The sequence below is a fragment of the Chryseobacterium sp. genome (assembly GCF_041914225.1).
In the GTDB taxonomy this organism is placed as follows: domain Bacteria; phylum Bacteroidota; class Bacteroidia; order Flavobacteriales; family Weeksellaceae; genus Chryseobacterium.
On sequence record NZ_JAYSDT010000024.1, the window covers coordinates 1 to 57,671 of the forward strand.

At 37.7% G+C, this 57,671-nt stretch carries 48 protein-coding genes (1 of these 48 running past the window's edge); 17 read left to right on the plus strand and 31 right to left on the minus strand.

The window, feature by feature from the left end; translation table 11 throughout:
* Positions 1-246 precede the first annotated feature (246 nt).
* The 7 genes from ACE3RB_RS12060 to ACE3RB_RS12090 all read right to left on the minus strand — a co-directional run bounded on the left by ACE3RB_RS12060 (position 247) and on the right by ACE3RB_RS12090 (position 13,089).
* Entirely contained in the window at positions 247-741 is a 495-nt protein-coding gene (locus tag ACE3RB_RS12060) for a hypothetical protein (protein ID WP_374464434.1), read from the minus strand.
* Between the two features lie 101 nt (positions 742-842).
* Complete coding sequence (locus tag ACE3RB_RS12065) at positions 843-1,748, minus strand: hypothetical protein (RefSeq protein ID WP_374464435.1); 906 nt, start codon at positions 1,746-1,748, stop codon at positions 843-845.
* 24 nt (positions 1,749-1,772) lie between these two features.
* Entirely contained in the window at positions 1,773-6,584 is a 4,812-nt protein-coding gene (locus tag ACE3RB_RS12070) for an RHS repeat-associated core domain-containing protein (RefSeq protein ID WP_374464436.1), read from the minus strand.
* Between the two features lie 18 nt (positions 6,585-6,602).
* The gene (locus tag ACE3RB_RS12075; protein WP_374464437.1) at positions 6,603-7,862 is read right to left on the minus strand and encodes a tetratricopeptide repeat protein; all 1,260 of its coding nucleotides are present in this window, start codon (positions 7,860-7,862) and stop codon (positions 6,603-6,605) included.
* A gap of 4 nt (positions 7,863-7,866) precedes the next feature.
* Positions 7,867-10,029 carry a type VI secretion system Vgr family protein gene (locus ACE3RB_RS12080; protein ID WP_374464438.1) on the minus strand — a complete coding sequence of 721 codons (2,163 nt, stop codon included), beginning with the start codon at positions 10,027-10,029 and terminating at the stop codon, positions 7,867-7,869.
* A 714-nt stretch (positions 10,030-10,743) separates the two neighbouring features.
* Positions 10,744-12,510, minus strand: a complete 1,767-nt coding sequence (locus ACE3RB_RS12085) for a S41 family peptidase (protein WP_374464439.1) — start codon at positions 12,508-12,510, stop codon at positions 10,744-10,746.
* Between the two features lie 75 nt (positions 12,511-12,585).
* Positions 12,586-13,089 carry a DinB family protein gene (locus tag ACE3RB_RS12090; protein WP_374464440.1) on the minus strand — a complete coding sequence of 168 codons (504 nt, stop codon included), beginning with the start codon at positions 13,087-13,089 and terminating at the stop codon, positions 12,586-12,588.
* A gap of 169 nt (positions 13,090-13,258) precedes the next feature.
* On the opposite strand from ACE3RB_RS12090, the gene ACE3RB_RS12095 reads away from it, so the two are divergent.
* From ACE3RB_RS12095 to ACE3RB_RS12105, 3 genes are all read left to right on the plus strand, one after another.
* Entirely contained in the window at positions 13,259-14,395 is a 1,137-nt protein-coding gene (locus tag ACE3RB_RS12095) for a tetratricopeptide repeat protein (RefSeq protein ID WP_374464441.1), read from the plus strand.
* Between the two features lie 83 nt (positions 14,396-14,478).
* Complete coding sequence (locus ACE3RB_RS12100) at positions 14,479-14,814, plus strand: nuclear transport factor 2 family protein (RefSeq protein WP_374464442.1); 336 nt, start codon at positions 14,479-14,481, stop codon at positions 14,812-14,814.
* Positions 14,815-14,878: 64 nt separating this feature from the next.
* Entirely contained in the window at positions 14,879-15,262 is a 384-nt protein-coding gene (locus ACE3RB_RS12105; RefSeq protein ID WP_374464443.1) for a YciI family protein, read from the plus strand.
* On the opposite strand, the gene ACE3RB_RS12110 is transcribed toward ACE3RB_RS12105, so the two are convergent.
* The 5 genes from ACE3RB_RS12110 to ACE3RB_RS12130 all read right to left on the minus strand — a co-directional run bounded on the left by ACE3RB_RS12110 (position 15,171) and on the right by ACE3RB_RS12130 (position 17,799).
* Entirely contained in the window at positions 15,171-15,734 is a 564-nt protein-coding gene (locus ACE3RB_RS12110) for a DUF6624 domain-containing protein (RefSeq protein ID WP_374464444.1), read from the minus strand. The two genes, ACE3RB_RS12105 and ACE3RB_RS12110, sit on opposite strands and share 92 nt — an antisense overlap.
* 49 nt (positions 15,735-15,783) lie before the next feature.
* Entirely contained in the window at positions 15,784-16,335 is a 552-nt protein-coding gene (locus ACE3RB_RS12115) for an AAA family ATPase (protein WP_374464445.1), read from the minus strand.
* Positions 16,336-16,368: 33 nt separating this feature from the next.
* Positions 16,369-16,881: a hypothetical protein gene (locus tag ACE3RB_RS12120; RefSeq protein ID WP_374464446.1), complete on the minus strand. Its 513-nt coding sequence runs from the start codon at positions 16,879-16,881 to the stop codon at positions 16,369-16,371.
* 3 nt (positions 16,882-16,884) lie between these two features.
* Positions 16,885-17,379, minus strand: coding sequence for an LLM class flavin-dependent oxidoreductase (locus ACE3RB_RS12125; RefSeq protein ID WP_374464447.1), 495 nt, complete (start codon positions 17,377-17,379; stop codon positions 16,885-16,887).
* A gap of 63 nt (positions 17,380-17,442) precedes the next feature.
* On the minus strand, positions 17,443-17,799 hold the full coding sequence (locus ACE3RB_RS12130) for a winged helix-turn-helix transcriptional regulator (RefSeq protein WP_374464448.1): 357 nt from the start codon (positions 17,797-17,799) through the stop codon (positions 17,443-17,445).
* A gap of 109 nt (positions 17,800-17,908) precedes the next feature.
* Between ACE3RB_RS12130 and ACE3RB_RS12135 the strand changes: the two genes are divergently transcribed.
* The 6 genes from ACE3RB_RS12135 to ACE3RB_RS12160 all read left to right on the plus strand — a co-directional run bounded on the left by ACE3RB_RS12135 (position 17,909) and on the right by ACE3RB_RS12160 (position 26,186).
* Positions 17,909-19,045, plus strand: coding sequence for an MFS transporter (locus ACE3RB_RS12135; RefSeq protein ID WP_374464449.1), 1,137 nt, complete (start codon positions 17,909-17,911; stop codon positions 19,043-19,045).
* A 744-nt stretch (positions 19,046-19,789) separates the two neighbouring features.
* Complete coding sequence (locus tag ACE3RB_RS12140) at positions 19,790-20,671, plus strand: cupin-like domain-containing protein (RefSeq protein WP_374464450.1); 882 nt, start codon at positions 19,790-19,792, stop codon at positions 20,669-20,671.
* Between the two features lie 128 nt (positions 20,672-20,799).
* Positions 20,800-21,513, plus strand: coding sequence for a hypothetical protein (locus ACE3RB_RS12145; RefSeq protein ID WP_374464451.1), 714 nt, complete (start codon positions 20,800-20,802; stop codon positions 21,511-21,513).
* 56 nt (positions 21,514-21,569) lie between these two features.
* Positions 21,570-22,118, plus strand: a complete 549-nt coding sequence (locus ACE3RB_RS12150; RefSeq protein ID WP_374464452.1) for a TetR/AcrR family transcriptional regulator — start codon at positions 21,570-21,572, stop codon at positions 22,116-22,118.
* 215 nt (positions 22,119-22,333) lie between these two features.
* A complete protein-coding gene (locus ACE3RB_RS12155) occupies positions 22,334-25,144 on the plus strand; it encodes a TonB-dependent receptor (protein WP_374464453.1) in 2,811 nt (936 codons plus the stop codon).
* Positions 25,145-25,151: 7 nt separating this feature from the next.
* Positions 25,152-26,186 (plus strand): phytase, encoded by a 1,035-nt coding sequence (locus ACE3RB_RS12160; RefSeq protein ID WP_374464454.1) that lies wholly within the window; start codon positions 25,152-25,154, stop codon positions 26,184-26,186.
* Between the two features lie 319 nt (positions 26,187-26,505).
* Here ACE3RB_RS12160 and ACE3RB_RS12165 read toward each other — a convergent pair whose 3' ends face one another.
* Complete coding sequence (locus ACE3RB_RS12165; protein WP_374464455.1) at positions 26,506-28,755, minus strand: ATP-binding cassette domain-containing protein; 2,250 nt, start codon at positions 28,753-28,755, stop codon at positions 26,506-26,508.
* 51 nt (positions 28,756-28,806) lie between these two features.
* On the opposite strand from ACE3RB_RS12165, the gene ACE3RB_RS12170 reads away from it, so the two are divergent.
* Positions 28,807-29,229, plus strand: coding sequence for a MarR family winged helix-turn-helix transcriptional regulator (locus ACE3RB_RS12170; protein ID WP_374464456.1), 423 nt, complete (start codon positions 28,807-28,809; stop codon positions 29,227-29,229).
* A 10-nt stretch (positions 29,230-29,239) separates the two neighbouring features.
* Here ACE3RB_RS12170 and ACE3RB_RS12175 read toward each other — a convergent pair whose 3' ends face one another.
* The 9 genes from ACE3RB_RS12175 to ACE3RB_RS12215 form a co-directional block, all read right to left on the minus strand.
* Complete coding sequence (locus ACE3RB_RS12175) at positions 29,240-29,725, minus strand: sterol desaturase family protein (protein WP_374464457.1); 486 nt, start codon at positions 29,723-29,725, stop codon at positions 29,240-29,242.
* Between the two features lie 300 nt (positions 29,726-30,025).
* Entirely contained in the window at positions 30,026-30,295 is a 270-nt protein-coding gene (locus tag ACE3RB_RS12180; protein ID WP_374464458.1) for a hypothetical protein, read from the minus strand.
* A gap of 202 nt (positions 30,296-30,497) precedes the next feature.
* Positions 30,498-31,802, minus strand: coding sequence for a S41 family peptidase (locus tag ACE3RB_RS12185; protein WP_374464459.1), 1,305 nt, complete (start codon positions 31,800-31,802; stop codon positions 30,498-30,500).
* A gap of 38 nt (positions 31,803-31,840) precedes the next feature.
* Complete coding sequence (locus tag ACE3RB_RS12190; RefSeq protein WP_374464460.1) at positions 31,841-32,584, minus strand: hypothetical protein; 744 nt, start codon at positions 32,582-32,584, stop codon at positions 31,841-31,843.
* 182 nt (positions 32,585-32,766) lie between these two features.
* Complete coding sequence (locus ACE3RB_RS12195) at positions 32,767-33,690, minus strand: T9SS type A sorting domain-containing protein (protein ID WP_374464461.1); 924 nt, start codon at positions 33,688-33,690, stop codon at positions 32,767-32,769.
* Positions 33,691-33,762: 72 nt separating this feature from the next.
* Positions 33,763-35,055 carry a hypothetical protein gene (locus ACE3RB_RS12200; protein WP_374464462.1) on the minus strand — a complete coding sequence of 431 codons (1,293 nt, stop codon included), beginning with the start codon at positions 35,053-35,055 and terminating at the stop codon, positions 33,763-33,765.
* Between the two features lie 323 nt (positions 35,056-35,378).
* Positions 35,379-36,665: a hypothetical protein gene (locus ACE3RB_RS12205; protein WP_374464463.1), complete on the minus strand. Its 1,287-nt coding sequence runs from the start codon at positions 36,663-36,665 to the stop codon at positions 35,379-35,381.
* Between the two features lie 69 nt (positions 36,666-36,734).
* The gene (locus ACE3RB_RS12210; RefSeq protein WP_374464464.1) at positions 36,735-40,037 is read right to left on the minus strand and encodes a TonB-dependent receptor domain-containing protein; all 3,303 of its coding nucleotides are present in this window, start codon (positions 40,035-40,037) and stop codon (positions 36,735-36,737) included.
* Positions 40,038-40,083: 46 nt separating this feature from the next.
* Complete coding sequence (locus tag ACE3RB_RS12215; RefSeq protein WP_374464465.1) at positions 40,084-41,043, minus strand: FecR family protein; 960 nt, start codon at positions 41,041-41,043, stop codon at positions 40,084-40,086.
* 241 nt (positions 41,044-41,284) lie between these two features.
* Here ACE3RB_RS12215 and ACE3RB_RS12220 point away from each other — a divergent pair, with 241 nt between their 5' ends.
* The gene (locus ACE3RB_RS12220; RefSeq protein ID WP_374464466.1) at positions 41,285-41,887 is read left to right on the plus strand and encodes an RNA polymerase sigma factor; all 603 of its coding nucleotides are present in this window, start codon (positions 41,285-41,287) and stop codon (positions 41,885-41,887) included.
* 157 nt (positions 41,888-42,044) lie between these two features.
* Here the strand turns inward: ACE3RB_RS12220 and ACE3RB_RS12225 are convergent, their stop codons facing one another.
* Entirely contained in the window at positions 42,045-42,668 is a 624-nt protein-coding gene (locus ACE3RB_RS12225) for a helix-turn-helix transcriptional regulator (RefSeq protein WP_374464467.1), read from the minus strand.
* Positions 42,669-42,862: 194 nt separating this feature from the next.
* On the opposite strand from ACE3RB_RS12225, the gene ACE3RB_RS12230 reads away from it, so the two are divergent.
* The 4 genes from ACE3RB_RS12230 to ACE3RB_RS12245 all read left to right on the plus strand — a co-directional run bounded on the left by ACE3RB_RS12230 (position 42,863) and on the right by ACE3RB_RS12245 (position 45,141).
* Positions 42,863-43,462: a superoxide dismutase gene (locus ACE3RB_RS12230; protein ID WP_374464468.1), complete on the plus strand. Its 600-nt coding sequence runs from the start codon at positions 42,863-42,865 to the stop codon at positions 43,460-43,462.
* A gap of 50 nt (positions 43,463-43,512) precedes the next feature.
* Complete coding sequence (locus tag ACE3RB_RS12235; protein ID WP_374464469.1) at positions 43,513-44,013, plus strand: DUF2480 family protein; 501 nt, start codon at positions 43,513-43,515, stop codon at positions 44,011-44,013.
* A gap of 3 nt (positions 44,014-44,016) precedes the next feature.
* On the plus strand, positions 44,017-44,601 hold the full coding sequence (locus ACE3RB_RS12240; protein WP_374464470.1) for an NADPH-dependent FMN reductase: 585 nt from the start codon (positions 44,017-44,019) through the stop codon (positions 44,599-44,601).
* A gap of 189 nt (positions 44,602-44,790) precedes the next feature.
* Complete coding sequence (locus tag ACE3RB_RS12245; protein WP_374464471.1) at positions 44,791-45,141, plus strand: 4Fe-4S dicluster domain-containing protein; 351 nt, start codon at positions 44,791-44,793, stop codon at positions 45,139-45,141.
* Between the two features lie 134 nt (positions 45,142-45,275).
* Here ACE3RB_RS12245 and ACE3RB_RS12250 read toward each other — a convergent pair whose 3' ends face one another.
* The 3 genes from ACE3RB_RS12250 to ACE3RB_RS12260 all read right to left on the minus strand — a co-directional run bounded on the left by ACE3RB_RS12250 (position 45,276) and on the right by ACE3RB_RS12260 (position 46,857).
* Entirely contained in the window at positions 45,276-46,211 is a 936-nt protein-coding gene (locus tag ACE3RB_RS12250) for a ketopantoate reductase family protein (RefSeq protein WP_374464472.1), read from the minus strand.
* A 64-nt stretch (positions 46,212-46,275) separates the two neighbouring features.
* Positions 46,276-46,533: a hypothetical protein gene (locus tag ACE3RB_RS12255; protein ID WP_374464473.1), complete on the minus strand. Its 258-nt coding sequence runs from the start codon at positions 46,531-46,533 to the stop codon at positions 46,276-46,278.
* Positions 46,534-46,542: 9 nt separating this feature from the next.
* Positions 46,543-46,857: a Crp/Fnr family transcriptional regulator gene (locus tag ACE3RB_RS12260; RefSeq protein ID WP_374464474.1), complete on the minus strand. Its 315-nt coding sequence runs from the start codon at positions 46,855-46,857 to the stop codon at positions 46,543-46,545.
* Between the two features lie 146 nt (positions 46,858-47,003).
* Between ACE3RB_RS12260 and ACE3RB_RS12265 the strand changes: the two genes are divergently transcribed.
* Both ACE3RB_RS12265 and ACE3RB_RS12270 read left to right on the plus strand, forming a co-directional pair.
* Positions 47,004-47,759, plus strand: a complete 756-nt coding sequence (locus tag ACE3RB_RS12265; RefSeq protein WP_374464475.1) for a DUF6597 domain-containing transcriptional factor — start codon at positions 47,004-47,006, stop codon at positions 47,757-47,759.
* Positions 47,760-47,786: 27 nt separating this feature from the next.
* Complete coding sequence (locus ACE3RB_RS12270; RefSeq protein ID WP_374464476.1) at positions 47,787-48,941, plus strand: FAD-dependent oxidoreductase; 1,155 nt, start codon at positions 47,787-47,789, stop codon at positions 48,939-48,941.
* A gap of 106 nt (positions 48,942-49,047) precedes the next feature.
* Here the strand turns inward: ACE3RB_RS12270 and ACE3RB_RS12275 are convergent, their stop codons facing one another.
* The 5 genes from ACE3RB_RS12275 to ACE3RB_RS12295 all read right to left on the minus strand — a co-directional run.
* Positions 49,048-52,086, minus strand: a complete 3,039-nt coding sequence (locus tag ACE3RB_RS12275) for a reprolysin-like metallopeptidase (protein ID WP_374464477.1) — start codon at positions 52,084-52,086, stop codon at positions 49,048-49,050.
* A 629-nt stretch (positions 52,087-52,715) separates the two neighbouring features.
* Positions 52,716-54,140: a hypothetical protein gene (locus tag ACE3RB_RS12280; RefSeq protein WP_374464478.1), complete on the minus strand. Its 1,425-nt coding sequence runs from the start codon at positions 54,138-54,140 to the stop codon at positions 52,716-52,718.
* 155 nt (positions 54,141-54,295) lie between these two features.
* Positions 54,296-55,789 carry a hypothetical protein gene (locus ACE3RB_RS12285; RefSeq protein WP_374464479.1) on the minus strand — a complete coding sequence of 498 codons (1,494 nt, stop codon included), beginning with the start codon at positions 55,787-55,789 and terminating at the stop codon, positions 54,296-54,298.
* Positions 55,790-56,141: 352 nt separating this feature from the next.
* Complete coding sequence (locus ACE3RB_RS12290; RefSeq protein ID WP_374464480.1) at positions 56,142-57,050, minus strand: helix-turn-helix domain-containing protein; 909 nt, start codon at positions 57,048-57,050, stop codon at positions 56,142-56,144.
* Positions 57,051-57,352: 302 nt separating this feature from the next.
* Positions 57,353-57,671 carry the 3' portion of a helix-turn-helix transcriptional regulator gene (locus tag ACE3RB_RS12295; protein ID WP_374464481.1) on the minus strand. Its footprint extends 251 nt past the window's final position, so only the last 319 of its 570 coding nucleotides appear in the window; the start codon falls outside the window, past its right edge; its stop codon occupies positions 57,353-57,355.

A 57,671-nucleotide genomic window follows, 5' to 3' on the forward strand; every position in this document is an offset into this window, starting at 1 on the left:
ACAGTTTTCAAGACTGCCGCAATCGACCACTCTGCCAACTCTCCTTAAACTCCGGTAACACCGTTGTTTTCAGTGGTGCAAATATAGAAAGTTTTTTATAACTGGCAAAATATTTTTTAAGAAAATTGGCATTTCTGCACTTCCGGAGAAAACCCAAAATTTTCAGACAATTAAAATACAGTTATTAATATCTCAACATCAGACATTTAGCGCTAATGAGACAATATTAAATTTTAATATCATATCTTATCCATAGTAATATTCAGTAGTTACATCACCACTGAAGGCCGGATGCATATCCTGCTTCTGCATATTCAGTTCAAATAGTCTTTCGCCATTTTTATTTCCACCCCGTATTTTTAAAGAATACCATCCGTTTTCTAATGAAAGTGTTATACTGTTTTCATCATTAATAGAAGCGGTATCTTTTAAATAGCCGATGCCTACAATTTTCACCTCATTATTAGCAGTCTGAAATATCCAGCCTTTCGACTCTACCTCTACTTCTTCATCATTCAAAATCTTTTCATTATTCATGGAAAGCCGGAAAGCATAATAATCCTCCTCTACTCCTATGATAGGAATAGCGATTCCGGATCTGGTTATCTCATCTCCATGTTCGTTTTCTACGAAATATTTTAAAATATTAGTACCCGAAAGATGATGATCCTGCAGATACTGTGCTAAAAGCTGTGGACTGAATATCACGAAACCTTTAAGTTCTGAGAATATTTTTTTCATATATTTTTTGGATTGGATTTGGATTGATTTATCTGTTACTTCAATAGTTTCAGCATATATATGGTTTAATAGTATCTTTAATATTCATTCTTCATAGAAAATCAAACTATCTTACTTTCTAATTTTTTGGTTAATTCATCATTGGGAAGAGATTCAACTTCGAAAATAAATGGCAGGAAATGGGAAATTAACGGATGGCTAATTCCTTCGTTTGATAATCCTCTCCTTCTTCTGCCAATTAAAACACTTATCATTTCCAATGGAAAAACTTTCCAACAATCATGGTTAAAAGTATCCAGATAGGATTCTCCTTTGTTATTGATGTGAAATACAGCCATTTTTTCTAATACTTCATTCACAACTTCCGGATCTTCACTTAAATAATTATTAATAGCAAACTCATAATCTACATGAGCAGGTACCTCCAGCATTTCTGCAAAAGTATTATGATCCTTCGAAATCAGCGATTTTAGTAATTGAAATACATCAGCGTAACCATAGTACTTATCATACTTTCTTTTTTCAGGAACAACCTTTTCGCTTTCATTTTTAAAGGATTCATTATATTCAGCATACAGATAATCCAATGTATGCTCTAATGCTTGCGGATAAAATGAATATGCTAATAAAGAAGCAAATACTGTATCCTGGAAAAATTCTCCTTTTAACTCCTGATTTTCCTTATATGCTTTAATAAAAGCTATATTAAGCCAATAATAAGCATCAAGTAATTTTCTGAAATTATTAATATCAGCCTGTTTATTAAACTCAACGATGCCACTTTCTGATCTTACATAAAATATTTTTTGTAGAATGCCAGAGATAGAGTATTTATTCTCAAACTGCATCCCAAGTTCAGTGAAGGACTCAACAAATTCTTCTTTATCATTTTCAATAAAATCATTAACGCAGCTATAAAAGAACTCAAAATCATTATTTTTAATTCTGCTGCCAAGATTTGATTCTGTTTTTTTAATTTGAATATCTAAATATTTTTTGTAATTCATATATGTCTATAAATTTTAACCTGATTATTGGTATAATTTTCCTATTTCGTCCCAATTAGACAACATTGTCTTTTCAACAAACCATTTTCCTTTTTCTCCTCTTCCCACATAAACATCAACTAAATATTTATCTCCTATATTGGTTCGGATTCTTTCCGCCATTTGTGGTGATATACCATAAGTACCGGCACCTGCTTTCTGATCACTTAATACATCGTTTATAAACGCTGAAGGGTTCGCCTGTCTGTCAGAAAGCTTTCCTACATTACCGGTAATATTAGTTTTTACTTCAAATACATCAAATTTACCATCATGTCTTAATCCTACAATATCAATTCCCTGATTGGAAGCATTTTGTACGTGGAAAACTCCGCCATCAACATATTTGCCACTATCCCTTAATCCTGCCATTACCTTATCTTCTCCAAAATTCCCCAATCTTTGCGCAAAGGTATCAAGTCCATAAAGGTCATATTGACTTAAACTATCCCAAACATATCCATATAATGTTGGATTTCCACCATTCAAATCTATAGAATCTTTAGAAATATAATTCCCCTGTTCGCTGTCATAATATCGGAACCGGTTATAATAAAGGCCTCCTAATTCCGCATCTTCATATTGCCCTAATTGTCTAAATGGTATAAAACTGCTGTCTCCTTTTAAGTTTTTAGTTTTTCCAAATACATTATATTCCGTACTCCAGATTAAATTTCCTTCCTCATTATAAGATTGTATTGGTCTGCCAATGTAGTCAACAATTATGCTATATTTTTCTTCATTAAGTAATTTGGCGCAAGGCACATGACTTCCTATTTCATATACCCAAGTCACTACATTATCCACAGGCTCTTTTTCTGCAATGATGTTTCCTTCATCATCCACAACCCTTAAAGGATTTTCTTCAATATCATAGCTCCATTCATGCAGAAGAATATTGCTATCCCAAATATAGCGAGTTATTTTCTTTAAGCCAATCTTTGAAGTTCTTCTGCCTAATGCATCATACTCAAAACTTATTTCTTTTCCATCCGGGCGTTTTACTGCGCCCAGCAATCCGTTGGCATTCCAGGAGTAGGCCCAATCTCCGGATTCCCATTCCGGAGATTGGATTTCTTCTGAAATATCTGTATGTACATTGGGCAAATTGATTCCATCAGGCATTTTCGGATGGTTCAACCAATCTGAGGCTATGGGTTTGTAATAAGGATGAAGATCATCTTGTTTTTCATTTCGTTCCGGCTTAATATTATTGATAGGACGTTTACTTTTTAACAGTAAATTTCCTTCTTCATCATAATGATAAAACCAGTTTTTATCCCGCATCAGCTTTCCGCCTTTATCATAAATACGATCAGTTCGTCTGGCACTTTCATATAGGCAACCGGTTTCATCAGGATTTTTATACTGTACTTCACCATTGGAATATTCTGCTGCCACCAGGCTTCCGAAAGCGTCATAGTCAAATCTTGTCCTTCCACCGGTAACTCTGTCTAATATATGTAACAGACGGCTTCCGGTACTCCAGTTATAATCTTTATGAAATGTGGTATTATTTTTATTGACTATAACTTTCTGGCTTACCGGCAATCCAATATGATCGAATTCAAAGGTGCTTTCCACCCCTCCGGTCATTTCGCGGGAATGCATTTGTCCGTTACGGCTTATTTCCAGATTCATTTTCCAGGGCAGATCCGAATTTTGACTGGCCGCCGCTACTGTTATAAGCTGATCAAAATCATTATAAGAATAATCAATTTCTGCACCCAAACTGCTTTTTAAACCGATCAGATTACCATGATTATCATATTCATACTGAATGGAGTGCTCACCTTGCTGCTCGCTGGTAACCAGTCCCAGTTTATTTCTCTGGAAGATAACGCTGCTGCTTTCATTGTCTGCCCTTATCAATAGTCCTGAAGTGTCATACTGATAGGCTTCCCAGGTTCCGTCCGGATAATGGGTCTGTGTTATTCTTCCTGCCAGATCATACTCATAAAAGATATTATTCCCGTGAGGGGTTCTTCTTTGGCTAACCAGTCCGTCTTTATCTCTTATAAAGAATTTCTTCTGACCGTCAAAACCTGTTTCGCCAATGATGTCATTGTTATTATTTCTTTCAAAAGAATAAATCTCGCCTTTTTCATTGGTAATGCTCATTAAATTTTCATAAGCATCATACCCAAAGACTAATGTTTCTTTTTTTTTATGGGTTTGCACATTCCGGCGAATCTGACGCTTCAGGCTTCCCATCGGGGTATAACTCATGAGCCATTCTGCACGCCCGTCTGTAGCATATACAGGAAGATCATAGGCATCATAACGCAGTTTTAACGGCAATTGCCCCTGTTCAGTCATTTCTATAACCCTTCCCAATTTATCTCTGTTCCAAAGAGTTCTGTTCAAAGGTTTTGGACTAAAAATCAGAAGTCTTCCATAGGCATCATATTTCCAGTACTGCTCTGCTCCGGCACTATTGGTAAGCTGAATAAGCTGACCTCTTTCATTATATCCGTAATGAGTAATAATATATCTTTTTAAGCTTCTTTCAGGAACTCTCTCTCCGTCAGGATATTCATAGCTGATAGTTTCTTCTGTAGGATCGGTATAGCTTAATAACCTGCCATCTTCATCATAATGCCATGTTTCTGAAGCTCCGGAAGGTGAAAAACGGGCTGTAACCTGTCCAAATTCATTGTACTGATAATGATATTCTTCTCCATCCGGGGTGTGAAAGATTTTAATATTACCCATTTCATCATAGGTATATCCGTGAACCCTTCCTTCCGGCGTTCCCATCATCTTCAGTTCGTTGTGGGCTGTGTAGTCATACCAGGTTTCACCTCCTTCTCCATCTACTTTTTTATAAACCAGAAAGTTCTCATCGTAATGATACTCCTCTGTTTTATTATTTTGTTTTGGATAGATAACTTCTGTGTACCCTTCCTCATCATGATAATGAAGTTTACCTTCCATATATCCATCCGTTCCTTTGGTATGGATTACCCTTCCTTTTTTGTCATATTCCCACTGATAGCTCATTCCGTTACGGTTGGTTCTTCTTACCACATGGTTTTCTCCATCATACTCAAACACAATGGCCTTTTTATGAATATCCCAGACATGGGTAAGATTGCCCCGCTCATCATAATCATAACGAACCTGCAGATCTCTCTGCTTTTTGTAACAATAGTAAACTTCTGTTACTTTTTTATATTCCGGATGAATAACGGTCTCTATACTACAGCCACTCTTAACATCTTTTATACTTTTAAGGACAATATTCCGGTCTTCATATTCATATTCCCTGATTGTTCCGTCACCATATTCAATACGGATTACTTTATATATAGTTCCTTCCGAAATATGATGGAAACGTTGATAGGTATAGATATCAGTTCCTTTACGAACCACCCAGATGCTGCTGCTTGGTCTGTACTGCCATATCTTCTGATCTCTGAAATACGTCATTTCCTCACCTATTTCAGGAGCAGGAATCAGCATTGCTATATTTTCGTCCGGATGCATCCAGCCTGCAAACTTATCATCTTCTTCAGGGAGAATAAACAGATCATGATTATTGAAAACACCGTTTCCAAGCGGACCAAAATCATAAGGCCGGTCGCTGTGCCAGATATTTTTCCAGATTAAAGGGGTACCGCCCTGAATTACAAAATCATCCCATTCGAAAACCATGGCACCTGTTGCAAAATTCACAGGTTCAAATCCCCAATGACACAATTTCTTGGATAAAGCATTGGCAAATTTGAATTTATTGAACGGAGCTTTTTTAAGAACACTGTTATTAAGCTTTTTTAAACCGTTAGCTCCCAGTTTTCCTATTTTCTTGGTCAAACTTCTCATTAAAAACATCCCCGCAAGACGCATCAGCATTTCTCCCGGAGTATAAACATGGGGTACAAAGGCTCCTCCCACCAATACAGGCCCGCCCGTATTAATCTGGATATACATACTTGAAAAGTTATTGTAGAAAGCAAAATAAGCCAGAGGGTTTTTCTTTGGTTTATCAGGCATTGCAGGCAGCATGGTCATTCCGAAAGGGAATCCCATACAGGTAAGTACCTGCTGAGGCTGATTTCCGCTCATTTTACTTCCCTGTGCCAAAACAGTCTGCGAGCCGTAATAGACCTCTCCTTCGTGTGGAGCTTCCTGAGGAAAGGGAATAATATAAACAGGAATCAAAGAAGTGATATGTCTGAAAGGGATTAAAACTCCCATCACACTTGTGGTTGTAGTTGCTTTATTCCTTCCGTGAACATATATTGAGCCTCCCATCGGAATGCTTTCCGGAAGAGACGGCATCAGATTTCTTGCAAATTGCGGAATCGGAATCGTAATGGTAATATAATCCATAATATCAAAAACAATCCCGATAAACGGATGTGGCAGCGGTAACGGAATCAGCATAAATGAAGGCGGCGGCGGAATCAGTGTCCAGTGGATATCAATCGCCAGTACAATATCAAAATGCTTACTCGTATGCTGAATGGCTGTGGAAGGCATTGCAGGAGTATTAACCTTTATCAGCTTCACTTTGCTTTCCGGGGCCGCTTTTTCTGCAGTCACAGCAGTGCCTCCACCTCCGTCCCCGCTGCTTTTCGCCGGCTGGCCAGAGTCCCCGCCCGCTATGGATTTAGCCATGGAAACAGGATTCAGTGAATCGAAATTATTCTTCATTCCGTTCTTCCATCCCTGTGTGGTTTTATCCCAGCTTACCGAGGTAACATCTGCATTTACCTTCCAGGAGCGGTCCGGATTCATATCCGGTTTTGCTACCTTGATGGGTTTTACTGTTTTTTTATTCAGATCTGCCATGATTCTTTTAATTTGAGATTAGCCTGCTTTCGGTCTTTCCACGCTCACTTTCCAGTCATCACCAAAATAGCCCTTCATTTCGTTATCCAGTAGTGTTTTTTTATCCGTATCACCTTCATATTTAAGAATAAGCATAGAGGCCACAAACCTCAGACTGCTCTGTTCCCTTGCTGAAGAATCCATCAGTTTTGCTATATCAAGGCATTTTTCAAAATACCTGATCATTTTATCTTTTGTCAGAACCGTATCATTCAACGTTCCGATGATTCTGTAACACTCAATAGCCATTGCATATTCTCCTATTTTCTGAGCCGTTTCCGCAGCTTTTTCAAATGCTTTCTGTGCCCTGGATTTTTTGGAATTCCCTAATAAATGGCTTCCATAGTTCATATACATCTGAACTTCCAGCGGAGTATCCGGCTCTACTTCTTCAAATATGGTTTGGTATGTATCTTCTGCTTTATCCTTTTTTTTATCCGCCGTATACGTCTGGGTAAGCATAAAATAGGCAGAGATTTCTCCCTGTTTATTCTTTTGTTCTTGGGCAAGCTTCACCGCTTTTTTCAGTGCATATTCCGCTTCTCTGAACCTTTCTTTACTTAAATGATTACTCGCTATAAGGATCTGCTGCTGAAAATCTGTATCCGGACTGTTCTTCTTACGGTTGGTATGGGCAGCAGTATTCTGCATTAACTGATGAATATCTACTTCTACCCTGAAACTATGTGCTGAGGAGATATTTGACAACGTCCTGTAATGATGATGCTCTGCCCAGACCAGTTTAATATCTTTATTTCCCGACTTTTCGCAGATTCTGCACCATTCTTTTACCCACAAAGAAAGCTCTTCAGTATCACTGATCCTTAGCGGAGCTATATAAATGTAGATGCCGGCATCCTTAATACCGGGGAAATTTTTCTTTAATTCCAGTAAAGGATAAAAGGCTTTGTATGCATCTGTTTTAAAAGTTTCGTCAGGTTGTCTGAGTTCCCATTCCGGAATATTTTCTTCACTTTTCTTGAGCATTTCATAGAACTCCGTCCATTCATCCAATAAGGTCTGTCCGAAAGAATTCATCCCATTAAATTCCTGATAATGGAGTAAAAAAACATCATCTCCTTCTTCATTCTCAGAAAGTTTCGACTTGATAAACCCGTCAAAAAGATCGGTTTCATGTTTTTCTCCCAAACAGATCAGCATGGGTTTTTCTCCGTTCTTTGAAACAACTTTCTGCCATTGCCTTTTTAATTTGACCAACTCCAAATCTACCGGATTCATCTGCTTAATTCAGTTTTACAGTTCCACTTACAATATTTGTCTCGCTTCCGCCACCAATATTTATTTTCCCCCCGCTGCTGAGATTGGCTTCGGTATCTCCTCTCATGGAAAGTGTTTTGGTTCTGATATCCAGCGTATCGGATTTGATACCGATTCCTGAAGTAGGATCACCGTCCTCAGGACCTACCCCAACGCCAATACTTGATGTTCCGCCTACTCCGATATTAATTCCCTGAACAAATATTTCTTTTCCTTTGATCTGGATATTTCCATCTTTATCCATATAAATGGAACTGCTTCCACAATTCAGCGTAATGGAAATTTTGCTGTCTATGGTGATGTTTCCTGCCCCATCCAGAAAAACGGAGTTCTGATCTTTATCTCTCACGGTAATTCCTCCTCCGTCATCCAGGCTCATCGTATGCCCGCTTTTACTGCTAAGGCTTTTGATATTATTTCCGGCACCGCCGCCTCCGCCAACGCCGCCATGGAACATTCCTCCCATTACAAACGGACGGTCAGGATGCTGATGGGCAAAGTTGACCACCACCTGATCTCCTTCTTCCGGAATAGCCATGAACCCACGGTTTTTACTTACTTTTTCACTTCCGCCGCCATCAGGAGTCATCACCCTGATATATTCTGTTGTGGCAGAGCCGTTCTGCCAGTCAAACTGTACTTTCACCCGCCCCTGATTTAAAGGGTCTGCGTTGGAAATTACTTTGGCAAACTGAGCATCCGCTTTTGGGGTATGGAATTCCGGACGGGGAATAAATCCTGTATCTGATGCAATGGCCTCAAAGGTTCCTGTATAATATCCTCTTGCGTCTACTTCGTGATACATTTCTGTAATCATCAGTTTGGTAAAGTAGGTTGTTTCACTGCTTTCAGCTTTTCTCATTTCGATATCAGCTATACAGCCAGGATATAAAAACGGAACTGTTGTAACTCCTGAAATAACAAACACTTCGGCAGCTTTGCTTCCTGCGGTTCCTTTCTGTGAGTTTTCAACATCCATGAAAGACACTGCTTTTATAGGGGCAACTCTCAGTGATGCGGTTGTAAAGGTTTTCTCTGAAATTTCATACGCTCTTTTCGCAATGTCTGAGGTGTGATTGATCTTTGAGCTTCCAGCCGTTAATTTTTCATTTTTACTGCTGTTGTAGCCATAAAATGACGGATTCACGTGCTGTGCCTTCATTTTTATTTTAACATCGCTCACGCTGCTTCCGTACGTAAGTTTTACAGGTTTTTCCTGAGGGGGAAGTTTCCCGAAATGCAGCACTTCACCATCATAATAAAACTGTTCCCCATAAGCTTCTGCAATTCTTGCCAGATAGTTATAGTGGGTTTCTTCATATTGTGAGCTGTAGGAAACATTCCCATGGGACGCATCTACTCTGAAATCGAAGGTATTTTGTCCCAGACCTTCTTTGATTACCTGGTCTGCAATACTGTTCAGACTGATTTCCTGAGATCCCCCAAAACTTTGAATGTGAGGAGCTGCATCTAAAAGAACAGTTGGGCTGGAACCTGTAAGAACTATATTTCCCAGACTTCCTTTCTCCTGACTGAAACCTACTTCAGTAATCACTCCCACAAAATTTCTTTCCGGGCCGTCTTCAACGTCTTTATACCTGAAGATCACTGTAATTCTTTTCCCCAGAAAGTTCTGGGCTTCCTCAAGATTATGATTTTCTGAGCTTCCTAAGGTATCGTGAGCCAGCATCAGATCAAATTCATGATGTCTTACAGCACTTTGTTTTAATTTAAAATGCTTGAAATGTTTGATTACTTTTCCGTCAATTACAATTTCGAGTTTTACCACCCGATTGATCCCCGCGACCTGGTTTCCGGGAATCGTATTGGCATTATAAATCCCTGAAGTGGGCTGTTTGGACCACACTTTATCTTCTACCAGAGTGGGAGGATTAGGTTGTTTAACCTGATTCATAAACATTTGAGAACCGTTTTGAACCATTCCTGTATAGGCCTGGGCCTGGGCCATTTTTTCCGTTGCCTTCTTGATGGTTCCACTCGATTTTTCCTGTACTTCCTTAGCAGTTCTACTGACTGCCTGATCTGTCAACGTTTCTTTAATATTGTTTACAGCTGGAATTTTATCTTTAGAAACAGGCGTTTTGGGTGAATGATCGTCCTGAAACATAGTTGTAATATTTTGATTGATTGGATGTCAGATTTTTTAAGCAAAATTCATCTGAACAATAAAATCAGATAAACTTTATTATCCGATTCTGCCTATGAGCCAGTCCCGGATATTGTGATCAAAACAGGGTATCAGAAAACGGTAAAAAGGAAAAGCAAAATACTAAGCCTGTTTACGCCCTGTTAATGGCAGGATTTCTCCTGATTTAATGTTGTGATATGCTGGTTTTAATCATTATTAATTTTTGTATTGGATTGGTGGTATTACAAAGATAAAACGGTAATCGTTATTCAGGAAATTTTCTACATATAATCTGAAATTTTGTAGTAGTTCTACGACTTTTCATCAATAATTCTAAAACAAATGATTAAAAAAAAGAAACAAATCCCTCAGTGTCAAGTAAATATTTAACAATTTTTAATAAATAAAAATAGATAATTTATCACTAAAAATAGAAATAAATTAAAAGTATCACTATCATGTAAGAATAAAAAAACAGCTGCAAATAGTAAATTTACAGCTGGTTTTTTATTGAAATGAGTTTGAATTTATAAAAAATGTATATTTTATTAAAACCATTAAGAACGGTTAAGAAATAAAGTATAGTTAAGATGAATCATTCTTATTTTTAAGCCTAATGCGAAGCTATCTTACTATTCTTAACAACTTAATACAACCTTACTATTTCAAAAATAAAAGTTGCAACGAATTCATTTAAGGTTTTCTAAGCTCTGCCACTTTTTTGAGATAAACATCGCTCTGATCCAGAAATTCCTGATCGGTCTGATGTATTGTAATATGAGGCATAACTCCCTGCCCTCTTTTCTGATCCGGAAGATTCTGAGCATCCTGAATCACGTGAACAATTGAGAATCCGGTCTGGATTCCCGTGTTGGGAAGTTCATACACCAACGGAAAATGACCGTTGTGCTCATAGTAGCCTCCTACCGTTTCTTTTCCAATGACAACGGCATTGGTATAGGATTTAATCAGAGAAGCCAGATGGGAAGCAGCAGAAGCAACCCTTTGCTCTACCAACAGATAAAGCTGCCCTTTAAAGGTTCTGTCATTAGGCATTATGGAAGGATTTTTGTCATCTGCCCAATAGTATTTCCCCTGAACATTTTTAGGATAAAGCTGTTTCAGATAAGCATTCAGCCCCTGCTTATCCTGAACTCCATAGGAAAGGAAAAGAGGAGTTATCACCAGCTTTTCTTCCAACGGAACTTCGTTGAATTTGGTATAGGCATAATGACTGTCCCGGAAAGGCCTTTGTGTAAGATAAGAAAATACTTTTTCATACAGAGCTCCTGTACCACCTGTATTTCCCCTCAGATCAATAATCAGATTCTGTATTTTTTCACGTTCCAGAGTATCCATCATCTGATCAAGGAAAACGCTGAATTTTTTATAAGCAGGATCTTCTTTTCCGGTAGCAAAATCAAAGCCCCTCAGAGACAGCCTGTAAATGCCTTCTCCTTCTTTGCTGAAACTATATTTTTCAGACAGCAGCTTTTTATCAAAGGCAAGTGAATATCTTGATTCCTGAAGCTTTTTAAAGTTTTCCAATGGGATCCCCGGCAGGGAAATCTCCTTTGTAGCTCCATTCCATTGATACCGGATCACATAATTTTTATGGTTCCCGAATTCTATATAAAATTTATCCAGCATTCCTCTTTCAAAACCTGTTGTTTCCTTATAAGGCATTGAATATCCATCGGAAAAATAATACTGAGAAAGGCGGCTGATCATCTCTTTTGAAGGAATTCCGTTGATAGAAAGGATTTCGGCACCAAGAGGTATTGCTACGTCTTTTGAATCCTGAAGCAAACGTCCATCAATATTTTTCAGGGTAATAGGCAGGTATTCAGATTTTTGTGTGAGATAGTATGAGGCGTGGTTGGGTAAGTCTGTATAATTATGACAGCTCCCTTCAAATCCGGTAAGCCTGGCAATGACTTTATAAAAATCGAAAATATTCTTACAGTTTCCTGCTTCTGTTTCTGCCTGCCGGTAGATGCTGTCTATCTGTTTTTTACTTCTGTACACATACAATCCGGAATTTGCCTGTTCCCTGATAGAACGGAATGCTCTCAAATCTTCCACAAACTGGTCAGAAGTAAACTGCCCATTCAGAACAGGGACACTTTTGGACTCGATAACAGAAACTTTTGCTGTTTTACTTTTTTCAAGATAAGATTTGGCCCAGATCTTCACTTCATATTTTTTTCCTTTTTCAGGGGTAAAATAGAAACGCTCAACACTTTTTATCCCTCTGGAATCATCCTGTTCCTTTAATTTTTTTCCATCCATAAACAATGCAACTCCCAGATTGGCATCACCGGATTGTACCGAGATCCATGATGGCCGATGGGATTGTGGTGAATATTTCAGGGTATCTCCCGGTTTAAGCTCCGAATGGGTCTGTGCATAGGCACTGTTTAACAACAGTAAAAGGGGAATGATAAAGGGCTTTGTCATTATTATTTTTTAAATGGGCTAATATACAAATTAACCTCTGCCATTTAAACATTCTCTAACTATTCCCTTTTAATACTATAATTTTACACTCATTTCCTGTACTTCTTCTGCAGAAAGCCCATAGATCTGTGGTGTTTTTATATCCAGAAGATTCAGATAGATGTATAATTCTGCCCTGTGGTGGATTTCATGCTCTATCATAGCACGAAGCCATTTCCATACTGAAATTTCACTATTAGCCGGTGTCAGACATTTCCGTGTAAGGTCCTCGTCTGAAAAGCCGGTGATGATTTCCAGGGTCTGCCTGTGCATTTCGTTAAAAAATTTGACTGTATTTTCATAGCCGTCAGCAAGCTCTTTTCCGCATCCCGGATAAGCACTTTTTTTTCCGGCGATGGTTTCTCCATACATATAGCGTTCAATGGCTGCAATATGCCTTATCTGATCTCCTATGGTAAATTTCCCGGGTTTATAGGTAAAATCAATATGCTCCGGAGGAACAATTTCTATAATACGATTGGTTCTTTCTCTTATTTTTCCGTAATAATCTATGAATGACTGTATTGTTTTTATTTCCATATCCTTTGTTTTATCAGGTCCTTTTTCTATAAAGTGAATATAAGAAATCTAAAGATATAAGATTTTGGTTTTTACCATAAATCATCTATAAGATTAAAAAAATCCCCAATAAGTGAGTCTAAAATTTGGAAGCTTGCCAAATAACCAATATTTTAGTTAAAAAATAACCATGATGAAAACAGGAATCTGTTTGTGTATTATTCTGTTAGGTTTTAGCAGTATCACAGCCCAATCCGCAAAAATTGATACTGAAAAACTGCTTGAATATTATGAAACACAACGGTATGCCGATGCCGCCCAATATCTTCAGACCATATATCCCGGAGAAACACAGGATATAAAAGCCCTTTCGCAAATTGCTTATTGTAATATGATGGCCGGTAAACTGCCGGAAGCAGAGAAAAACTATCTGAAAATTAACACTCTTCAACCGAACAGCCTGCCTACTTTATTCAGCTTGGCCGGTATTAATTCCAGACGGGGAAATGTTGCTAATGCCAAAGCTTACCTTCAGCAGATTATTCAGCTTGACAGCCTTAACTTCAGTGCTTACAAGCAGCTTGCAACTTATGCAGACCAACCTGAGTCCAGACTCGCTTATCTCAAAAAAGCCAATACTATTAATCCTACCGATCCTGATGTAGCTTATGATCTTTCTTTAACCTACAGCGGCCTCAAACAATACCAGCCCGCTTACGATGTATTGAAAACAGCCATTGCTGCTGATACTGAAAATTTCACCTTACAGCAGGCTCTATTACCGGTTGCAAACCAATTGACCAAATATCCGGAAGTGATTGAGACCGGCGAAAAACTGCTGAAAAATCATGCTGACGTCAATGTAATGAATAATATGGGACAGGCCTATTTCTATATAAAGGATTATCAGAAATGCATTATGATGTACAAGGCACTGGAAGATATGGGGGTCCAAAATGAAGGCACATTCTATTATATGGCCTTAAGCTACCGTGAACTGAAAGATTATAATAAAGCTGAAATCTATGCACAAAAAACCATTGATGAAGCCATTTCAAAACACACCACTCTTTATTATGCTACGCTGGCAGGTATTTATGAAGCCAAAAACCAATATAACGATGCGGTAACCGCTTATAAAAGAGGATTGACATTCGGTACCAGCAATATTATTTATTACCGTTTAGGACTTCTTTATGACCTCAATCTGAAGCAGCCCAAAAATGCAGCCATGTATTATCAGCTATATCTTAAAAACAAGCCTGATCAGGAAAAAGAAAAAGAGCAGATTGCTTATGCCCAGGGAAGAATTCCTCTTTTAAAATAGTAACCTAACATTTTGTGATTATAGTCACAAGTGTAAACTTTAATAATCCGTTAATTTTGTATTCAACGATAAAAACAACATTTATGGACAATACAACTCAAAACGTAGCAGAACAGTTTATCCGGTATTTAAATGAAGAAAATTTTGATAAAGCGGAAAGCTGCCTTGATCCTGATTTTAAATTTATAGGAGTATTAGGAAAAAGAGACGGAGCTTCAGTCTATATCAAAGATATGAAGCAGATGAAGTTCAAGTATGAAATTCTTAAGACTTTCACGTCCGGAGAAGATGTATGCTTCTGGTATAATATCAACATGGGAGAAAAAACAATAGAATCTTCAGGATGGTATCAAATACAGAATGGAAAGATCCATACTTTAAAGGTCCTGTTTGATCCGAGACCTTTACTGGACAAATAAAAATATGTTGAAAGCTTTGTCCCCATTCATATCCCCCGGTCGTCAAAAAAAAAGAATTTAACTTATGAAAGAATTTGCACTGATCTTCAGACTGAAAGATATTTCTGATTTCAAACCTTCTCCGGAACAGATCCGGGAGCGTATGGCGTGGCTGGGAAGCATTGCTGCCCAAAACAAACTGGTGGATAAAGGGAACACTTTATTACCTGCTCCCGGCACCGCTAAAACCGTAAAGGCTGACAATATTGTAACAGATGGCCCTTATACCGAGATCAAGGAGTTCATCAGCGGATATATTATTGTACGGGCAGAATCTATAGATGAAGCGGTGGAAATGGCGAAAGGGAATCCTATCTTCAAAATCGGGGGGAATATTGAAGTCCGTGAAGTTTTGAAGCGTCTTTGCCATCAATTTCCGGAATGTCTTCAGATTCCGGAATTTTATTGATATCTGTTCCGGCCAGTGGCGGCAGGTTTACTGTTTCACGCTCTTTGTTTACATTTTCTTTATTTTCTACGGGATAAATGATTCCGCCGGCGGTTAACTGTGTCACATATCTTTGGGGTTTACTCTGAAAAACCTGAATCCGGTCATATAAATAAGCTTTGTGTAGGGGATTAATATCACTACCATTTTCTTCCATCATCGCATAGCATGCTTTCATAAATTCAGGTTCGCCAATAGCATGCTGAATAATCAGCCAGGCAGCATCATTTGCTTTTTCTCCTACTTTTGAGATGGTAGGATATCCAATTTCGGCCATGATTTCCCGCAGCCGTTCCGCATTAGCTTTATGAACTTTTTCCATTTCAGGATGATAACCGCCGGATAGTTCGCCAGCCAGTAACAGCTTTTCTCTTACAGCCAGGTCTTTGTCAGCCATTTCAATCAGTTCTTTTTCAAAAGGGAGATGGTTCATATTATAAATGCTTATTGATGATTGATAAATGATAAGTGATGAATATACTCTATATAATTTTATCAAGAATAAAACTTGCCCTGTTTTCTACTGAAACTTTCGGAACTTCTATGATCGTAAAACCATATTCCTGATAAATTTCTTTCATACGCTCAAAGGTTTCCACTGCCTGTTCAAAGGTTTGTTTTCTTTCAGGATCATTTTCATAAATCTCTTTCCATGGCGGAAGAATAAAAACATTGTTGTGATAAACCATTTCTCTGGCTTTAGATTCCATGATTGCCGGAATGGGAATATTTTCAAGTCTCATATAACCAAGCGTATCCAGTATACCGCGGTCAAAGAAAACAGCTTTTGTATAGCCCATTTTACTTATTTCCAGGTAGGTTTTTACAGATTCCTGAAACATCAGTTCCGCAAAACGCTCTTTATTGAGCCAGGGAAGCCCTTCACCACCGGAATCAATCTGCTGCCTGATGATTCTCCTTCCTTCTTCAGGCACTGTAATCACTTCATGACGGCTTAATTCTTCCAGCAATGTTGTTTTGCCGGCTCCGGGGCCTCCGGTAATAATATATCGTGTTGAAATATCCTGCTTCATGGATCTGAATATATTTTAATTAAACCCAGGTTTTCAAATTCTGAGGGATTTAACTATTATTTTTAATAATACTTTATAAGTATTGATACGGTCTTCCTCACGGAACATATTACATAATATCAGCAGATTATCCGTATTGTATTTTTCTGAAACCTCCCGCAATCTCTGACCAACAGACTGTGGCGTTTCTGTAATAATCCTGTCTAAAACAGTAAAGAACTCTTCTTCATCTTTAGTTCCCAGAACCTTTTCCTCAACAGCTTCCGGAGAAAGAACAGCATCCGGACTTACCAGTTGCCGGGATTGTAAAAACTGATAAGCCATTCCATAGGCATTCCGTCTGGCCTCTCCAATGGTAGCAGCCACTGATGCTGCCACTGCAACCTGTAAAGAAGGCTTTGGGAAATATTTCGTTGCATCAAACTCTCTGAGATAAGCATCTGTATTTTCCATTCCGTTCTCATTGTTCATAAAAGCAGCAAATGAATATCCGATCCCGTGCTTTGCGGCTTCCCTGGCAGAAGTTATTCCAGAACCCAGCCACATGATTTAAGGGATATGCTGCACATGGGTTGGCTGCGCAATAAGCCCATTGTATACACTTTCTTCGTCTCTGATAAACTGAATGATTTCTTCCAGCTTTGTCTCCATATTGGATAAGACCACCGGTTTATGATTATTCAAAGCCATTACGGCATCTTTTAATCCTCCCGGCGCCTTTCCCAGCCCTAAAATAAAGCGTCCAGGATATAAGGTTGACAGCATTTTGGTCCATTCTGCAATTTTATAGGCAGAATAATTCCGCATCATGATGCCGGCTGTCCCCACTTTGATACGGCTTGTTTTACTGAGGACAACTGCGGCTAAAAGTTCGGGACTGGAGCTGCCGTAGGCTTCTACTCCATGGTGTTCAGAATACATAATACTATGAAATCCTGTTTCTTCAGCCAATAAGGCAAGATTAAGACTGTTAGTCAATGCCAATGCTGCACTCCCTCCCATGACGGCAGGTGACTGGTCTAATATCCCTAACTTCAGCTTCATCGTATTGAATCAATTTTATGGTGAAGTTATGAAAGCTTTGTTTAACAGAAAAATATAATCCTATCATTCTTTAGGCGGGAAGACAATTCCTTCATCCTTAATCAGGTCGTAACCAAATTTCATGATAGTTTCAATGACCGGAATAGCTTTTTCCCCTTTCTTTGTAAGGCTGTACTCTACTTTTGGAGGAACTACGGGAAATACTTCCCGGTAAATCATCTCTTTGGCTTCCAGCTCACGCAGCTGGCTGGTAAGCATTTTATCTGTAATATGGGGAATATCCTTTTTAAGCTCACTAAAACGGAGTGGCTTTTCCTGCAATCTCCACAAAATCGGCATTTTCCAGGTTCCGCCGATATGACTTAATGCAAATTCAATGGGAGTATAGTACAATCTTTTATCATGGAAAAATTCAGGCATAACAAATGTTTTTACATTAACACTTTCAAAAAAGTAAGTATAGAACTAAAAGGTAAGTATATAGCTTTCTGATAGCCTATTCTGCAAATTTGCAAAAAAAATAATGAATATGAACAGAAATCTTTATGTGCTGGCATTAGGTGTTTTCGGCATTACCACTACAGAATTCGGAGTGATTGGAGTATTGCCTGAACTCGCGTCTGCATTCCGGGTCTCCATTGAAAAAGCGGGATGGCTGCTGAGTATATTTGCATTGATTGTTGCTGTTTTCGGGCCATTCATGCTTCTTACTCTCTCTTCTTACAAAAGAAAAAGCTTATTGGTTTTTTCTTTATCAGTTTTTGTTGCAGCCAATATCCTGTCTGCCTTTATTCCTGATTTTTATCTTCTTCTTATCACAAGAATGATTCCTGCGTTCTTCCATCCGGTATACTGGTCTATTGCTTTATCTGTGGCCGGACAAACCTCAGATCCTGCAGAGAAATCCAGGGCTGTCAGTATTATTTTTTCCGGGCTTACACTGGCGACTGTCATGGGAGTACCCTTGTCAACTTTTATGTCTGATCTTCTCTCCTGGCAATCTTCTTTTTTACTTACTGCTTTCATTAATGGAGTTGCTCTGGCGGGAGTATGGCTGTATTTGCCATCCATTCAGAATACAGGAACATCGTCAGGTAAATTCGAAATTAAAATATTTCGGAATAAGCACATATGGACCGGACTTTTTCTGGCATTCTTCATGATTACAGCAATGTATTCAACCTACGGTTATATGGCAGATTTTTTGAAGAATGTCACCAAAATGAATGGAAAACAGATCAGTCTGATGCTTTTTCTGTTTGGTACAGCAGGTATTGCAGGAAACAGAATTGCAGGAAAATATATGAGCAGATTTCCATTTCAGACTACTTTTGTGTTCCTGATTTTACTATCCGGAATTCACCTTCTGATTGGGTATTACGGGAGCTGTTTTACCCCTATGATTTTGATTGTAGTCTTTTGGGGACTCATACATTCCGGAGGTTTTCTGATCAGTAATATCAATGTAACCTCGTCTACATCAGAGGACTCTGAGTTCGTCAACAGTATTTTTACTTCCTGCGGGAATTTTGCAGTTACAGCAGGTACTCTTTTTGGGGGATTCTGTATTGCCCGTTATGGTATAGAAAATATTGTGTGGGCAAGCATCACAGGTCTTGTTCTTGCTATGGTTCTGCTCCTTTTCAAAAAGAGAAACAGGTATTGAGTTTTTACTAAAACAGGATTTCACTTTATTTATTCCAGAAACAAGATCTTACTTCTGATCCTTATATCTGCGACTGTCTTTAATAATCGTAATTATTACGAAGTAAATCAAAAGCGCAAGAATATGAAGCCCTGGTACAACAAGCAGAAAAAACCACCATACAAGCCCTGCTCCTCCACTGCTGTCAAATAGTAAATGATAATATAATATTGAATTGTACAAGCAGAACAATATCATATTGACAGTGCCGAATTTCCAACTGTGCCTAAAGGTTGCAATAATAAGTAAGAAACAAACTATTGAAGCTGTATATAAAAGCTGATTATCATTCATTGTTGGTTAAACTATTTATCATTTATTTTAAATTTCACAAGAACTGTTTCGTCTTTTAGTAGATAGTAGTCTTTAGAGAAACTGTTATCTGTTAACACAAATTCATAGGTTCAAATCTGTTGATGGTTGTAAAAAAGAACTTGCAGATACAAAAAAAATAATAGTTGAAACGTTTCATGGTTGGTTTTTAATGATAACAATGATACATAGAATTATCATATTTTACAAATAACATTTGCTTTGTAATGTCTGTTATGCAAAAGCATGTGAACTAAAAACCATCATAATAACTCCAAAAAAAGAAACCTGAATATGTATTTTTAAATTTTATTTATATCAATTCCAAATAATTTCAATACTTTCCATTTATTGTCATAAATATTTAATACTTTAGCTCAATAATTTGAACGAATGGGAATAATCCTTAAACCAATTGATATTGTAGATGACATTTCACAAGAAGAATTCCGTGAAAAATATCTAAAGCCATGTAAGCCGGTAGTAATCAGAAATATGGCAAGAAAGTGGCCTGCCTATCAAAAATGGACGATGGACTATATGAAGGAGGTAGTTGGTGACGTTATTGTTCCTCTTTATGACAGTTCAAAAGCAGATCCTGCAGCTCCTATTAATACTCCGACGACAAAAATGCCTTTCAGTGAGTATGTTGATCTTATTCAAAGAGAGCCTACAGACCTGAGAATCTTTTTCTTTGATCCTATAAAATTTGCGCCAAAATTACTGGATGATTATGTTCCGCCAAAAAATCTTATGGGTGGATTTTTAGATAAATATCCAAGTATGTTCTTCGGTGGTAAGGGCTCTGTGACTTTCCTTCATTATGATATTGATATGCCGCATATTTTCCATACCCATTTCAATGGAAGAAAGCATGTCCTTCTTTTTGAATACAAATGGAAAACCCGTCTTTATAAGCTTCCTTATGCTACCTATGCCCTGGAAGACTATGATATTGCCAATCCTGATTTTGAAAAATTTCCTGCCTTGGACGGGATTGAAGGAATTGAATGTTTCCTGGAGCATGGAGATACCCTATTTATGCCTACCGGCTGGTGGCACTGGATGAAATATCTGGACGGTTCTTTCTCTATTTCCCTGCGTGCCTGGGATAAAAGCTGGGCGGTAAAAGCACATTCTCTCTGGAATCTTGCTGTTCAGCGTAATTTTGATAATTTCATGAAAGGTCGGTATAAAAAGAGGTATATGGACTGGAAAGAAAGGAAAGCCGTAGAAAAAGCCAATATTGCTTTGAAAAAAGGACTTCCAAAATAACAGGAAATTTTTAAAATATATAATGGATGGATGATTGAATAGAATCATCCATTCTTTTTTTATTCACCTTCAGGATATGATTCAAAAATTAATTAAATTGCATACTACGTTCCCTAATATCCGAATATATGTTTGAAAAGTTAATAGATAGTTTTGAAAAGCTATGCCTGCAGATCATTATTGAAATACTGCTGGTTCCGGTAACCATTTTCAAATTGTTTCAGGATCCCCGCCGCTGCTATGATCTTTCCGCACACGAGATGGAAAAAGAAGAAGCCGAGCGTTTTCACGACTACCTCTCTCCTATCAAACTTTCTGTTTATACTTCTGTAATAGTCTCTGTACTTTTGATGGATTACAGCGGAGAACACAATATCATTTCCAGAATTAAGGGGCTGAGTATGGTAGAAAAGGCACTCTTTATATTTTTGATGAATAATATTACGGCTGTCATATTCAGCGTTGCTTTATTATGGTACAAACATGAAAAAGTAAATACGGTGACCTTCCGGACATTGCTGTTTTCTTTTATTTATACAACCGTCTATACTACTACTCCTTTTTTTATATTAATCAGTTCGGCTATGTTTCTGGGGCAGACACTGAATGTGGAAGCTTATCTGGACCGTCTTGGCAAAGTGAGTGAATATGGAACAAGAGATTATCTGTTTTTTCTGGTCTTTCTGATTTTTATTATTATTGGAATTATCGGGGTCTTCAAGTTGTTCAAAGCACTCCATTACATTCTGAAGAATAATTTCAGCTATCATCCTTATGTCGTATGGTTTTTCACAGTGCTGTTCTTTGTTATTCAGCTTTATTATGCAAGAGGATTTATTTAAAAACCAACACATACCAGTCTGTTCATATTTGTTTACATTTGTAAAAATCTTACATCATGCCTAAACCTCGAGAAAGAATAGTAAGCACTGCAATGGTGCTGTTCCATAGACAAGGCTATAACAACACGGGTATTAACCAGATTATTGACGAAGCCGACGTGTCAAAGGCAAGCTTTTATCAGCATTTTAAATCTAAAGATGATCTTTGCATAGAGTTTCTTAATAAAAGGTATGACTATTGGGTTTCTGAGCTTGAAAAATTCACATCGGAAGCAAAAACAGTGCAGGAAAAGTTCCAGAAGTCATTTGATTTCCTGATGTACATGAATGAAAAAGAAGATTTCCGCGGATGCAGTTTTCTGAATATCCTGTCGGAAATTCCTGCCGATAAGGAAGAAATTCATAAGGTAATCCGCAATCATAAAATTAAGCTGAGAGAATCCTTCAATGAAGATATTCAAAATGAGATGATATCAGCCCATATCTATCTTCTTTTTGAAAGTTCAATACTGACCAGCCAGCTTTACAGATCGAATGAGCTGATAGAAAAATCTAAAATGATTGTGCAGGAAATACTCAATTCATCACGTCAAGCAAAATTTTAAATTTTGGCTAAAGCCGGTGGATTGGTTTATATTTTTAAGGCGGGCTAAAGCCCACCTCTATTGAATTTTAATAACAACATCTTTTATCTTTTATCTTTTATCTTTTATAAATTCTCCTGTATTAACAATTCTTAAAAAAAACTTAATTTTCTCTTCAACCCGTTTCCCAAACAGTCGTTTAATTTTGTTTCTGATTTTATCTAAAGAAGGAAAAAGTGAAAAAAATTTTTACAACTGTTTTATTTTGTGCCTCTGTTTTTTTCTATGCACAGACCGGTTCTCTTTCCGGAAACATCAATGACGACTCGAAAATAGCCCTGCCGGGAGCCAAAATCTCCTTAAGCCCGGGAAATATCTATACAACTTCTGATGAACATGAAAACTTTGTTTTCCTGAATGTGCCTCCAGGAACCTACACCATGAAGATCGATTATCTGGGATATGGAACTCATGAGTATAATGTAACGGTAGAGCCTGAAAAAAACACCCGTCAGAATATTATTTTCGACAAGAAAGAGACATCCATTGCGGCTATTGTAGTTTCGGGAGCTACATTAAAAAATCAGGCAAGAGCTTTAAACAAGCAAAAAAATAATGCCAATATCACCAACGTGATTTCTTCCGATCAGATCGGACGTTTTCCTGATGCCAATATCGGAGATGCTTTGAAGCGCGTTCCCGGAATTACTATACAAAATGACCAGGGTGAAGCCAGAAATCTCATCATCCGGGGGCTTGCTCCCAATCTTAACTCCGTTACCCTGAATGGTGACAGAATTCCTTCTGCTGAAGGAGATAACCGGAATGTTCAGATGGACCTGATTCCTTCTGACATGATCTCTACAATAGAGGTTAACAAAACCCTGACTCCGGATATGGATGCCGATGCCATCGGTGGTTCCGTCAACCTGATTACAAGAGCTTCCCCGAACGGACAGAGAATTTCTGCCACACTCGCCGGAGGATACAATCCGATCCGTGAAAAAGGAAATTATACAGCCGGATTTGTTTATGGAAACAGATTCCTGGATAAAAAACTAGGCGCAGTTTTCATTTTTTCCTATAACAACAATAATTTCGGTTCGGATAATATTGAACCTGTATGGAGCCAGGCCAATGATCTCGCCCAGACTGTTTATGTGAGCAAAATGGGAGTACGTTATTATAATGAACACCGTATCAGGCACAGCTTTGATCTTAATATGGATTATGAATTCAATTCTAAAAACAAGATCTATGCTTCGGCTATGTACAACTTCAGAAATGATAAAGAAACCCGATATGCCTTAGGATATAAAATAAAACCGGTATACAACGCTGACGAAACCGAAATCACAGACTGGAAAGGAAGTATTACAAGACAGAATAAAGGTGGTGATGCCGATAATGACAATACCCGCCTGGAAAAACAGAAAGTTCAGAACTATGCTTTAAGAGGAGAACATTTACTAGGTTCTAAAGTAGATCTCGACTGGTCCGTAAATTATGCCATCGCCAGTGAAGACAAACCTCATCAGCGTTATATAGAATTTGAAAACAGCAAAATGAATTTTTCTCCGGACCTCAGTAATCCTGAAAAACCTGTGATCAACCTTCTGGCGGCAGATAATCCGGGAAGCTATAAACTGAGTGATCTTTCCGATGCCAACAGCTTTACACAGGAAAAGGAACTGGGAGCAAAAGTGAATGTGCGCTTTCCGTTTTCAGTAATTGATGGTCAGAAAGGACGTCTCCGTACTGGTTTCCGCATGCGTTTGAAGAAAAAGGAAAGAGAAAATGATTTCTATGCTTTTACACCTGTCAACAGTATGGGAAGTCTTTTATCCGTTCCGACAATAAATCTGGACGGTCAGAACTTCCAGCCGGGGAATTATGTTCCGGGAACATTCGTTGATCCTTCTTTCCTTGGCAATCTGGATTTATTCAATCCGGGGTTGTTCAATGGTAAGCTGAAACCTGAAAAATATTTATCCAGCAACTACAATGCAAAAGAGCAGATCTATGCAGGTTATATCCGCTGGGACCAGGATTTTAATGATCAACTGTCCATGATCGTTGGAGCCCGTGTAGAAACAACACAGATTGATTACACCGGAAACTATGTCATGAATGAAAAGGATCTGGTAGGACAGATTAATAATACCAATACCTACACAAACGTACTTCCGAATATTTCCTTCAAATACGTTCCGGTGCAGGATCTTGTGCTTCGGGCAGCCTTTACGACAGCACTTGCCCGCCCGAACTACTATTCGCTCGTTCCTTATCTGAATGTAATTTCAGAAGATGAAATCGTTGCAGCCGGAAATCCGAATCTAAAGGCAACCTATGCCTACAATTTTGATTTCATGGCGGAAAAATACTTTAAATCTGTCGGGATTCTTTCCGGAGGCGTTTTCTACAAAAACCTGAACGATTTTATTTATACGTATTCAAAAAGGAATTACACTGCCAATGACTTTGCCAATGATTTTGCGGGACAAACCAATCCGATTCCAGCCGGAGAAAGCAACTGGAAGTTTACCCAGCAGCGTAACGGTGACAATGTAGATATTTATGGTTTTGAGGTCGCTTTACAAAGACAGCTTGACTTTATTCCGGGAGCTTTCTGGAAAGGACTTGGAGTGTATGTCAACTATACTTATACCAAATCGAAGGCAAAAGGAATTACCAATGAAGAAGGTGTTGAAAGAACAGATGTAGGATTTCCAGGAGCTGCCCCTCATATGTTCAACGGATCTTTATCGTGGGAAAACAAACGTTTTTCAGCCAGAGTTTCCATGAATTATGCTTCTCATTATATTGATGAGCTCGGTGGCAAGGCGTTTGATGACCGTTATTATGACAAACAGTTTTTCCTTGATGCCAATGCTTCCTACAGGATTACAAGCCAGCTCAGAGTTTTTACAGAAGCCAATAATCTGACGAACCAGCCGTTAAGATATTATCAGGGAATCCCAGACAGAACCGCTCAGGCTGAATATTACAGACCGAGGTTTACGATGGGGGTAAAATTTGATTTTTAAAACAAACATGAAAAACATACATTATATACTGGCTCTTTCAGTTCTTCCTTTTGTGATCAACTGCACCGGTCAGCAACAATTAACAGAAAAATTAAAACCAACTGTTATTACAGAAACAGTTGTTCATGATACCGATGATCCTGCGATATGGATCAATCCTCAGGATACTTCAAAAAGTATCATCATCGGCACAGATAAAGATACGGATGGAGGCTTGTATGCATTTGATCTTAACGGAAAAATCATTAATAAAGTTTTAGGATTAAAACGTCCCAACAATGTTGATCTTGAATATGGTTTTATTTTAAATGGAAAGAAAACGGACATCGCTGCCGTAACGGAAAGGGAAACGAACAAAGTAAAATTGTATTCTCTTCCCGAACTGAAAGAAGTGGGAGAAATCTCTGTATTTGAAGGAGAAACAGAACGTGGCCCGATGGGAATTTCAATGTATAAAAATCCACAGACAGAAGAAATATTTGTCATTGTGGGAAGAAAATCAGGTCCGTCTGACGGCTATCTATGGCAATATAAACTGTCTGAAAAAAACGGTTCCATTACCGGAGAAGTTGTACGCAAGTTTGGAAAATACAGCGGCCTGAAAGAGATTGAAAGCATTGCTGTAGATGACGAAATGGGTTATATCTATTATTCTGATGAGCAGTTCGGGGTTCACAAATATTATGCTGATCCGGAAAAAGGAAATGAAGAGTTATCCGTTTTCGGAAAAGGGGATTTCAAATCTGATGTGGAAGGAATTTCCATCTACCCTACTTCTAAGGGAAAAGGATATATTCTGGTTTCAAATCAGCAGAATGATACCTTCAATGTCTATTTAAGAGAAAATCAATCCAAAGGAAGAATTGCGGAAATTCCGGTTTCTACCTTAGAGAGTGATGGTTCTGAAGTGATCAATGTTAACTTAGATCCGAAATTCCCAAAAGGAGTTTTTGTTGCCATGAGTAATGGCAGAGTATTTCATTATTATGACTGGAGAGAGGTTGAGAAAGCAATCAAATCTGCGGTAAAGACTAAAAAATAAAAGAATTTTGAACCATTAAGGTGATAAGGTTTTAAGCGTGTTAAGTTGAACTGTACTGTCATTGCGAACCACAGGTGAAGCAATCTCATGAGCTGAGTTCAACTTAATGCTCTTCATTATTTATGATTTAAAATTTTTCCACGCAAAGGTTATTTTAAATTTCGTAATATTTTAAGAAAGCAAAGAAAGAGTTGATTTGCAATCAACCGATGAAGCTAAATTTTTATCCACAAGCTTTTTAAGCAGCTTACTGCAAATCTTTGCTAACTTAGAAATAAGAAAGCTTAACTTTTTAACTTTGCGTTTTAACACTACTTTCTTATTGCACATGTTTCCTCAAAAACTCTGCGGTGAATGATATTTTATTTTTTAACAAATCCAGCGGAGTTCCTTCAAATAATACCTTACCACCAAATTTCCCTGCACCGGGTCCCATATCAATTATCCAGTCTGCCTGTGAAATAATATCAAGATTGTGTTCGATGACAATCAAGGTATTATTCTGATCTACAAGACCATTGAAAAACGTCAGCAGCTTTTGGGTATCATTTGGATGCAGCCCTGTGCTCGGTTCATCAAGAATAATGATCTGATTGGTATTTTTCAGTTCTCTTGTCAGTTTCAGGCGCTGTCTTTCGCCTCCGGAAAAGCTGTCCAGCCTTTGTCCTAATGTCAGATAATCAAGTCCCAGCTGTATCAGTAAATCAAAATTTCTGAGAACAAATTCATCCTTAAAAAAATCAGCGGCTTCAGAAACCGTCATGCTCATCACTTCAGCAATTGTTTTTCTATGGTATGTATACTTCAGCACGTCGGGATCAAATCCTGAACCTCCGCAAACCTCGCATGGCTGTTCAATATCATCCATAAAAGCAAGGTCAATTTTTTCTATTCCCAATCCTTTACAGTTTTTACAGGCCCCTTCACTGTTTCTGCTGAACAGCTTGTCTGAAACATGATTAGACTGTGCAAAAAGCTTACGCACAATATCTGATATTCCGAGATAAGTAAGCAAATTGGAACGGGCACTTGCAGCGAACAAAGACTGATCAATAATGGTCACATCCGGATAAAGCTCAGGTAAAATACGATTAATCAGGGTACTTTTGCCGGATCCTGCCACTCCTGTTACAACTGTCATTATTCCGGTTGGAATATTTACGGTCACGTTTTTAAGATTATACTTGTTGGCATTTTTAATTTCAAGATAACCTTTAGGTTTTCTGAATTTTTGTTTTACAGAAGGTTTCTTTGCAAAATAAGAACCTGTTTTCCCTTCCGAATTTTTTAAATTTTTAAATGTTCCGTCATATACCACCTCTCCTCCATTTCTTCCTGAACCGGGACCAATATCAATAACCCGATCCGCCATTTTAATCAGGTCAGGATCATGCTCTACAATTAAAACAGAATTTCCTTTGTCCCGGATCTGCTGCATGATGGTGATGATATTCTGCAGATCTTTCGGATGAAGTCCGATACTGGGTTCATCAAAAATATACAACAGGTCTACCAGGCTGTTTCCCAGACTCCGAACCATCTTTATGCGCTGAGACTCTCCTCCGGAAAGGGTGTTGGTGCTTCTGTCCAAAGTCAGATACTGCAGCCCGATCGTAATGATATTCTGTAGTTTTGCTGAAAGCTCTTTAATAACGACTTCATATGTCCCTGAATCCAGAGACGTAATAAACTCCAGCAGCTCGTCTACGGAAAGTGCCATACAGTCTGCAATACTCATTCCCTGGATTTTACAGGATAATATTTTTTCATTCAGCCGTTTTCCGTTGCATGACGGGCATGTTTTCGTTATGACAATATTTTTCAGAGCGTCTTTTCTTGTGATGTTTTCTTTAGAATCTTTTTTCAGAAACGCTTTTTCAATTCTTGGGACAATACCTTCGTATTTTACCGTTTTTCCCCATTCCTTATGAGGATGTTTAGGTTTGTGCTCCGGTGCGTACAACAAGGTTTCCCATTCTTTATCAGTAAAATCTTTCAGCTTTTTATCATTATCAAAATAGCCTGATAAAGTATATCTTGTTAAACGCCATCCGCCTGGCTGAAAAGTCGGAAACCTTACGGCTCCTTCGTGCAGGGACTTTTCACGATCAATTAAGGCATTCACATTCAATGTCTGAACAAATCCCAATCCTTCACACTCCGGACACATTCCCTGAGGATGATTGAATGAAAATACATTTGAATATCCTACAAACGGCTCTCCCATTCTGGAAAACAAAAGCCGTAAAGAAGCAGACACGTCCGCTGCCGTTCCCACAGTAGATCTGGCATTTCCTCCCAACCGTTTCTGATTGATAATGATTGGAACATTCAGATTCTCAATTTTATCTACATCCGGAAGGCCATAATGCTGCAAACGGTTTCTGATAAAGCTGTTCTGGGTTTCATTGATCTGTCTTTGTGCTTCAGCCCCAATCGTTTCAAAGACCAATGATGATTTTCCGGATCCGGATACTCCCGTAAAAACTACAATCTTGTATTTTGGGATTTTTATGGAAATATTTTTGAGATTATTTTGCCGGGCATTCGTAATTTCTATATTTTCCATGATAAAAATACTTAACTTTGTTAATATTTAACTAAGTTAAGCATATTTGTAATGAAACCCATTGAAAAAGAATTTTTTAACACATTTACTGAGTTTCAATGCCTTATTCTGGCACACATGAACCGGGGTGATATTAACGGAGTTACCGCTGCTCATTATAATATCATTGAATTTATTTTAAGAAAAGGAACCGCTACGGGAAGAGAAATATCGACAGCGTTTAATATCAGCCAGGCAGCCATTTCAAAACAGCTGAAATTTCTGATCAGTCATGATTTTATTATCAGAAAACAGGAGGAAAAAGATCACAGAAAATTTAATCTTTCGGTGACCGATAAGGGAAGGTTTATCATAGAAAATTCTGAGACATTCCGTAAGAATATTATACGGCAGGCAGCTTCTATACTTACTTCTAAAGAACTGGAAAATTTTAATTATCTGCTGGGTAAAGTTTTAAATGATATAAAACTGTAATATCCTGATCTTACTTATAGGTTCCAAATACTCTGTCCCAGATAGAAGTATAGAATCCGAAATTTTTACTTTCATCCAAATGATGCTGATTGTGAAACCTGGTTGTTCCCACAAAAAAGTGGTCGAAGGAAGCCGGAAAAAATTCCCGGTTCAGGTGCCCTATGGTTCCCCAGATCAGATTAAGCAAAAGATAAATGGAAATGGAAACTACAGAAAAATCATATCCTATGAGCAAAGCCAGCATCATGAGTCCGAATCCTATGGTTTCCAGGGGATGCAAAACAAACAGGCTCAAAAAATTCGTACTGACATGCTCATGATGTTTTCCGTGCAGCATCTTATAGAGAAAAGGTAAATGCGCGGTAAAATGGAAAAAATACATCAGAAGGTCCATTAAAAGAAGTAAAGCTGCAACTTCCACTGTTATTCCCACGAAGGATTCCGCCTCTCCAAGCCCTATCCATCCGTTTTTCCATAAAAAAGCTCCGAGTAACATAACAAAACTGTTACACAATATCGTAAGCAGGCTGAGAAAAAAATCGGATCTTTTGACAGGATGATTTTTTTCCTGCAACAGACTTTTACGGCAGGTTTTTTCAATAAATATATATAAGCCTATGGAAAACAGGTAGAGGAAAACATTGACGATCAGGCTGAATATAATCCATTCCGGCCAGGAAAACTGCCAGAACATATTTAAATTCAGCTTGATTAAAATTCATAAATCCTTCATTATTCAACTTGATGTCATAAAGGTATGAATTTCACAGTAAAGCAACCAAAGTCTACATTAGCGCTATTTCTGTCTTGCCTTTCTTCTGAGTTCCCGAAGCCTTGAGGTGAGCTTTTTTCTTAAATCGTTATGGTATGCGCGGTAATTTTTGATGCTGTTTTCCAGATTCTTTTTATTAAGCAGATACTCTTCATACAGATGGCTCAGTTCTGAAATCTGAGTAATCACTTCTGAGGGCTTGCTTTCAGGATCTTCCGCAGCTTCAATCAGCAGACGGTAATATTCAATACGGCTGGTCAGGTTCATGTGAAGTTTCGGTTCTATTCCCTGCATGGTTTTATGATTTTATGGTGTTTCTGAATAGATTGAAGCAAACAGGCTAAAAGGCTAAATTGCAAAACGGCAAAGAGACTTTTATAGATTTTACTTTAATTATTCTATATCTTATTTCGTATTTGTCATTATTAAAATTCCGCAATCAGCTCTTTTGTCTTTCGCTATATTGCTTTTTCGTTTTTTCGTTTTTCGATACAAACTACTTCCCCGCTACGATAGGCGGCACATCACTCTGAAATAAAATCCTGGTATTTCCATTCTTTTCTTGATCTGCTGATTTTAAATATCCTCCGTTCAGAGCAGAAGAAATAAGGGTTTCACCAGGATCTCCCAGGGGTAATAACGGAAGTCCTGCATATTCATTAACAATTACCTGTGGTGAAATTCCATTACTGTATTCTCCAGATCCATTGGCATTAAATACTTTATAAATTACCGGATGAATCTGCCAGGAAATTTTTCTGGGTTTACGTTTGTCTTCCACCACAAATCCTGCCATATCTTTCCCCAGTGTGGTATTTCCAATCTGAATGACCTGCATATACGGCTTCAGATTATTGATGACAATTTCAGCGGCAGATGCTGTACTGTTGGAGGTAAGGATAAATACTTTCTGTAAACCTAACGCATTGGCCCGTAGAGTTGTAAAATTTAAAGCTTTGGGATCATAAGCAATTTGCTCTGCGAATGTCCTTTTTACTTCACCACCGTTTTTATTTCCTTTAAAAATAATGAATGGCGAAGCGGATGAAAGACCGGCAGGAATCAATGAACAAAGTGCAGCCGCAGAAGATACCGAACCTCCATAATTGTAACGGAGATCAAGGATCAGTTCCTGTACGCCGGCAGCTTTAAATTCTGCAAATTTTTGATTCAGCGCCTGGGTCATCCCGTCCGGAAAATCATAGATATACAGATAGCCCACTTTTTTAGTGTTTTTATCAAAAATCTTAGATAAAATAGGCTGTTCAAAAGAGAAGCCGTAATAAACGGTAATATTTTTTTCATTGATGACCGTTCCATTCTGCCATTTTCCGACAGTAAGATCCACAACAGTCTGATCTTTTATGGATGCAGCCATAGCTTCAGCATTTGCAGCCGTCATTACTTTCCCGTTGACTTTGGTAATGATCATTCCCCGTTCCAGCCCCGCATTGAAAGCCGGAGAGTTTTGAAGGACCAGCTTAACCACCGTAATCACTTCATTATTGGTCAGCTGAACGATGGTATAATCAAAACCGTACATATTCCTTATGGACCGTGGATAGGTAGAGGAATCTTCAGTATTCACCACAAATGAAAACCGGTCCTGAGGTGACAGCAGGCTTTTAAAAAAATCTTTGGCAGGAAGCCTGTAATCCGGTTTTGCAGGCATCTGATCTACCCAGTAATAATACCGTTTCATACTGTCCTGAACCCAGAGATTCACAGATTCTGTGCTTCCTTCCGGAAATACAGGTGCGCTTTCGTCATTATCTGAACATGAAATGAGAAAGGCTGCCATCGCAAAGCATAGAAATTTAAAAAAGTTTTTCATACGTATTACAGATATTCTGCCACATCAATATCTCCTTTTACCACCCATTCCCCATTTTCCATCTTCTCCTGAAGGACAATCATATTGGCTCCTGTGTGCTGTTTTAATTTCACCTGAATCATCTTAGATCCTGCGTAAGGCTCTGTAGTTCCCGGCTTGTATAATTCAAGATAAACCGGAGCTGTAGAACTGAAAAAACTATAGACTTTCACTGCAGTAAAATTATCCTTCCCAATAGTATCAAACTCGGCCAGCACTACTCCGTTTTCTCTTTTCAGGATACCTTTTACATTTTTCAGAGACGTTCCTGAAAGTTCTCCCAGATTGGGAAAAATAAATACAAAACCTACTTTTCCCAAATTCACCTGGGGTTTTACAGCATAAGTCTGCAGGTAAATCCCCGGAAGATTAAAAAAATAGAGGCTTTTATAGTCATCTATATTGTCATAAGTAATATTGTATTTTGCAATTTCAGCGCCTGTTTCATTGTTATAAACAGACAGTTTATTGGTTTCTCCCTGATCCAGTACAAACTGAAGCTGGGTTTCTATTTTATTGGTATATGACGTTTTTCCGTCAATGGTTACAGGCTGACCGTTGAATCTCAGCTGCAACACATCAGGTTTGGAAAATCCTTTGATATTAACTTCTCCGGGTTTCTGTACTTTATCATACAGCTCCATCGTATTGTTGTCTGTGCATGAAAACAGTACAGTGAATAACAGTAGTAATGCGAAGATTTTATTCATCTTTCTTCAATTATTTCTTGTAAACTTTAAAAATATTGCCCGGCCCATGGGCCGGGCAATACACAATTATAAAAAAACTAGTTGGATATGTTCCGGATAGCTTTTTTCAAAGACTCTCCGTTATTTATATTTAAAATTTCATGGTGTTTCTCCTATCAGATTCTAAGGGATCAGAATAATGATTATTTCTTAATAAATTTCAGCCTTTCCGTAGTCTTTCCATCCGTAATTTCTGCGATATACGCTCCTGATGTAAGACCAGCCAGATGAATCCCTTTGGAATACTGAGCGGTTAATACTTTTTGTCCTGCTGCATTGTAGATACTGACTACGGTTATATTTTCTTTCAATGCCGGATTAAGCTGCAGCTGCAAAGATTCTTTTACCGGATTTTCTGCGATTTGTGTTACAGTTTTGTTTCTTTTTACATCCTTAGTTCCCAAAAATGAATCGGCATAAATTCCTATTTCATCAATATTAATATTCTGGATATTATTTCCGCTTGCTTTTCTGTTGGCCCACATCCCGATATAGATTTTCTTCCCAGCAAAAGCAGAAAGATCTACAAGGGATTCTACAAACGCAGTGAGATCCGCCGGAAATGGATTGGCAGAATCTCCTACCTGTATTTTATAAGCGCTCGAAATATCATTTCCATTGGCATCTACTGTCATAGCCTGGAAGTCAGATAATTCAGGAACTTCTTTCTGTGGTGTGCTTACATAGATAAAAAGATCTCTGGCAACAATGGTATGGGTAGATCTCTGCCTTCCGATATAAGCTGCTAAGGTGACAGTTCCTGAAACATTTGTAAGATCAATCTGAGGAGAAATAATCCAGTCATTTTCTGTTCCAAATCCTGTAGCATTTCCGGTTGGAACCAAACTGATTGAATGGCGGAGAACACCTGCTGTTCCATAAGTTAAAGATGTTCCGTTGTGATAGATATTTTGTCCCTGTACCCATCCGTTGCCATTGCTGTTCAGATCATGGAATGTCCATCCCTGAAGATCAGCAGGACTATCGAAAGAATTCCCCCATACCAGAGACTGTGCTGCAGCCAGGTGGGATAAAAACAGAACAGATGATAAAATTATTTTTTTCATAATGCTGATGATTAAGATTTTGAAGAAAGCAAGGAATCAGCATGTGCTGTTCCCTGCTTTTTTTAAGTTTTATTATTCTACAATCGTGAAATTGTATTTTGTCCAGATTCCCTGGAAGTTTCCACAGTTTCTTGGAGATACATTCCAGCTTCCTTCGTTGTAGAACGGCTGGCTCATACCCCATAGAGATGCAGGAGTACCGGTAGCCAGGTTAGCTGCAGGGATTCCTGCTGTACCTGTACCCGTAACTGAAGTAGTAAATCCGTGGATCTGGATGGTATTGTATGCTGAAGCTGAAGAAAGTTCAGAACCTGTACCTTCCACTTTGATTCCCACAGGGTAACCTGTAACTACGGCATTGTTTAATGTTAATCTTCCGTGTCTTCTGATGTGGATACCGTTTTCATACAAAGCACCTTTAGCAGAGTTCTTAGGACCTACGATAGTAAGGTTGTTGATTACCGGGTGAGTCAATAATGATGTAGAAGAACCATCGGCGTTGTTATCAAGCTCGATACCGTTAGAATCCGGGCTAGCTCCGCTAAGACTGTGTGTAGAGTTATAATCTGCCAAAGCTAATGCACAAGTGATTGTTCCTGTATATCCGTTATCGAAATCGAAGTTATCATCATCCGCAGCGAAAGAAACAAGGTTTGAAGCGTTTACAGTACCCCCGAAGAATTCAAAAGAATCGTCTTTCCCGAAAGAAACCTGAATATGATCCAGAGTAGTTCCGCTTCCTACTCCACCTAAAGTAAGACCGTTGATTTCATTCCCTGAGTTCGGAGCTAAAAGATCGTATCCTGCAAACTCAATACGTACATATTTCAATGTTCCACCGTTATGAGAAGAATTGGTACCTCCGTAATAGAAATCAGGACCGGATAATCCTTCGATTGTTTTTGTGAAAGGCGTATTTGTAGGAGCGTCTCCTAAAATAATAACACCTCCGAAGTCACCAGGAGCAGCAGTTGTATCTTCGTTTCCGTCTAGCAATTTGTAGCTGGTGAAGATGATTGGCTGAGCTTCTGTACCTGCTGCATTGATTTTTCCTGTTTTAGCAATTACCAACACTCCTGTAGCTGTATTGTTAGTGTTTGGCTTAGCTTTAATGAATGTACCCGGCTGGATTGTTAATGTAGCACCATTCTTTACGGTTACAACTCCGTCTAATTCAACTACACCACTCCATGTAGTATTTGTAGTAATAGCACCACTTACGCTGGTTACCGGAAGAGCCGAAGCTGTAAGGTACTCAGCAGAAGTAGATTTCATTTCGAATGGAGATGATGAATCCGCCAGTTGATCGTTTTGACAAGCTGTAAGAGATAATGCTGCCACTGCAATTAGAGTTAGTCTTTTCATTGTTATAATTTTTAATAAATCCGGTCGTGTTATTTTTTATACCAGATCAGTTTTTTATTCAGGAATATCTTCCTCTTATTCCTTCGATTTGTTTTTTGGTGTTCATCCCATCGCTGCAGGAGGAGCTGCATTGCGGGAGTTCCCTTGAGAATCGTTAATGCCCGGGAAAAGCTTTTAACGCCGGCTTTGTCAGAACTGTACTGCTGTGCGCATCATCAGTTTAATCAGTTTTGATCAGGTTACCGGAACCTGTACGCTGCTATAATTAAGATATCTTTTTAATCTAAGTTCCTATTTTTCTTACTCATAGGGTTCTCACCTCCTTATTCTAAAATGGAGAAATTATACTTGGTCCAAAGTCCTTGAAAATTACCACAATTCCTTGGTGAGATATTCCATCCGCCTTCGTTAAAAAATGGCTGATTCATTCCCCAAACTGAAGCAGAAAGTCCAGTAGATAAGTTCACCATAGGAATTCCCGCTGTTCCGGCACCTATTGCAGAAGTTGTAAATCCGTGAACCTGAATGGTATTATAATTAGACCCCGAAGAAAGCACTGAACCTGTACCTTCTACCTTAATTCCTATAGGGTATCCAGTAACGACAGCATTATTTAATGTTAGCCTTCCATTTCTCCTAACATAAATTCCATTTCCATACTTTTCTCCCATAGTAGATTTCCATACTCCAATTATTGTAAGATTGTTAATTACAGGATGTGTTACTAATGATGTGGATGTCCCATCAATATTATTATCGAGTTCAATACCATGAGAGTCATTGACTGTCCCACTGAGACTATGAGTAGAATTATAATCTGCCAAAGCCAGTGCACAGGTGATAGTTCCTGTATACCCGTTATTAAAATCAAAATTATCATCATCTGGTGCAAAAGAAATGAGGTTGGATGCGTTTACATTTCCTCCATAAAATTCAAAGGAATCATCTTTACCATAAGATACCTGAATATGGTCGATAGTTGTACCACTTCCGACTCCGGCTAATGTAAGACCGTTTATTTCATGAATGGTATTTGGATAGATCTCTGCTCCTACAAATTCAATGCGGAGATATTTCAATATTCCCGCATTATGATTTTGGTTAGTCCCACCATAATAATAATCAGGTCCGAAAAGTCCCTCAATGGTTGTTGTAGAAGGCGTATTTGTTAAAGCATCACCCAATATAATCAATCCGCCAAAGTCACCAGCAGCTCCCATAGTATCTTCATTTCCATCTAATAATTTATAGCTTGTAAAAATAATAGGTTGGTTTTCTGTTCCTACAGCATTAATTTTTCCTGTTTTAGTAATGATCAGCATTCCTGATGGCTCTGTTATTCCTTTGGGTTTTGCTTTAATATAAGTTCCGGGAAGGATTGTCAGTGTAGCTCCATCTTTTACTGTTACTATACCGTCAATTTCAATAACTCCACTCCAGGTTGTATTCGTGGTAATGTTTCCACTTACAGTAATTACTGGAAGTGCAGAAGCTGTAAGGTATTCTGAGGAAGTTGCCTTCATTTCGAACGAAGATTGCTTATCTTCAAGTCTCTCCTGCTGACAAGCTGTAAGGAATGATAATATTATAATTGGAATTAACTTTTTCATTGTACCGTCTTAATTATTATGTTATATTTTTTCTATTTTATTAAACCATGTATATTTTAAATTTTGTTTTTAAAACATATAGTTCACACTTAGGCTGAACATTCTTCCGCTATAGGCCCGAAACATAATTTTATCAATATTTTTATCGTACCTGTCTGTTGCACCAGGTAAAAGTCCCCAAGCCTCTCTTTCAGTTCCAATGGCACTCCCCAATCCCAGAGGGATCACATAGGAATTATAATTATTATAGTATTCCTTCACCCTGTTGAATAAGTTTCTGGCATTTAATTTTAATTCAAGGTTTTTATTCCGAAGAAATTTATAGGAGATCTGTGCGTCTGCCACAGCATAAGGGCGCTGTATTTCTTCTCCTTTGTAAGCATACCCAACAGTGATATATTGATCTCCTTTAGCATTGTATAAAAAGCTCAATCCCAAACGATCACCATCATATGTCAATCCAAGATTATAGGCATAAGGAGTCTGTCCATAGAGTGGACGTTTTACTTCATAGGTTTCATCATTGTCACCTGTTTTATAAAGGTCTTTAAAAGCCACTACTTTCGTATGATTATAGGTAAAGTTTCCACTTATGAAAAGCTTTTCCAGAAAGGTACCATCTGCAATAAATCCTAAATTCTTTCTTACTTCAGCTTCTACTCCCAATAATTTTGCATTTTTCGAATTACCATTATAAAGATATAAGTTGCCTTCACTGGAAATATGTCCTTCACGTTCTATTGGTCGGTCTATATTTTTATAATATAGCCCTGCGGAAAATATTTCTCCCAACCCGGGAAACCATTCAAATTTGAAATCATAATTATTAATGACAGAGGATGTCATTTCTGTATTATAAATTAAACCATTAGCTATCGGATCGAAATATGGAAGTCCTGTTCTTTCATTAAACTGAGGGCGGATAACAGATCTGTTGTAAGCAAGCCTTAGATTAATTTTATTGGTAGGACTGTAGGTAAAGTTTGCAGAGGGCATCCATTGCCATGGTTTATCCTCAATGGCCGCTCTTTCTACATTCTTTGTATCACTTGGATCTAATTGTTGTGAAATAAGATCATATTTAAAGTATTCTGCACGAAGTCCCCAAACTAACCTTAATTTTTTCCAACGGTTATCAAACATGACAAAAACCGCATGCTGACTAACCTCTCCTTCATATTTGTCATTTTTATACAATGCTTTGGTTTCCCATCCAATACCACCTGGTACATATTGAGATCCATTGAACCAATCTGCAAGAGCTCCATACATGGTCAAATAATTTTTTTCACTATTCGGAACATTTCTGTTCTCATCCACTCGCAGAAAGAACTTCTGTTGTTGATTGGTATTGTTCTTCAATGTACCTGCATACCCTGTCTTAACCGTATTTTTTAACTTCCCAAAATCCAGATCCCATTTAACGGAAGCTCCGTAATTGTAATCAGTTTCTTTATTGGCGATATACCCTCTATAAAAATTTCCTCCGGTATTATAAATTTTATGATAAGTCAGAATTTCACTCCCAATAAAATCATAAAGTGTGAGATATTGTGTATAATCTTTCGTATCAGAAGTTATCCCTGTTCTTGCTGCAAACCAGTTGATCTCTGCATTTCCTATTTTATGATTTCCTTCCAGCTTATTTTGTAGAAGCATCTGAAAAATAGGATAATTGGTATTATCAGTATAAGGTCTGTCTAAGTTTTTGATCTGAGCAGGGTCATTATTGGGGATGACGCCATTATAAAAATAATTATAGGCTAATTCTGCGTTGGAGGCCATGGAACTTCCAGTGGTATACTCATTCCATCCGGTAACTCTTGTCAGTGTATTATCAAAAATATGGGTGTATGAATTACGGAATGAAATTCTGTTTTTCCCTAGCTGAAGTCCAAAGTTAAGCATCCCCGCCACCGTAGAGTTGTAATTATAGGAAGCTCCTTTATTTTTGAAATTATAAAATGGTATTGGAGCTACTCCCTTGGTTTCCCAATCGGCAACATAAGGTCCGGTGGTATCCAGCCAGTTTCCCCTTCCTGTATGGTCAATATCCAGTTTATTCTGCTCATTTCTGATGACGAATGCTCCGGCAAAACCCCATTTATTATTGTTTTTAAGCGCGTAGGTCCTTCCTAATGCCAGCTGGATATTAGATCCCATATCACCTTTGGTTGTATAGGTGCTGAAATTGTCATTCGTAAACTGCCTGGACTGTTCAAAAAATCTTGGATCTGTCCAGTTCATCGGCTCAAGTCCTTTGGGAAAGTCCCTTGTCCCGTCATCATATCCGAAATAATCGTACTTTCCTCGTTTACGGGTCAGAAATTCTTTGAAGGCAGACTGGTCATTATAAGAAGTTCCCATTGTTACCGTCGTAAAATTTTCGTTGGGAATATCTTTGGTCCTCACTTCCACATACCCTCCTGCGAAGCTGGCATTCATATCAGGGGTGGCAGATTTGCTTACCACTACACTTTCCACCATGGCAGTAGGAATGATATCGAATGAAAAATTCTGGTTATAGGCTTCCGTACTTGGAAGATTAATTCCATCCATCGCAGCGGTATTCCAACGCTCTCCCATAGACCGTACCACCACATATTTATTATCAATGGTAGTAATTCCTGTTACCCTTTTCAGGGTTCCTCCCACGTCGCTGTCCGGGGTTTTGGAAATCTGTTCCGCAGAAATACCATCACTCATCTGAGCGGCTTTCTTCTGCTGTGCAAGAAGTCCTGCCTGGGTATCTGCCTTGCGGGCTGCAGTAATGACCACTTCCTTGATGTCCGTTATTTTATCGGATGCTTTGTTTAAAGCAAATGAAACAGAATTCGTTTCATTATTGATAACAGATAACTTTTGAACTCTCAGTGTATTATATTTAGGAGCTTTTATCGTCAGGTTATAAGTTCCTGAGGGAAGATCTATCGTAAAATCACCGTTATTATCAGTCACTGCAGTTTTCTGAGCAATATTAACCTCAGCTCCGATAACAGGATTCCCTACCTCATCCACGATTTTACCGGAAATACGTCCGTTTCCCGGTACGAAAATGTTAGAACTTTCATATTTTATCGAAATAAGATCACCATGCAGACGGTATACAACAGGAAGCCCGTTGATAATATCCTTCAGGCAGCTGTTGACAGAAGTGTTTTCACATTTCACTCCTCTTACCTTCAGCTCTTTTATATCTACCCTGGAATAAGCCAGTCTCATTCCCGTTTTTCCGGCAAATTCCTCCAAAACTTCAATCAACGGTCTGTTGGCAGGTACAGAAAATGTTACTTTCTGAACCAGCTCCTGAGCTTCTGCGGCTACAGTAAAAAATAAGGCTGCTATGGTAATCCCACATTTCAAACTTTTCATACTTAAAGTGTTCTCTTGATTATGATTATTTAATTTTTAATAATGATTATTTCTTCAGGATATAGGTGTTTTCTTTTTTCTGCACTTCCAGTCCAAGGATAAAAGCCAGTGATTCAATATTTTCACCGACTGTTCCTCCGGTAAAATCTGCCGTGATCTTTCTGTCTTCAACTTCTTTAGGATACAATACTTTGGTGTTATAGCTGTTTTCCAGAACAGTTACCACCTCTTTTAACGGAACATCATTAAAGCTTAAAGACAATATTGAAGAAACTTTGCCGGCTGATTTCCTGACCGGTTTCAATGATATCACCGCAGTTGTATGGGCAATCCCGAAATTGGTCCATTTCTGATTCGGTGTAAGGAAAGAAACCGGAACTCCCGGAGAAGATACAGCCACCTTCCCTTCATAAAGATCGACCGCTTTTTTCTTTCCGGATTGCGAAATTTTAAATACGGTTCCCAATACTTTGGTGCTGAAGCCATCGGCACGAACGATGAAAGGATGCTGCTTTGACTTGGCAACGGAGAATATGGCATCTCCTTTTAAATCCACCACTCTGGTGTCAGCAGGAAATGATTTTGCTACGGTCATTTCAGCTCCCGGTAAAAGAGTAACTACCGATCCGTCTTCAAGATGAACAATACGGTTTCCGGATTTGGCCATATAAACATCAGGCCTGATGAACATGGTGTAGGTAAAAATTCCTCCCAATGATAAAAGCAGAATAATTACCGCAGCAATTTTATATAATAGATGTGTTTTTAAGTTTTTTGCAGATGAAACCGAAATAATATCCGTTGGAGAAAAATAATGTTCCAATCCGGATAAAACCCTTTCTTTGGATGCTTTACTATGAACAGCATCCAGCTCTTTTTCAGCCTGGATTTTCCATTGTTTTAAAAGTTCATTTTCTTTTTCAGAAACCGGATCTTCCGAAACTTCCCGTTCCCAAAGTCTGAAAACAAAGGCTTCAATATTTTTATAAGTCAAACGTTTTTTCATAGAGTCTTTCATCGTATTCGCAGATACTTCTATCTATAAGACAGTGAAAATGAAAAACTTCCCCGGGGCATTCTTAACGTTATATTCACATTACAACCTAATTGTTAATAATTTTCGCTCTTTTTCACATTTACTCAACATTAACATTCCATTTAGGCCTCTTTTTTCAGAAATATTTAATCTTACCATCCCCAAAGTTCACAAAAAGTTAATTTTCCTTTAGGTAATTTTGTAACAGAATATGAGCCCAACAGACTATACATTATTAAAGAAAATAAAATCAGGCGACCGTCCTGCATTTATGCTGCTGTATGACCGGTACTGGGATAGTCTATATAGCTTTGTTTTTGTACGGACCCGGGATAAAGAAATCACTGAAGAAATCCTTCAGAACCTTTGGGTGAAGCTTCTTGAGCATACAGATACCATACAGACTGACGATTCTGAAAGTGCAAAAGGTTACCTTCTCCGCCACCTCCATTACTGTATTATTGATTTTTATAACAGCCATAAAAAGGCACCTCCTACACTGAGCATTGATGAATTTGATATTCCACATGAAATTGATACGGCGGATACGGATTATTTTGAAATCCTTGAGGAAAATGAAATTTCTGCTTTATTACTGATGATTGATGAAGTGGTTGCCCGGCTTCCTTCAACAGAACAGCAGGTATATGATATGAGAATCAGGAAAAATATGTCTGTCAGTGAAACGGCAGAAGCATTAGGACTCAGCAATAAAACCGTAAGTAATAAATTAAGCAGAGCTTTGGGTGAAATCCGGGAACAGCTGAATCCGGAGTACCAGTCATCTAAAAACTGGTTTCTATTCTGTTTTTGATGGAGATTTTGACGAGGTATTGAGATGTGGTTCGGGATGCGAGATGCGGGGTTACGGTCAATGGTCAATCTGCTGCGCAGTCAATTGTCAATTTTTAGGGCTATTATAAAGATTCACAGCGAAGCGGATTCACCTTTTAACGTCAATGGTCAATTTGCTAATTACTGCTGATTTTATATACACAACGCTGTCCCCCGGAAATGATATGATCTATTCTTTCCACTTTATAATCTTTTCCTATCAGGGATTGGAATTTGGATAGTTCAGCACGGCAGAACCCCTGACATTCTGCAGCAGCAGCACATATCGGGCAATGGTTTTCAATCAGGAAGTAATTCTGTCCTTCTTTTTTCCATTCTGCCATATAGCCTTCCTCACTTCGGACTTTTGCCAGAGACTCCAGACGCTGTTCCAAAGACTGTGCTTTGGAAAGTATTTTTTCATAACGGTCGTGAGTATTCTTTTCGCGGTCGCTGATCAGCAAGTTCAAAGCATTTTCACCCAAAAGATTTTTCACAGATTTCAGAAGCTGAACAGTTACATCCGCATGGGTATCCGGAAACTGAGCCAGGCCTTTTTCAGTAAGAGTATAATAAGCAGATGGGCGTCCTACGCCTTCGCTTTTCACCGAAGACCGGATCAATCCTTCCTCTGCAAGATTCAGTAAATGTTTTCTTGCACCTTCTTTGGTAATCGATAATTCTTCTGCAATAAGAAGTGAAGTAGCTTCCCCTCTCATCTTTAAAAACATCAGAATCCGATCTGCAGCCGGCTTCTTCATTTTGGCAATATTTAGGTTGTTTTATTTTCTAACAACAAAGATAGTCATTTTCTATAATCTCAAAAAGTAAAGCTTAAATTAAACATTTACAACACTTTATTCTCTTCAGTCACCATTTGAATAAAACAACAATAAAGTTGTTTTATTCAAATATATTATTACCTTTGTCATACATTAATTTAAAAATAAATACGATGAACCCATTTACATTACCGCAGCTACCTTACGCTTATGATGCTTTGGCTCCATTTATAGATAAAGAAACAATGACGATTCATCATCAAAAGCACCATCAGGCTTATGTAGACAATCTGAATGCAGCTCTGATGCAAACCAACGAAATCAATCCTGATCTTGATTCGTTACTGCAAAGAATCAGCGAGTACAGTCCAGCTGTAAGAAATAACGGAGGTAGGCATTATAACCATTCCTTATTCTGGGAAATTCTTTCTCCTGAGCCTAAGCTGAGTCCTGAAGGTATGCTTTATGATGACATCACAGCAACTTTCGGAAGCATGGAAGAGCTTAAAGCAGGAATGAAAAAAGCAGGTCTGGCTCAATTTGGGTCAGGATGGGTGTGGCTGTATGTAAAATTCAACGGATCTCTGGCCATCAGTTCTACCCCTAACCAGGATAACCCGATGATGGACATTCTTTCGATGAACAGGGGTTTTCCGATTCTTGGAATAGATGTATGGGAACATGCTTATTATCTGAACTATCAGAATAAACGTGCAGATTATCTGGACGCCTTCTGGTCTGTACTGGATTGGTCTGCCGTTGAGAAAAAATAAGACGAGGCTTTGTCAAAAATAAGATAATTAACATGAATTTTTAATAAGCTATGACTGAGGAAATTTTTATCAATAAAGCAAAAGCTTCAGGCATTATTGCTTTTGACCTTTCAGACTACAAACCGAAGACGGAAATTGTAGAACTGGATATTAAAGATCATCTTTTCATGGGAATGATTGTGAAGGAAAAAGAATTTAAAGAATCTATTACTGCAGTAGATTATTCGGTGTACGATGAAAAAGCAGTAGGAATTATCTGCTCTACGGATGCCATCATCCCGCCCTGGGCATATATGATGATCATGGAAAAACTTTTTCCTTACGCTTCTTATGTGGATTTAAATAATGCAGAAACAATTCAGCTTGATCTCTGGAAGCGCCGTCTCATTTATGCTGATCTGAAACAGTACAGAAATCAGAAAGTGGTTGTCCGGGCCAAAGCCAATCACGATCCTTCTCTGTATTTGTTAGCAGCCGGATTGCTGAAACCTTTGGTTAAAACATTAATGTATGGCGAAATAGGACTGCCCAAAGTAATTTTTAAACAATAAAAAATGAAAGCAATTATATTCAACGGATCATTGGAAAGAAGAGCCTTATCTACTTCCGGACTGATTTCGGATTATTTTTCAGAGCGGCTGAAAATGTCAGGTATTCAGACTGATATTTTTACACTGGCAGATTCCGGAATTCCGTTATTTGATGTTACACTCACCAAAACTCCTCTGGCAGTGGAACGCATGGTTCAAATGTTTACTGATGCTGATCTGCATATATGGCTGGCTCCACTTTATCATGGAAGTATTCCGGGTGTAATGAAAAACTGTCTGGACTGGCTCGAAGTAACCGCTAACAGATACGAACCTTATCTCACCGATAAAACAGTAGGATTGGTATGCTGGGCTGATGGTCTTCAGGCCATGCAGGGAATCAATACCATGGATTCTATTGCCAAATCGTTACGTGCCTGGCCGCTGCCATTCAGTGTGCCTGTTGTAAGATCATCATTATTTGCATCTGACAATTCAACACAAATTTCGGATCTCTATTCCGGTAAGTTTGATAAGCTTATCAGCATTGCAACTTCCAAAAAAATAGAAAGTCTGAAATCTTCAGGCTTAACAAAATCAGCAGACTAGCTGTCAGACTGGTCTTACCGTATAAGTGGATGATTTGTTGGCAGATTGATGATTGAAAAATAAAAATTAGCCCGCTTTATGCTGCTTATTTTCAAGAACAGTGTTGAACTGCTGTAATTAAGTTTAAGGGGATTTCCGAATCGTTCTCCGTGGAAGAAATCCCTTTTTTAAACCCTAAAATTTCGTGATATGGCTATAAAAATAACAGATGCCTGTATCAACTGCGGAGCCTGCGAACCTGAATGCCCCAATTCAGCCATTTATGAAGGGGCCATTGACTGGCGCTGGAAAGACAAGACAAAGCTTACAGGACATATAAAATTCCCGGATGGTTCGGAAGCCGATGCCGATGCATATAATGAAGCGGTTTCGGATGAAGTCTATTATATCGTTTCCGGAAAATGTACAGAATGCAAAGGTTTTCATGAAGAACCACAATGTAAAGCGGTATGCCCTGTAGACTGTTGCGTGGATGATCCCGATCATCGTGAAACCGAAGAGGTACTACTGGAACGGCAGAAATTCATGCACAGTGTATAAGTGTTCGGTTGGATACCCTGATTAACACTCTGAAGCAAGAGAGCGATAAAGTTTCAATATTTTATATTTGATTTCAATAGAGGCGGGTTTTAACCCGCCTTCTTATATTTCTTTTTTTCGGCTTTAGCCAAAACTTATTTGGCTTTAATCTCAGTATAGATTCTTTGCGTAAAAGGAGTTTCTACCCCAACCTCAACACCATATTTCAGTACAGCTCCTGCAAACAGCTCCAGTTCGTTTTCTTTCTTTCCTGAATTGATATCAAGCTGTAAGGAAGTTGGGGTTTCAAAAGGAAATGTGGAAGCTTTTTCGAAAGTTGCAATGATAATATCTTCCTGAAGATAAATTTCTTTTTTATCAGCAATCTGCTTTATCTCTTTCATGATTTCAGTGGCTTCATTCTTCTGTTGTTCGTTTGTACATACCGTTCCAATGGATGAATTATATTTAGCAGTTACCAGTCCGAAACTGGCAATAAATATGAATTTTGTCCAGATATCTGTTAATGAATTGTCTTTAAAATCAAAATCAATCTTACTTTCATTCAATAGTTCTGTAATCCATTCTACAGGAGCAGCAAAATGCTCAGGGTCTCTTCCGATAATCATTTTTCCTGCTTTTCCCTTGTGTTCTATTATTCCTCTTTCTTTAATATGGGAAGCTACGTAGATACAGGTTGGAAGAACAGTATGTTCAGGAATTATTTTCCGTATTCTGTCATAAATATCCGCCCCATTCATCATAGGAAGCAATATGGTATTTTCGTTAATGACCGGAAGCAACTGCCGGCAAACATTTTCAAGGTCGTATTCCTTTACACAGATCAGGACCAGATCAGGATTTTTAATATCACTGATGTTCTGCAAAATATCATTGGGATGGGTCTGCGGATTGGAATGCTCCGGAGATAACAGGGTCAATCCGTTTTCTTTTACCTTCTCATACGTTTCTCCACGGGCAACAAAGGAAACATTATATTTTCGGGAAGTTTCATTGGCCTGATTGATTTTAAAACCAAAATATCCTCCTACACCACCCAATCCTATAACAACAATCTGTTTTTTGTTCATGAAATTATTTTTAAACAAATATCAGCGATAACGCATGAAATACCACTTGACAAATGAAAAGAAATTACATTTTATAAATATCCCTTCTGATCCTGCTCAGTGAGCTGTCTTTAATTCCGAGATAAGAAGCTATTACCTTTAAAGGAACATACCGGAAAATTTCAGGATCTTTCTTCATCAGGCTTGCATATCTTGTGGAAGCTTTCTGACTGGCCATCTCAATCAGCCTGTCATGAATATTATAATAATTAAGGACAAAAAGAAGTCTGCTAAACTCCCTGAATTCAGGAATATTATGAAAATTATGCTGTACATTCTCCAATCCCGTTTCTCAGAAAACACAATCCGTTACGGTCTGATATGTTTCTTTGGTTGGCTGCTGCCTGAAAAAAGACAGAAAATCATTAACAAAGCAGGGTGCCGTATAAATATTTGTCGTTATTTCTTCATTATCTTCGTTCAGAATATAGGAACGGACATATCCTTTTTCGAGAAAATAGGTTTTGGTACTGATCACATTTTTATCCAGCAAAACCGTGTTTGCCTTTAACTCAAAACGGCTGAACTTTTCTGTTATTTTTTCAACCACTTCTTTTCTGATTGTAAACAAGGAATGAAAATAGGTATTAAGTGATGATTTGTCCATAGAATAAAGGCTGCAACAATTTTATTTTTAAAGTTCTTTCCAGAACAAAAATAGCATTTATAAACTATAGAGATAAATCCTGAACTTTTTTAATAAATCAAGTGGTAATTTTGTAATTTTCTTCTTTAGAAACAGATCGGATCAATATGGATAATGATTTCACTTACAATTTCATCGAACCTGACAAAGAAATCGCAGATTTCGTTGAAAATCTGGGCACTTTTCAAAACCTTTCGGATGAAGCTAAAGAAGTGGTAATTATTCCTGACGGAAGAGTTGATCTTTTTTTCTCACAGTCGGCTTCAGAGCCTTTTCATGTTACCCTTCTCGGTTTAGAGACCTATCCTGAACAAAGGTATATTACCCCTCATACAATTGCTTTTGTTGTAAGTTTTAAGCCTCTTGCTGTTGAATATATTCTGAACACCTCCATTGCCGGCTTACTTAATGCAGGAAAAGAACTTGCCTCTGATTTCTGGAATTTTGGCGCAGACGATTTAAAGAATTTCAACAACTGCTGTATCAAAGCTACCCAAAAGATAAAGCAACTGCTTCCTGCAAAAACAGATGAAAGGAAATTAAAGCTTTTCGAACTGGTTTATGCCTCAAAAGGTGAAATGAGTGTGCAGGAACTTTCTGAAAAAACAGGCTGGAGCAGCAGGCAGATCAACCGTTATTTTACCAAACAGCTTGGATTGTCGTTAAAGGCCTACTCTACTATTTTACGTTTCAGAGCTTCACTGGAACATATTGCACAGGGAAGATTATTCCCGGAACTTAACTATACCGATCAGAATCACTTCATCAAAGAGGTGAAAAAATTTTCCGGAGTGGCTCCCAAAGAATTATCCCAAAATAAAAACGACCGATTTGTACTATTATCAGTATTAAAAGGAAAATAAATTTGCATTGTAAAATTTAAATTAACAATGCTGATAGACAATAAATCAATAGCAATCGTTGGTGGCGGTCCTGCCGGACTTACACTGGCAAGACTTTTACAGCTGAAAGGGGCTAACGTAAAAGTATATGAAAGAGACTTCAATAAAAATGCCCGTGTCCAGGGTTCTCCTCTCGACATGCACGAAGATTCGGGGCTGGAAGCCATCCGTAAAGCAGGATTACTGGATGAATTTAAGAAAACCTTCCGTCCCGGAGCTGACAGAGCACTGATTATGAATGAAAAAGCAGAAATATTTTTTAGTGATCACGAAACAAAGCCTGAAGAAGATTTTGGGTATGAACATTTTCGGCCGGAAATAGACCGCGGCCCATTAAGAAATATGCTTCTGGATTCTCTCCAGCCTGAAACGGTAGTCTGGGACAGTCATTTTATCTCTATGGAACGCCAGGATGAAGGCTGGATGCTGCATTTCAAAAACGGAACTTCTGTGTATGCAGATCTTGTCATTGCCGGAGACGGAGCAAATTCTAAAATACGGCCTTATCTTACTGATGTTAAACCCGTTTATTCCGGGGTGATCATGCTGGAAGGAAATGTTTCAAAGAAAAATGCTCCTAATATTGATGCAATGGTGAAAGGAGGAAAAATAATGGCTTTCGGAAACAGTCAAAATATTTTGCTTGGCCAGAAAGGTAACGGAGATATTGGATTTTATGCAAGTTTTAAAGCTGATGAAAACTGGCCTGCTGCCAGTGGACTTAACTTTTCTGATAATACCCAGATGCTGAAATGGTTTAAAACAGAATACTCTGAATGGAGCTCTGTGTGGGAAGAATTGTTTGAAAACGCTGTAACTCCTTTTATTCCACGTCTGATTTACTATATGCCTTTTGATCAGACCTGGAAAGCCCAGCCCAACCTGACATTAATTGGTGATGCTGCTCATGTAATGCCTCCATTTGCTGGAGAAGGGGCTAATATGGCTATGCTGGATACTCTGGAATTGAGTGAGCATTTAACGGATAACCATTATAATACATTACGTGAAGCGATTTCAAGCTATGAACAGAAGATGCGTGAGAGAGCTGCCATTGCTACCCGGGAATCCCTGGAAAATGGGGAACGGATGCATTCTGATACATCATTAACAACCATGCTTGACTTTTTTAATGGTCATTAAGTTCATTATAACAAAGGCTGCCTTCAATTGAAGACAGCCTTTTCCCTCTTAAAAAAATAATTTTTTTTCTCTCCGTTTTAGATCCAGATACGGAGATTCATAAGTGTTATTTCTTGATCAACTTGGTATTATAAGTGTTCTTATCATCTTTTATAGTGATCACATACATTCCTTTTAGCAAAGAAGCAACATTGATTCTTTGTCCGTCTATTTTTCCTTCCTGAACAAGTCTTCCGTCTGCACTGTAAATTTTGTAATCACCCTTACCTTTAAAGTTTTTCACTTCAATAAAGGTATCTGCTGGGTTAGGATAAACAGATATTTCGGATGATTTTGTATCTGCTGTTTCTCTCACGGCAAGATTAGCATTTTCAGAAATTTTTACAGAAAAATCTCTGAAAGATCCTACTGAAACGATTCCACCTCCATTAACAGGCACCGTGGGACTGCCACAAGGCCCACTCGCAGCATTAAAGAAAGTACTTGCCACTCTCATTCTCAACAGCTTATCTCCAGAATACGCTGTATCAGGCACTGTAAATGTAACATTCCCATCACGAAGATAAGCCTGGGCTGCTGCTGCATAGAAAGGGAGTGCTCCGCTTGTAGCAACTTTTTCTGAACTTTCAAATACTCCATTTCTGTTGTAGTCTATCCAGATTTCAAGCCAGTCATTATAATTTCCTCCTGCAAGGTTTCTAAAGCTTGCCGTGTACTGAGTCCCTTTTGTTAAATTGACAATTTTCGTTGCGTCTTCGCTAAAGTCAAGATATGTTTTATAAACATCCAACCCGGTAAATACATAAGCCAGGTTTGATAATGTCAATCTTACCAGACCACTGTTAAAGCTGCCTCCATTTCCTCCTGTAGTCATTAAACAATAATCTGTACCGGTTCTCAGCCCTTTTGTTTTAAAGGCATAATTAGCTGAGAATGCACCCGGAACATTATTCACTACAGCAGCTACCTGTACTTCATAATTAGTTTCATCTTCCAGATTAGTCAGCAATACAGAATTTACCGAACTTGTTGTATTCGACCAGCTTGCCGCACCTGTTTTTCTGTAATTTATAGAATAAGTAGCTCCAGGGACTTTGTTCCAGGATATTCTTGCCGTAGTTTTTAAAATTTCTGTGTCTATTGCAAAAACTCCCGTTGGAGCCACAGTTGTAGAAGTAGGTGCACTTCCCACAGTAATGGCAGGAGACACTGCGTAAAAAATATTACCAATTGCTGATATTCTTAATTTAGCAGCACCGTTTAAATTAGCCGGCATTTGTACAGTATAGCTTCCTGTATTTGGAGCAGAAACCACCAGATCAGTCCATGTTGCTCCGTTATTGGTTGTATAATCTATTTTTACAGCAGCCACATTATAGGGTGCATTATTGGTATTCGCAGTATCCCATGTTATTGTATTGGCTGCATCATTGTATAAAACAGATGCTGTTGTAAGCCCACTAAATTTGAAAGGCCCATCATTACCTACCGTTATAACTGTTTCAGCTGTAGAAGTCATTGGTCTCAATGCATTCTGATCTCTTACAGTTACTGCATAATTCAGCACTCTTGGGATATAGGAAACAGTTTCCCATACTTGTTTATCAGTCAGCACACCATTCATTACAGTTTCAAGTTTAGGAAAATATCTTCTGCTGTTAGCTGTTCCTGGTAATGACCTTGCTATTGCTCCTTCTGCATTGAAGCCCCATCCACTGTCTCCGGAAATAGTATTTCTATCTCCTACACTGTTGTATTGTTCCCAGGTATAGGTAACGGGATCATTTTCAGCATCTGCTACTACAGCATCCAGATAATAGGCTGTTCCTTTAGGAATAGAATAATTGGCAAGAGGAGTAATAATCGGCGCAGTATTGTTTACAATATCTACTGCAACACCACATCCTACTTTAGCTTCCAGGGTATTCAATACCTGAGAGATAGATTTGTAATGGAAATATCCATCCATATTAGCCTGGATATTGTCCTGAGTAATTCCGGGATATCCCATAATGGTTGTTCCACCCCAAGGTTCTACATTGGCTCCGGAAGCTTCAGTTCTCATAGAAAAAGTATGATTTGCGCCCAGCTGATGCCCCATTTCATGGGCAGCCATTAAATCAAATACTTCTCCTACCGGATCGGGACTCATTGAAAAGGCGGATCCTTTTCCAAGAGGAATATTAGCTGTGGGCGTTGTACAAACAACTCCAATTCCTCCAGCATTTCCATTTCTGCTCTCTCCGGCATTCCGGTGAAATACGTGTCCGATATCATAGTTTGCATCTCCAACGTCAGCTGTCAGTTTTTGTTGAAGCTGTAAATTCAATGAAGGATCACCTGCTGCAGCCTGTGGAGTATAGAAATCGTTCGCTGGATCTGTATAAATAATTCCTGGAAGATCCAGAACATTAAAATGAGCTCCAAAATCTCTTTCAAAAACCCCGTTGATCCTTGTCATTGTATTATTAATAGCAGCAACAGCTCCGGCCACTGTCCCTCCATGAAACTGGGTATATTCACCGGTAGCAGCTATAGCCATTCTGAATGTTCTATATTTTGTATTGGCGGGTCTATTGGTAATACCTACATTGGAAAGCATTTTTTTCCCATTTTCAACCAGCTTATTAATATCTTTAAGATCATGCTCGGTATCACACTCAAACCCATGCATATCTGCTTTTTCTTTTGTTTTATAGAAGACTCCGTAAGTCTGCTTATCGGCACTGATGGGTTCTATAAACTGAAACACACCATCCTTGATGATCATTGACTGCATATCAATTGGAGAAGTACTGAAGCGTAAATACTTGGAAGGATCATCTACTCCAACTCCCACATAAGATCCCAACTGATATTTTTCTACCAGTGATCTGTCCATTACAGGATTGCTATACACTGCAAATTTTTCAATCTTCCCTTCTACAGTTGGTAAAGAAATAATAACAGGCTTTGCATTTTTTCCTGTTTCTTCTGCATTTTTAAGCATTTCTCTAAGAGACTTCAGATCTACTCTGTAAGAATGCTGTACTTCTACTCCTTCTCTTATCTGTGAACTTTTTTGAGAAGCAGACTCCCATCTCTGGGCATTGAAAACCGTAAAACAAGACGCTAATGCGCAAACGAATAAAATTCTTTTTTTCATAGATATATTTAAGTTATTTTGATAGAATGCTGAAAATTTTAATAATATGACAGGCAAACCCAGCATTATCATAAATTCAACAAAATGAAATTAATGGTATAAAATTCACAACAAAACTCTTTACAAAACTTATATATTTTAAATAAAAAACAAAAAAAAACGATACTACACAGATACAACAAACACATTAATTATTTAATTATCAACCAATTACATTATAAACACCTTTCATTTAACAATATTGCACTCCGTGAATCATTAAAAGTTTCAACCGAAAAGCTTCTTAAAAACATATTGAAAATCAGAAAGAAAATAATACTTAAATGATACTTATGCAGTCATTAAAAAGGATAAATGATGAAAAGTGATAAGACAAAAATTAAATATGTCAAGAATCATCAGTACATTTTTTATTTGTCAACATTAAAATCACAAAAAACATAACCTTTTATATATCAACAGTTTAAAACAACACATACACCATGTAGTATTCGTGTAGTACCGCTTTTTTTCCTGTTTTAGTTAAAAATTTTCATATTTGACACCGAGACCACAAAAAAATCCGAGTGGTGAAAAGAGAATATTTCGAGTACTGTCTGACCTGATGAATCAGACAGTTTTTTTTTGAACTATGTTAAGGTGTCAAAGAAATGATAAATATCTGTTTCTTTGGGAATGTTCAGTTTTTTTCTGATTCTGTATTTTTTCTGCTGAACACTCCTATGCTGAACCAAAGTATAACTTGCAATTTCTTTAGATGTAAAATGCAGTTTCAGCATAGCACAAAAAACCAGCTCAGAATTTTCAAGGCCCGGATTGATCATTAAAAGCTGATCTATAAACTCAGGATAGGCTTCTTTAAAGCGATCCAGAAATTCAGGATCATTTTTTTTACCAAGCTCTATAATTTCTTCCTGTTTATTATCATTCATCCTTACTTTGAGGTTTTCAGCCTCTATGGCAAGAACTTTTTTCCGTTTTCCTAACGCAATAATAATTCTCCAGGCATACAGTCCCAACAAACAAAGAACTATAAATGAGAGGGAAACAATCCAGTATATTTTATTCTGATGACGGTCAGCATCTTGCTGGGTTTCCGTAATAAAGGACTCCATATCCTGGTTGATAGCAGCCAGCAAAGATGTATTGGTTTTATAAAAAGCGTCCGTGTACGCCTTCAGATAAAAGTAAGCTTTCTCTTTATCCCCTGTACGTTCATATAAAACCCTGAGATCGTTATAAATATACTTTCCATAATAGGCATAGATGCGTTTTGTTTTTTCATTGATTTTCAAGGCTTTATTAAAAGCTTCCTCTGCCTTATCAAATTGTTTGTTGTTGAGAAAATATTCACCCATTATGGTATTTGCATAGAGTGCGATTCCATCTTCCTTACCTCTTATATTGGCTTTGTTGTAAGCAAGCGTTATGTATTTATAGGCAGAATCTTTGTTTTTATGCATATAGATATAATCGCTTATGGCACAATCCGCCAGACCTGTATCATCAAACTTTTTTGCCCTATGGAAATAATCAAGTGCTTTATTATATTCTTTTTTTTGAACAAGATAAATGGCCTGTCTTAAATAAATACTGAAAAGGAGATCATTTTTCAGTGGTGACTGATCACTTTTCCGTATAAAACTCATTGCTTCATCATTATACTGAAAAGCCTTATCCAGCCTCCTGAGTTCTACGTTAAAGCGGCCGTAAACATTATAAAACCTTGCTTTATGTATATTATCATCCGAACCGTCCAGGATTTTCTTTGCATTATCAAAAAGAATCTGTGACTTCTTAAAGTTTTCCAGTGAAATATTAAGCTCTGCCAGATTAATATAGCATAAGGCCTTACCGTCTGCATAGTTCATCTTATCGGCCTGCCTGTAATACCTTTTATTAAGATCAATCAACGAATCATAGTCTCCGGCAAGCCGGAATTTTTCATTCTGCCTCAGCAAAGAGACGTCAAAAGCTTTTTCAGCCTCTTTTTTTGAATGAGAATGGCACGAAACTAAAATAACAAATAAAACAGAAAGAAAAATACGTATCATATGTTTCTTTATTTAAGCTATATTCCTATATAAATAATGATTCCTCAGAATAAACAGTGCTTATATTTTTAGTTTTCAATGGTTATTTCTGATGGATCAATAATAAAATCTTTTGATAAAACAGAATCCTGCAGTTTTTATTGTGATCCGTTTCTTCATTCCTTTAAGTTTTCAAAAAAATCATAAATATCTGTTTCTCCGGGGATATTCAGTCTTTTACGGATCCTGTACTTTTTCTGCTGAACCGATCTGTGCTGTACAAAAGTATAATCTGCAATTTCCTTGGATGAAAAACGCAGTTTCAGCATTGCGCAGAAAGTAAGCTCAGAATTTTCGAGGTCCGGATTGATTTCCAGAAGTGCTTTTATAAATTCAGGATATAATTCTTTAAACTTCAGCAAGAAAGAAGAATCATTCTTTTTAGCAAGATCTATCACTTCCTCCAGCTGTTTTGCATGAACACGATTCTTCAATGCTTCGGTCTGCTCTTTCAGAGTATTCTTCTTTTTTTGCAATTTATTAATCAACTTCTGCACATACACTCCTGAAACGGTAAGAACAGTAACAGAAAGAGCAATGAATAGCGGAAGATCATTTCTGTGCCAGTCAGATTCCTGCTTTACTTCTGAAATAAAATCTTCAGTAGCTTTATTCATGGCAGCAAACCTGGCAGTGTCAAAGCGCTTCTCCTCTTCCATATATTTCTTCAGATAAAAATAAGCTTTCCCGCCGTCATTTTTTTTCTTATATACTTCTGCAAGTGCTTTGTATACGTCTTTTATATGTGAAGAATAAGTGCGTCTTGTTTTAATATTAATCTCAAGGGCCTTTTTAAGTGCTTTTTCGGCCTGTTCGCTGTTATCTACTTCATTATAATAGTATCCCATGGTATAATATACCCAAAGAGATTCCACATCTGTTGTTTTCTGACTCAGCATTTTCTCATCTGCCCTCGTAATGTATATTCCCGCAGAATCAGGCTTATGGGTGTATAAATAGTATTGTGCCACCATGCAATTGGTATACGCCGAATTTTCCAGTGTGTTTGCCTTGATAAAACATTTTAAAGATGTTCCCAGCCATCCTTTCCATGCATAGTAAATACCTTTGTTTACATAAAGTCTCGGAAGAAGTTTCTGAGTGAGTTTTGTATTTTTTGCCTGTTTTAAATAATAAAATGCATTGTTATTGCATTCTATAGCCTTATCATATAATTTAAGATGAGAGTAATACAGACTGTAATCATCATAGAAAGTAGCTTTGTGATAAGCATTTTCAGAATGTATCAGATCTTTTTCTGCTTTATTGAAAAAAAAACGGGCTTTTTCGTAATTTCCTGCTGATACATTCACCCCTGCCATATTCAGATAACAGAGTCCTTTTCCTTCTGTATACTTCATTTTGGCTGTCTTTTTTAAAAACTTTTTATTTAACCTGGCAAAAGCCTCATATTCACCGGACAATTGCAGCTCAGAGCTTTGAGTCAATAAGGAAACATCAAAATTTTCTTTTTCTTTGTCATGAGTATCACGATAGCAGGAAAATACACACAAAAATAACCCCATACAGATTGTATAGGTTACTATTTTCTTTATACTCTTCAGATATTTTTTTTTATTCTTAAAAATGATTAACTCAATTTTTCCCATCTCTACCACTTTTCCTTTTATCTAAATATCTACCTATGCATACCTCAATGAAATATGCAATAAATTTCTGCTATTATTTTTCCCCAATAAGTGTTATAAATATACATAATTTCTCAAGCTTATTATGAAATAAGCAATCTATTTTGCGAAAATGTAACATTAAGATAAAGTACCACAACTTCCTTTCAACGGACATTTTTAAAAATTTCCGGACAAACAGCATAGATCTTCCGTATTAAAAAAACGCATGCTTTAATTATGATAAGACTACCTGAAATGAAAATTGTTACAAACATTTCAGAAAAGTGCTCCCGAAAATCATAAACTTACACTATTAATCTGGATTTTTAATTTATGATAATTGTTCTTTTTTATACTCCTGCGGAGATTTTCTCGTATGTCGTTTAAAAAATTTACTGAAGGTAGCCTGATCCGGAAATCTAAGCTGTAAAGCAACTTCGGTAATATTGGAACTTGAATTTTTAAGCAAAAGTCTTGCTTCCAGTATCAGAACCTGATCAATGATTTCTTTAGGCGACTTTCGCAAGGTTTTATTAATAATGCTTGTAAGGTACTTACGGCTGATACAAAGCTGGTCTGCATAAAACTGTACGTTATGCTGCTCCTTAAAGTGTTTGCGCACTAAAACAAAAAAATTAGTTGTTATTTCATCTTCCCGATCACTAATACTTTTAATTTTTTCAGTCTTCTTTAGATAGTTATCAATCTCATAAATAATCAATGAAAAATAATGCCAGATCATTTCCTTGAAATAATAATTATCTTTTTCAGCATTATTCAGATTTTTAAGTTCTTCAATATGAAATTCAATCTTTCTGAATAAACCGGGCTCATTCTTGATAAATATTGCCGGATCTGAGGTGAATATTTTCAGAACATCAATTGAATTAAATCCTGTTTCCGAAATAAATTCAAAAGAAAAGAAAATATATTTAGCATCATAATCTGCAGAAAGATGATCCATCCAGAATGTTTCCGCTTTCGGGCAAAAGATCATGTCTCCGGCAGCAATTTCATATAACTTATCCTTCATCGTAAATCCAATACTTCCTTTTTTAACCAGGATCATACAATAATAATCTGCCCGATAAGGTAAGTTGAGTTTAATTGTATGATCATTTTTGCTACTATTCATGACAACAAATCCCTTAACCCTTAAATCAAACTCTACTTGCTGAAGCAATTCTTCAAAAGTAAAATAAGAAATAAGATCAGATGATATGGCCTTTTTCCGAGACATTGAACTTCAATTAAACAATAACAAATTTAACACTAATCCTTAGTATCCAGCAAATTGAAAAATTAAAATCAAATCATTTTAAAACAAGTGTATAAACAATAATATTCAAAGGATATTGAAATCATTTTTTCCAATTATTTATTAACTTATGTCTGAAATGATAAGATAAAAAGCCCGGAAATTTCCAGGCTTACACTGCGAATAAAAATACACTATCAATAGGGACTCTGATATTTTATATCCTCTAAACTATAAAAATAAAAGAATTGAGTGTTTTGAATATATATTTGAACTACTATGAACTACCCAATATTAAACATCCATGTATAAATATTCGCATTTGTATTAATATCCAGCTTCTTTCTGATCCTGTATTTCTTACTGAATACAGAGCTTACGGAAACATTCTTATATTGGGCAATTTCCTTGGTATCAAACTTCAATTTTATGAGTGCACAATATTCAAGATCGGAATGACTTAGCTGTGGGTTTATGGCCAACAGCTGCTGATTGAATGATGGAAAATGTTCATGAAATCTCAAATGAAAGGATTTATCATTATTTTGTACCAGGCTGATAAGTTCTCTTAAATCTTCTATTTCCGGTTCCTGCTTTTCTTTT

Excerpts from the sequence above, each read along its gene's own strand:
- ACE3RB_RS12280 (WP_374464478.1), bottom strand. The coding sequence starts at position 54,140 with ATGATACGTATTTTTCTTTCTGTTTTATTTGTTATTTTAGTTTCGTGC.
- ACE3RB_RS12080 (WP_374464438.1), bottom strand. The coding sequence starts at position 10,029 with ATGTTTCAGGACGATCATTCACCCAAAACGCCTGTTTCTAAAGATAAA.
- ACE3RB_RS12125 (WP_374464447.1), bottom strand. The coding sequence starts at position 17,379 with ATGAAGCTGAAGTTAGGGATATTAGACCAGTCACCTGCCGTCATGGGA.
- ACE3RB_RS12065 (WP_374464435.1), bottom strand. The coding sequence starts at position 1,748 with ATGAATTACAAAAAATATTTAGATATTCAAATTAAAAAAACAGAATCA.
- ACE3RB_RS12145 (WP_374464451.1), top strand. The coding sequence starts at position 20,800 with ATGTTTGAAAAGTTAATAGATAGTTTTGAAAAGCTATGCCTGCAGATC.
- ACE3RB_RS12205 (WP_374464463.1), bottom strand. The coding sequence starts at position 36,665 with ATGAAAAAGTTAATTCCAATTATAATATTATCATTCCTTACAGCTTGT.
- ACE3RB_RS12265 (WP_374464475.1), top strand. The coding sequence starts at position 47,004 with ATGGATAATGATTTCACTTACAATTTCATCGAACCTGACAAAGAAATC.
- ACE3RB_RS12115 (WP_374464445.1), bottom strand. The coding sequence starts at position 16,335 with ATGAAGCAGGATATTTCAACACGATATATTATTACCGGAGGCCCCGGA.
- ACE3RB_RS12285 (WP_374464479.1), bottom strand. The coding sequence starts at position 55,789 with ATGGGAAAAATTGAGTTAATCATTTTTAAGAATAAAAAAAAATATCTG.
- ACE3RB_RS12135 (WP_374464449.1), top strand. The coding sequence starts at position 17,909 with ATGAACAGAAATCTTTATGTGCTGGCATTAGGTGTTTTCGGCATTACC.
- ACE3RB_RS12210 (WP_374464464.1), bottom strand. The coding sequence starts at position 40,037 with ATGAAAAGTTTGAAATGTGGGATTACCATAGCAGCCTTATTTTTTACT.
- ACE3RB_RS12235 (WP_374464469.1), top strand. The coding sequence starts at position 43,513 with ATGACTGAGGAAATTTTTATCAATAAAGCAAAAGCTTCAGGCATTATT.
- ACE3RB_RS12215 (WP_374464465.1), bottom strand. The coding sequence starts at position 41,043 with ATGAAAAAACGTTTGACTTATAAAAATATTGAAGCCTTTGTTTTCAGA.
- ACE3RB_RS12165 (WP_374464455.1), bottom strand. The coding sequence starts at position 28,755 with ATGGAAAATATAGAAATTACGAATGCCCGGCAAAATAATCTCAAAAAT.
- ACE3RB_RS12085 (WP_374464439.1), bottom strand. The coding sequence starts at position 12,510 with ATGACAAAGCCCTTTATCATTCCCCTTTTACTGTTGTTAAACAGTGCC.
- ACE3RB_RS12245 (WP_374464471.1), top strand. The coding sequence starts at position 44,791 with ATGGCTATAAAAATAACAGATGCCTGTATCAACTGCGGAGCCTGCGAA.
- ACE3RB_RS12120 (WP_374464446.1), bottom strand. The coding sequence starts at position 16,881 with ATGTGGCTGGGTTCTGGAATAACTTCTGCCAGGGAAGCCGCAAAGCAC.
- ACE3RB_RS12220 (WP_374464466.1), top strand. The coding sequence starts at position 41,285 with ATGAGCCCAACAGACTATACATTATTAAAGAAAATAAAATCAGGCGAC.
- ACE3RB_RS12225 (WP_374464467.1), bottom strand. The coding sequence starts at position 42,668 with ATGAAGAAGCCGGCTGCAGATCGGATTCTGATGTTTTTAAAGATGAGA.
- ACE3RB_RS12160 (WP_374464454.1), top strand. The coding sequence starts at position 25,152 with ATGAAAAACATACATTATATACTGGCTCTTTCAGTTCTTCCTTTTGTG.
- ACE3RB_RS12175 (WP_374464457.1), bottom strand. The coding sequence starts at position 29,725 with ATGTTACTCGGAGCTTTTTTATGGAAAAACGGATGGATAGGGCTTGGA.
- ACE3RB_RS12180 (WP_374464458.1), bottom strand. The coding sequence starts at position 30,295 with ATGCAGGGAATAGAACCGAAACTTCACATGAACCTGACCAGCCGTATT.
- ACE3RB_RS12140 (WP_374464450.1), top strand. The coding sequence starts at position 19,790 with ATGGGAATAATCCTTAAACCAATTGATATTGTAGATGACATTTCACAA.
- ACE3RB_RS12100 (WP_374464442.1), top strand. The coding sequence starts at position 14,479 with ATGGACAATACAACTCAAAACGTAGCAGAACAGTTTATCCGGTATTTA.
- ACE3RB_RS12240 (WP_374464470.1), top strand. The coding sequence starts at position 44,017 with ATGAAAGCAATTATATTCAACGGATCATTGGAAAGAAGAGCCTTATCT.
- ACE3RB_RS12070 (WP_374464436.1), bottom strand. The coding sequence starts at position 6,584 with ATGGCAGATCTGAATAAAAAAACAGTAAAACCCATCAAGGTAGCAAAA.
- ACE3RB_RS12290 (WP_374464480.1), bottom strand. The coding sequence starts at position 57,050 with ATGTCTCGGAAAAAGGCCATATCATCTGATCTTATTTCTTATTTTACT.
- ACE3RB_RS12195 (WP_374464461.1), bottom strand. The coding sequence starts at position 33,690 with ATGAAAAAAATAATTTTATCATCTGTTCTGTTTTTATCCCACCTGGCT.
- ACE3RB_RS12060 (WP_374464434.1), bottom strand. The coding sequence starts at position 741 with ATGAAAAAAATATTCTCAGAACTTAAAGGTTTCGTGATATTCAGTCCA.
- ACE3RB_RS12105 (WP_374464443.1), top strand. The coding sequence starts at position 14,879 with ATGAAAGAATTTGCACTGATCTTCAGACTGAAAGATATTTCTGATTTC.
- ACE3RB_RS12090 (WP_374464440.1), bottom strand. The coding sequence starts at position 13,089 with ATGGAAATAAAAACAATACAGTCATTCATAGATTATTACGGAAAAATA.
- ACE3RB_RS12075 (WP_374464437.1), bottom strand. The coding sequence starts at position 7,862 with ATGAATCCGGTAGATTTGGAGTTGGTCAAATTAAAAAGGCAATGGCAG.
- ACE3RB_RS12200 (WP_374464462.1), bottom strand. The coding sequence starts at position 35,055 with ATGAAAAGACTAACTCTAATTGCAGTGGCAGCATTATCTCTTACAGCT.
- ACE3RB_RS12250 (WP_374464472.1), bottom strand. The coding sequence starts at position 46,211 with ATGAACAAAAAACAGATTGTTGTTATAGGATTGGGTGGTGTAGGAGGA.
- ACE3RB_RS12270 (WP_374464476.1), top strand. The coding sequence starts at position 47,787 with ATGCTGATAGACAATAAATCAATAGCAATCGTTGGTGGCGGTCCTGCC.
- ACE3RB_RS12185 (WP_374464459.1), bottom strand. The coding sequence starts at position 31,802 with ATGGCAGCCTTTCTCATTTCATGTTCAGATAATGACGAAAGCGCACCT.
- ACE3RB_RS12170 (WP_374464456.1), top strand. The coding sequence starts at position 28,807 with ATGAAACCCATTGAAAAAGAATTTTTTAACACATTTACTGAGTTTCAA.
- ACE3RB_RS12275 (WP_374464477.1), bottom strand. The coding sequence starts at position 52,086 with ATGAAAAAAAGAATTTTATTCGTTTGCGCATTAGCGTCTTGTTTTACG.
- ACE3RB_RS12190 (WP_374464460.1), bottom strand. The coding sequence starts at position 32,584 with ATGAATAAAATCTTCGCATTACTACTGTTATTCACTGTACTGTTTTCA.
- ACE3RB_RS12110 (WP_374464444.1), bottom strand. The coding sequence starts at position 15,734 with ATGAACCATCTCCCTTTTGAAAAAGAACTGATTGAAATGGCTGACAAA.
- ACE3RB_RS12260 (WP_374464474.1), bottom strand. The coding sequence starts at position 46,857 with ATGGACAAATCATCACTTAATACCTATTTTCATTCCTTGTTTACAATC.
- ACE3RB_RS12130 (WP_374464448.1), bottom strand. The coding sequence starts at position 17,799 with ATGCCTGAATTTTTCCATGATAAAAGATTGTACTATACTCCCATTGAA.
- ACE3RB_RS12150 (WP_374464452.1), top strand. The coding sequence starts at position 21,570 with ATGCCTAAACCTCGAGAAAGAATAGTAAGCACTGCAATGGTGCTGTTC.
- ACE3RB_RS12095 (WP_374464441.1), top strand. The coding sequence starts at position 13,259 with ATGATGAAAACAGGAATCTGTTTGTGTATTATTCTGTTAGGTTTTAGC.
- ACE3RB_RS12230 (WP_374464468.1), top strand. The coding sequence starts at position 42,863 with ATGAACCCATTTACATTACCGCAGCTACCTTACGCTTATGATGCTTTG.